Source organism: Clostridium tetanomorphum, assembly GCF_017873215.1.
GTDB classification, from domain to species: domain Bacteria; phylum Bacillota; class Clostridia; order Clostridiales; family Clostridiaceae; genus Clostridium_AO; species Clostridium_AO tetanomorphum.
Map to the genome: position 1 here is coordinate 56,732 of NZ_JAGGKA010000011.1, position 57,671 is coordinate 114,402.

Genomic DNA, 57,671 nt, shown 5'->3' on the forward strand with positions numbered 1-57,671 from the left:
TTAAAAGTGCTAATAGAGATTTAGAACTTTATGCAAGTTCAATAGAAGAATTAACTTTATTAAGAGAAAGAAATAGACTTTCTCGAGAAATACATGATAGTGTTGGCCATGCATTGTCAACAATGGTGATACAGCTTGGAGCTATTGAAAGAACAATAGAAAAAGATCAGCAAATTGCAAAGGAAGTAACAAAAGAACTTAGAAAATTTACTCAAAATAGTTTAAACGAAGTTAGAATGTCTATAAGAGAAATAAAGCCTAAAGAGTTTGAGGATTATGAAGGAATTTTAATAATTGAGGAACTTATAAAGAATTTTAAAAAGCTAACAGGAGTAGAGGTTAGACTTGCCTTTACAAAAGAAAAATGGCCTTTAAATGCAGATCAATCCTTTGTAATTTATAGAATAATTCAAGAATTTTTAGCTAATAGCGTAAGGCATGGAAAGGCTACAATTATTCAAATTTTTATGGCATTTGATGATTATAAATTAGTAGTTACATTAAAGGATAATGGTACTGGAAGAGATAGTTTAGTAGAAGGCATTGGACTTAAAAGTATGAGAGAAAGAGTAACAGAACTTGGAGGAAATTTTCATTACAAAACAAAATTTGGAGAAGGATTTTTAGCAAGAATAGAGCTAGATAAAGTTGAAAAACTTAAGATTTATTCCCAGGAGGAAAAGAATGGACAAGATTAATGTAATGCTAGTAGATGATGAAAAACTTATTAGATCAGGTATGAGTATGATACTTAACACATTTGAGGATATTCAAATAATAAGTACTGCTTCTAATGGGGAAGAGGCTTTATTAGAATGCAGGAAAAATGAACCAGACGTTATACTGATGGATATTAGAATGCCAAAATGTGATGGAGTTCTTGGAACAAAGCTAATTAAAAAAGAATTTGAAAATGTAAAGATTTTAATTTTAACTACTTTCAATGACATGGAATATATTCATGAGGCATTAAAATATGGCGCATCAGGATATCTTTTAAAAGATAGTGATTATGATTTAATTTATGAAGGTATAAAAGGCTGCTTTAAAGGAAATGTGGTAATTCATCCAGAAGTAGCATCTAAGATTATTAATGAAAATATAAATTATAATAAAAAAAGTAATCTAAAAGATATAAAGCTTAATTATGATTTAAATGATAAAGAAATGAATATAATTAAAGAAGTGGCAAATGGACTATCTAATAAGGAAATTGGAGAAAAGTTATTTTTATCAGAAGGTACTATTAAAAATAATATAAGCAGTATACTAAATAAACTTTCTCTTAGGGATAGAACTCAGCTTACTATATTTGCATTTAAAAATAACATAGCAGAATAAATTCAGATTACAGAATAAAGAGTACAGATATGGGTAATAGAGCTTAGTAATAATATTTTTAAGTAAGTACAAATCACAAAAATACAAGTAGCTTTGGACATATAAAAGGGTATGTAAGATAGTAGGATGTAGATAGATTTGTTTTTGTATAAATCTATCTACACTGTCCCATAGATTTAATTACATATCTCAATTTGGTGTTTATTATTTTCTAGATATAATATAAAAAGTATCATGTACTTTTTGTATTATTCTTCTAGTTCAATATATATTCTTTTATTGATTTTTCCTTTGCTTTTATAAGAAGCTATTTTTATTTTTCTAACTTCCTCAGTATTTTTTACATGAGTTCCTCCATCTGCCTGGAGATCTAGTCCTTCAATGTTTACGGTTCTTATTTCATTAATACCTTCTGGAAGAAGATTTATTTTTGTTCTTATTAAATCTGGAATTTTAAAAGCTTCTTCTCTTTGGAGAATATTCACATTTATATTTCTTTTGCATTCTACCTCTTGGTTAATCTTTTTTTCAATTTCATCTATTAATTCTTTATCAAAATTTTCAAATTCAAAATCCAATCTTCCTTTAAGGCAATCCATATCCCCACCAGTTACTTGAGCTTTATAGTCTCTCCATACAACACCGCATAAAATATGCATAGCAGTATGGGTTCTCATCAACTTATACCTATGTTCCCAATCTATTTTTCCTATACAAGTTTCATTAATTTCAGGAAGTTTTCCATCAATATAATGATATACATTCTCCCCTTTTTTCTTAACTTTTGTAACAATGTATGTATCTGTTTTTGTTTCTAATGTTCCAATATCACATGGCTGACCGCCACCGCCTATATAAAATGCGGTTTTATCCAAAACAACAGCATGCTCCGCCTCATTTACATTAATAATTTTACATTCAAACTCCTTTACATAACTATCTTTTTGAAATATTAATTCACTCATTTTTGTCCTCCTTTAAAACTTAAATTTAATACTTTAGTTTTTTACTATCCATTTCTAATTTTTAATTAAATTTTCATAATGACAATGAAGAAAGATTATTTATATTTGCACTCTGTGCTTTATGTTCTGTATTTTGAAAAAGTGCATTGCACTTTTTATCAAATTGGATAGAAATTTATAACCATAGCTTTAAGAGTGGTTTTTCCACAGTTTTTATAGGTATGTGGAGTTGCTGATGAAAAACATATGGAATCCTCATTAATTAATGAATAATTTTCATCGTTTATTGATAATATAAGTTCGCCGTCTAGAACAGTAATATACTCCTGTGATTTTTCAGAATGACCAACGGAAGTATAGGTTGCACCAGAATCCATTTGGAGTAAAAATAATTCAAAATTTCTATTAGGAGTATTACCATAGTAGCAGTAAACACGATAAGTTCCATCTTCACTAATTTGCTCTTTAGCATCCGTCTTTTTAACAATAGAAGCAGAATTTTCATGTTTATCAATTAGTAAAGTATAGGGAACATTTAATCCTTTAGCAATTTTCCAAATGGTATTGATTGTTGGATTTGTATCACCTTTTTCAATTTGAGAAATCATGACTTTACTTACTTCAGATAACTCTGCTAATTGGCCTAAGCTTAAATTTCTTTCCAATCTTAGTCGTTTAAGATTTTCTGCAATCACTGAATTTAAATTCATATGTTATTTTTAGTGAGAATGTTATAATAAACATAAAAATTCTCACTAAAATTCACCTCTTTTCTTTTTATTTAACTTCCATTAGTTTAACGATACTCTTACTTTAGTCATAACTTATGGTAAAGTATAGAAGCCAAATATTTGATTTTATGAGAATCCCTTTTTCAAAGTACCATGGTGGTATTAGGGCAGGTAGCTGTAATGTAAAATATAGTTTACAAACGTTATATATATTATACATATTATACATAAGTGCAGTAATAATTACAAGTATTGTTTTAAAAATTACTTAAGTCACTTTTTTAGTTACTCCTAGTACTTGGAAGGCTCACTTAATTTTTCTAAAATATAATTAGAGAGGTAAGGGGGAAAATTTTATGAATAACATAATTGTAAAAAATATAACTAAAAGATTTGATGATAAATTAGTTTTAGATAATATATCCTTTGAAATAAAAGAAGGGGACATATTTGGATTAATAGGACCTAATGGAGCTGGAAAATCCACGTTAATAAGTATTATGACGGGGCTTATTAAAAGTAATGGTGGAGAAGTAACTATTGGAGGGTACTCTATGACAAAAGATCCTCTAAAGGCAAAGGAATTCATAGGATTAGTACCACAAGAGTTAGCCTTAATGGAAACATTATCTGCTTATGATAATCTTGAATATTTTGGAGCTTTTTATGGATTAGGAGGAAAGCTTTTAAAGGAAAGAATTGAAGAGGCACTTACAGTAACAGGATTAAATGAAAAGAAGAAGATAAAAATTAAAAAATTTTCAGGAGGAATGAAAAGAAGATTAAATTTAGCGGTAGCAATAATGCATAGACCTAAAATTCTTATATTAGACGAGCCTACTGTGGGGGTAGACCCTCAATCTAGAAATTATATTTTTGAATTTATTAAAAAGGTTAATAAAGAAAACAACACAACAGTACTTTATACTTCTCATTATATGGAGGAAGTAGAACATCTATGTAACAATATATTTATTTTAGATGAAGGAAAAGAAATTGCTTCTGGGTCAAAGAGCATGATTAAGTCTATGGCAAATATGCATGGTACTATTAAAATGGCTTTAGATCAAAATGATGCTGAATTTGTTTTAAAGATAAAGTCTTTATCAGGAGTTAAAGATTGTTTTATAAAAGATGATACTATTTCAATTTATATAAATGAGGAAAGTTTTAATTTAGAAGAATTATTGATGTTATGTGCTAAGGAACATAAAAAAATAAAGAAATTTAATGTAGAAGAAGCTTCATTAGAGGAAGTATTCCTTTCCCTAACAGGAAAAAAATTAAGGGATTAGGAGGAGAAAAAATGAGAGTAAAAGCTACTATAAAAGTTATTATTAAGGCAATATTATCTCAATGGAAACAGGTATTGTTAATGTTTGCTATTCTTCCTTTGATAATTTCTGTAATTATGAGTAATTTTCAAAAAGATACTTTTAAACCAGAGGTAACTATAGATAAGATCAATATTAGCATTATTGATGAAGATAATAGTAAAACCTCTAATAATTTTAAAGATCTGTTTAATAGAAAAGAACTAAGAGAAATATTTAATATCACGAATAATTCTCAATATGAGATAATTATACCTAAAGGTTATGAAAATAATTTAATTAATAAAAAAGAAAGTACTATAAAAGTTAATGAAAAGAAAAGAGTATCAAGAAATAATGAATTAATCATAAAAAGTGTTATAGAACAATATGGGAAAAGTCTTACAGAAACTATGGTTATATCTAATAAAATACAAACTATGGACATACAGCATAAGGATAAATTATTTAATGAAGTTATTAGTAATATAAATAAAGTTTCATCATCTCCTTCTATAAAGGAAAATATAATAAAGGGAGAAAGAGTTCTTAAAGCCATTGAAAATCAAGCTGCTACAATGATGACTTTTATGGTGTTTTCAATTATTATGAGCTGTATTGCAGGCTATGATATGGACAAGAAAAATGGAAGTAATAAAAGATTAATATCTACCCCAATAACAAAATGCAATTTTTTTAATTTAGATGTATTAGTATTTTTTATTGCAAGTTTAATATATTCATCAGTGTACATTTTAGCTTTTAGAATAACAGGATTAGCTTTTAAAGGAGTAAGTGTATTAAATATAATAAGTATATTAATATGTCAAAGCCTATTAATTGGGAGTACAGCAGGAATTATCATAGCATTTTTTGGTAAGAAAACTGCTAATACAATAGTTGTAATTCTTATGTATGCTCATATTATATTTGGGGGTGGCTTTATTCCATTAAAAGAGATAAATAATAATATATTTTTAACCATTTCAAGGTTTTCACCAGGAAATGTTATTTCTGAAACCTATAGAAATTGTATACTTTTTAATTCTTTTAATACCATTAGTAAATATCTAATTATTATGATAGGAATATCTTTAATACTATATTCATTAAGCATACTAAAAGTAAAAATAAGATGGGAGGATTAATAATGAAGTTTCTATACATGATATTGGTTAATTGTAAAAGATATTTTAAAGATATAAAAAGCATTGCTTTAATGTTTATGCTTCCCATTGTGGTAGTACTTTTAATTAATAGTATTTCTGATCCTAAATCTAATTATAAAAATTTAAATTTAAAAGTTGCAGTAATTAACTTAGATAAGGGAGATTTAGGAGCGAAATTGGTAGAAAAAGTAAAAGCTCCTAGTGTATACAGCTATAAAGAAAAGGCATTAAAAGATTTAAAAAACTATAATTTAATAGCTTTATATGAAATACCAGAAAATTTTACTGAAGATATAAAGAATAATAGAAAGCCAATTATAAATTCTTATAAATTGGAACAGGGGAATGCTACACAAATATTTGAAGTTCAGATAGAACAAAAATTAAATGAATTATTTAAAAGTGAAATGTTAAAAAGAAATAGCATTATAAAGGATGAAAATGATTTAGGAGAAAATTTTGTAAAGCTCCAATATAATATGGAGAAAAAAATAATTCCTGCTGATGCTTTTATGCCTATTGTTTTAATAATGTTTTTTTTAATTTCTTTTTCAAGCAATATAAATGCGGACTTACTAAATCTTAGAAAAGGAAGAATATTAGAAAGATTTTGTTCTACTAGCAATAAGGGTTACCAAATTATAGGGAGTATATACCTTTCTATGATAATAGCACAAATTACAATGTATACAGCTTCATTTATTACAATTAAGGTATTGTTTAAAATTCAGTTTCATCATTTTGGAATTTTGGTATTAAATATTGCATTAATGAGTATGGTTTCTATAAGTTTAGCTATAATGATTAACAGAATTTTTAAGGAACAAGGAGTAGGAGTTGTAGTTATAAATTTAATATCGTTGATAATGTTTTTCTTATATATAGCAGGGAATATGGCTCAAGATTCAACTAAAGTTTCTAATATATTTATAATTTTAAGCAAGTTTACTCCTTTTTATTGGTCACTTGAAAGTATAGAGAAATCAGTGATTTATCCAAATATCTTTGTATTAATATTAATAGCTTTAACTTTTTTTAGTGCAGGAAGCATAAAGTACTCAAATTTTGCTAAAGAATCAAAATAAAACATTATTAATGATGATACTTTAATGTGATGTATATTAAGTAACTATTTAAAAATGTAGTAATATTAATAAGGTTGACTATATTATTATGAAGGGAAGTATTAAAATGAAAAAAATATTTAGAGCAAACCTTTATGGAATGATTATTATTATATTAGGGATTGTACTTTCTTTAATCCTTGGACCAGTAATGGCTAAGAATAATTTTTCTATATATTCATCTACTGTAACACTTCAAATTAGCATATTTTTAATTCCAGCAATTATATATTTTGCTGTTACAAAGTTTAAAGTAAAAGAAACACTAAGATTTAATAAAATTAATTTAAAAGATATATTTTTAATTATTCTTATAGGAATAACAATTCAACCACTTGTTATGGGTTTGTCTGGATTATCAACTTTTATAATGCCAAATAATTTTGGACAGGTTATTAGTAAGCCAGTAGCTAATTCATCTTTATTCATTACATTGTTTGTTATAGGTATAGTTCCAGCCTTGTTGGAAGAAATAACATTTAGAGGTATTATTTTATCTGGCTATAATGATGTTAGTATAAAAAAGGGTGCTATATTTACTGCTATATATTTTGCAATTATGCATTATGATTTACAAAGATTTTTATATACCTTTATTTTAGGTTTTATATTTGTATATCTTGTAAGAATAACTAACTCTATTTTTTCGTCTATGATATGCCATGCAATAGTTAATTCAATGCAGATGATTTATTTAAAGTTAGCTTTAAGTTCTTCAAAGAATAGTGAAGCTGCAGCAGGAGCTGCAAAGTCATTTAAAAATATGCCAGCAGGAGAAATGGTAGGATTGATACTATCCTTTATTATTTTTATAGTTGTAGGTGCTACTTTAACTTATTTATTAGTTAAAAAATTAAAGAAAAATCATATTGGAGAAATGATGGAAGTAAAGACAGCAGAAGAAATTTCAGCTTGTAGTGGAGAAAAAGAGGAAAAAATAATAAATTGGCCATTTATTGTTACTGTTATAATTTATATTAGTTTAATTTGTTATGCATTTAGAATTTTAAAATAAGATGCTGTTAAAGAATAGTGTTGAAAAACTAATGAAGGGACTTAATGGTAAATGTTTGAAGATGAATATATTATTAGACTTATAAAATCAGGAGTAAAGACAGCAGTGGCTCTTTTTGCAGGAAAAGATGCTGTAAAAAGTGATATTGATATACAGAATTATAATATGACACTTTCAGAAGACGAATTGTTAGAGTTTATGATAAAAAAATATATAAGTGAAGGAAAAATTAACGAAGCCGAAAATATTTTATTTGAAGTTATAGAATTTCGGAAAACTAAAAAAAATTTAGAAACTGCATTATTCTTTTATGAAGAACTTAATAAATGGGATGAGGATAAACTTCTTAAATGTAATTTTTCAAAGTCTGAAATTGAAAAGGGACTAAAAGATGTAAGAAAGTTATATGAAAAAGAATGATGAAGACTAGCTACCACATAAAAAACGGCAAAAGAGTGCCGTTTTTTATGTGCATATAAACCAATATATTATTTAACTTCTAGGAGGATATATTCTCTGTACAGCTATATAATAGGTCAATATGTAATTGTTATAAAACTTATAATATGGGATAAGCTTCAGTATAAACTGGATAGCTAAGAGTAGAATGATACAAATTATAGAGAAAATGTGAATAATAAAATCTTAACAATATTGTCACCTAGTTGTAACAATTCATCAGTAATATAAATATGACATTGAATAATATAATAGCCTTTTAAGGCGGAAATGGGGATAAATTCTTATGAAATTTAAAGAAAAAAGTACATCTAAAAAATCTGTCAGCACAAAAGCTTTATATGTTGCTGCTTTGATGATAGCTCTTATTGCAGTTTCATCATTAATTAATAACATTATGATATTTAAAGATGCTGTTACTCAATATGTAGCTCAAGGTTATACATATACTGAAGTTATTAAGCAATTAATACCTATGCAATTGCTTCCAGGAGTATTTGAATCCATAGCTGTTTATGGAGGCATAGCATCTGTTTTATTTGCTGCTGGTACAATTAATGAAAAAGTTTCAAAAAGTTTAATAATGTTATTAGAAGTTCAGGGTAATAAAAATCAGAGTGAAGAGAATAATTATGAGGATAATGTTGTTGATGTAGAAAGTATGGAACTTTTAGAAGAAACAGGAGCTATTGACCAGGTTAATCAAGCAGTTGAAATTGCAAATAGCTAAAAGATCAAAGTGTTAAATTATATTTATTTGCTAGCTATGATGTAAAAAAGCGGTAAGAGATTATCGTTTTTTATTTTTTTATTGTAAAAATATATAAATAGAGTTAATATATAATATATAAGGGATATAATTTTATATAATACTAAATTTTCATAAAAACGGGAACGGTACCAGAAAAATTGGAGGATATTTAATGGATATAAAGGATATAGCAAGTTTATCAGAAGTAAGTGTTAGTACAGTATCTAGAGTTATAAATAATCATCCTGATGTAAAAGATGAGACAAGACAAAAGATTTTGAAAATTATAAAAGAAAATAATTATATACCTAATAATAGTGCAAGGATTCTGAAAAAGAATAATACTAAAAGTATAGGCATATTAGTAAAAGGAGTATATAATCCATTCTTTTCAGAGATGGTTAAAATTATGAGTGACAAAATAAAACAAGCTGGATACACTATGATGCTCCAATATTATGATCAAAATAGTAAGGAAGATGTAAATGTTTTAATAACATTTATAAAAGAAAAGAAACTACAGGGAGTTATATGTCTAGGAGGAGATTTTACTGATATAAGTGATGATAATTTTAAAGGATTAGATGTATCTGTAGTGCTTACTTCAGTAGATAATATTTCAAAGATAGCATTTAATAAATTTTCATCTATAGGAATTGAAAATGAAAAAGCTGCTTATGAAGCCACTGAACATCTTATTAAAAATGGACATAGAAAAATATTATTAATAATAGGAAGTTATGAAGATATAGGAGTTGGAAAACTTAGGATTAAGGGTTACAGACAAGCATTGAACAATTATAAGCTCTGCTATGATGAAGAACTTGTAACTACTGGAAATTATAGTGTTGAAAAAGCTTATGATGCAACTATAAATATGTTAAAAAAGAGAAAGGATATTACAGCTATATTTGCAATTTCAGACATAATGGCAATAGGAGCTGCTAAGGCAGTAGTAGATAGTGGATATAAAATAAGAGAGGATATTTCCATTATGGGCTTTGATGGCATGGACATAGGAAAATATTATAATCCATCTATTACCACCATATATCAGCCAAAAACTAAAATGGCAAATATGAGTGTAGAGCTATTGTTATCACTAATGAGTAAAAATGGTAAGAATAAACACATTATATTAGATACTAAATTGGTGGAGGGAGAATCCTGTAAACCGATTTAATATATATTTTTAACTATATTGGTAACGGTTCCAATATGTAAAATTTAAATAAATTGAAAGGTGTGATTTTCATGAAAAGAAGAAAACTTTTAGCATTAACATTAGCAGTAACAAGTATGTTAGCATTTACCATAGCAGGTTGCGGAAAGTCTAGTGAGGTTGCAAACGGTGATGGAAAGGCTGACAAAACAGAAGTGAACATATTTCAATTTAAGGTAGAAGTAGCAAAAGAACTTAAAGAAGCTGCTGCAGAATATATGAAGGAAAAGCCAGATATAAAAATAAACATAGAAACTGTTGGTGGAGGAGACGATTATGGTGCAGCCCTAAAGGCTAAATTTCAATCAGGGAAAGAACCTACTGTATTTAATGTTGGTGGACCACAGGATGTAAAGGATTGGGAAGCTAAGTTAGAAGATTTAACGAGGGAACCTTGGGTAGAGAAAGTTCTACCAGGTATGATTGATGGAGTTACCATGGATAAAAAAATATACGGACTTCCATATAATGTGGAAGGATATGGACTAATATATAATAAGAAGATTTTTGAAGCTGCTGGCATAGATGGTTCAAAGATAAATAGCTATGCAAAACTAGAAGAGGCAGTTAAAACTTTAGATGCAAAAATAAAATCAGGAGAATTAAAGAAAGCATTCCCTAAACTAGAAGCTGTATTTGAATTCCCAGCGAAAGAAAAGTGGGTTACAGGACTTCATACTTCTAATACTGCAATAGGACAAGAATTTAAAAATTCTGTGGAGGCATATAAATCAAAAACTTTGGAATTTAAGTATGCAGATGGATATCAAAAACTTGTAGATCTTCAAGCTAACTATTCACCTAATGGAAAGTCAAAAGAAAAATTAAATGCTATTGATTATTCAACACAGGTAGATCAGGGAATAAGTATTGAAAGAGTTGCTATTATTCAACAGGGTAACTGGATTTATGGATCAGTTAAGGCCGTAGATGAAAAAGTTGCAAATAATTTAGATATACTGCCAATGGCAATTAAGGGTGGAAAAGAAGATTGTATACCAGTTGGAGTACCAATGTATTGGGCTATAAATAAGGATCAAAGTGATAAGGCAAAGACTGCAGCAAAAGATTTTTTAAATTGGCTATATACTTCAGATAAAGGAAAAGACTATGTGGCTAACAAATTCTTCTTTATACCTGCATTAAAAGGATATGAAAATTATAAACCAGAAGATTCATTAAGAAAAGCAATACAAAGATATATGGATGCAGAGAAAACAACTACTTGGGTATTTATGGGTTATCCAACAGCTTGGGGTGAAAATACAGTAGGTATTAATATTCAAAAATACTTATCAGGTAAAATGACTTGGGATCAGTTAGTAAAAGATTCAAAGGCACAGTGGGAAAAGAGCAGAAAGTAGTTTTGTTCTTCTAAGGTTCAAATAGAGAGTAGTTCTATTAATAAAGCTCCATCTGAACCTTAGAAGAACTTGATAAACGGAATTCTTGGCTTCATAAGGAGTTTTTACTCCAACTGAAGCTTAGAAATCGTTATCCAGGGACGTAGCTGCTCTTTACTCCCACTTTAAAGAAGATGGGAGTATTAGAGCGGATAGTCATTGGATAAAGGTGGGGGTTGGGAACCTTCACCTTTTGTTTTAAGGAGGTGTAAAAATGGATAAGAATTCTGGAAAATGGTTTGTTATATTTGTAGCGCCTGTATTATTTGCTTTTGTAGTTGTGGTTTTAATACCAGTTATAATGGGACTGATATATTCTTTTACTTCATGGAATGGAATAGGAAATCATGCAAAGTGGGTAGGACTTTCTAACTATATAGAAATTATAAAAAATGATAAAGTTTTTTTTACATCATTTTTGTTTACAGTCAAATTTGCCATTGTATCAGTTATAACAATAAATTTTATTGGATTTTTGTTAGCTTTATTGGTAACTAGGGGATTAAAAATGTCAAATTTTTTAAGGGGAACTTTCTTTTTACCTAATCTTATAGGAGGATTAATATTAGGATTTATATGGCAATTTATATTTACTAAAGGATTTGATTTTTTAGGAGCTGCTTTGAAAGTAGACTTCTTAAGAGGATGGTTAGCAGATCCTAAAACTGGTTTTTGGGGACTTGTAATTCTTATGTCTTGGCAAATGTCAGGGTATATGATGGTAATTTATATATCTGCATTACAAAATATATCAGATGATTTAATAGAAGCTGCTAAAATAGATGGAGCTAGCAGTGGACAAATATTAAAGCATATAATACTTCCATTAGTATCTCCAGCGTTCACTATAGGAATATTTTTAACTTTATCTAATTCATTTAAGCTCTATGATCAAAACCTTTCTCTTACAGCAGGAGGGCCATATAATTCTACTGAAATGTTAGCTATGAATATATATAACTCTGCATTTAAGTACAATGAATTTGGAATAGCTCAAGCTAAGGCTATAATATTTTTAATTATAATAGCTACTATTACATTGACCCAAATGTATTACAGTAAGAAAAAGGAGGTTGAGATGTAATGAAAAATAAAGTTTGGACAGCCATAGCAGCCATTATATTAGCTATAATATTTATTTCTCCTTTTTACTTACTCCTTGTAAATTCCTTTAAAACTCAAAAGGGAATATTTACAGATGTAATAGGATTACCAGGAGAAAGCTTTACATTTAAAAATTATGTGGAAGCTTTTAAACAACTAGAGTTTGTAAAATCCTTTACTAATTCTCTTTTGATAACAGTATTTTCTGTAGTAATAATAATAATATTTACATCTATGGCAGCTTGGATGCTTGTAAGAACAAAAAGTAAAGTAAGTACATTTATATTTTTAATGTTTTCAGCATCTATGCTTATACCATTTCAATCAGTTATGCTTCCACTAGTGAGAGTAATGGGAAAAGCTCATCTTTTAAATCCTGGAGGACTAGTATTTATGTATTTAGGATTTGGGACTTCATTATCTGTGATTTTATACCATGGATTTATAAAAAGTATACCAAAGGAAATTGAAGAAGCAGCAGCAATAGATGGATGCAATAAATTTCAAATCTTTTGGATTATAGTATTTCCACTTTTAAAGCCTATAACAGTAACTGTAGCTATATTAAATTCTATGTGGATTTGGAATGACTTTTTATTACCACAGCTAGTAATTAATAGACCTGAGTGGCAAACTATACCTTTAAAAATGTTTTATTTCTTTGGACAGTATTCAAAGAGATGGGATTTAGCTTTAGCAGGCTTGGTTATAGCAATGATACCTATTGTAATATTCTATTTGGTTATGCAAAAACACATAATAAAAGGTATTGCACAAGGATCAGTTAAGTAGGGAGGAGAGAAATTATGAGTATAAAAAAGTTTTGTTTTGGTACCGTTATCAATACTGAATCTGTAGTGTTAAATATAGAAGAAAGTGATAAAAGTGAAATGCCCTATTTAAAAATAGGGCTTCAAAATGAACTAATCTATAAGCTTGAAAAAACTGATATTATATATGGACTAGGGGAAAATGTTAGGGGAATGAACAAAAGAGGATGGATATATGAAAGCTTTTGTAGTGACGAATTTGATCATACTGAGGATAAAAAATCCCTTTATGCAGCTCACAATTTCTTAATACTACAGAGTAGAGAAACCTTTGGAATGTTTATTGATTGCCCGGGAAAAGTTATTTTTGATTTAGGATATACAAATGGAGACTTAATATTTATAAAGGTACCAGACAGCGAGTTTAATCTTTATATAATAGAGGGAAATAGTCTAAAGGAAATAGTTAAAAACTTTAGAAAACTTATAGGAAAAAGTTATATAGCACCTAAATGGGCCTTTGGTTATCAACAAAGCAGATGGGGATATAAAGATAAACAGGATATTTTAAGTGTGGTAGAAGGTTTTAAAAACAATGATATACCAATAGATGGAGTTTGCTTGGATATTGACTATATGGAAAGATTTAAAGACTTTACTATAAATGAAGAAACATTTCATGACTTTGAAAATTTTGTAGAAAACTTAAAGTCACAGGGGGTAAGATTAATACCTATAATTGATGCAGGAGTAAAGATAGAAAAGGGATATGAGGTTTATGAGGAAGGTGTAGAAAAGGGGTATTTTTGTGTAAATGAGAACAATGAACCTTTTATAGCAGCAGTATGGCCTGGTAAAGTACATTTCCCGGATTTTTTAAATGAAGATGCAAGAGCTTGGTTTGGAGCAAAATATAAATACTTAACAGACAAAGGAATAGAAGGTTTTTGGAACGACATGAATGAACCTGCTATTTTTTATACTGAAAACTCTTTGAAGAACGCATTAGATAGCGCTTATGATTCAAAAAATAAAAATTTAGATGTATATAGTTTCTTTGAATTAAAGGATAGTTTTTTAGAAATTAGTAATGGGATGGAAGATTATAAAAATTTCTATCATAAGGTAGATGGGAAACTTATAAGACATGATAAAGTACACAATTTATACGGATATAATATGACAAGAGCTGCTGCGGAAGCTTTTGAAAAAATAGATTCTAATAAAAGGTTTTTAATATTTTCTAGAGCTTCTTCAATAGGCATGCATAGATACGGAGGAATATGGACAGGAGATAATAAATCTTGGTGGAGTCATTTAGAAATGAATATAAAAATGATGCCTAATTTAAATCTTTGTGGCTTTATTTATTCAGGAGCGGATACAGCAGGTTTTGGATGTGATTGTACAGAGGATTTATTAATTAGATGGAATGAATTTAGCATGTTTACTCCTCTTTATAGAAACCATTCTGTAAATGGAAGTAGAGACCAAGAACCTTATAACTTTAATAAAAACACCATAGAGATTTTAAAAAACATTATAAAAAATAGGTATGCTTTTATACCTTATATATACAGTGAATATATGAAGGCTTGCAAGGAAGATGAATGCTATTTTAAACCTATAACTTTTGAATATGAAAATGAAACCTTAGTAGAGGATCAACTTTTAGTAGGGGATTCTTTAATGATTGCTCCTGTATATAAGCAAAATGCTTTTGGAAGATATGTTTATTTACCAGAGGAAATGCTTCTTTGGAATATAGTATCTTATAAAGATAGACACTTTAAAGTTTTACCTAAAGGCCATCACTATATAGATGTTGATTTAGAGGCTACTCCTATTTTTATAAGAAAAGATAAAATTTTAGTAATAGGAAAGCATAGTAATTGTGTAGATAGCTTAAATAATGAAGAATTGGATGTAATAGCTTTTATATATAAAAAGGCAGATTATACTTATTATGATGATGATGGAATTAAAAAAGAGTACAATAAGAAAGATTTCCAATTTAAAATTTCTATTAAGAAAAATAGTAATGATTATGACATAAATGTTATATCCTCAGAAGATAATGCTGTGAAAAAACTTAATTTTACTATTATAGATTTAAAAGGAAAAATAACAAAAAAAGAATTTGCTTTTAAGTAAATGATTTTTAGATTAACATTATAAGAACTATATAATATGGTTTTGAAGATAATATAAAGTATATAAGTTAAATTATCAGGGTAGACATAAGATAAATATATGGTAAAATTCTATTATATATAGTAGGAGGTGTTAGTATAAAACTTATAGGATTTAGAACAGTAAAAACAGCAATAGGTGCATCACTTGCTATAATTATTGCAGAGGAGCTAGGATTAAAATATTCAGCTGTTGCAGGAATTATTACCATATTAAGTGTTCAAAAAACTAGAAAAAAATCTTTTAAAATTGCTCTTAAAAGAATATGTTCAACTATTTTAGCTTTAGGTGTTGCTTTTATTTTATTTAAAACCTTCGGTTTTGGAGAGTTGATTTTTGGATTATTTCTACTTATATTTATCCCTTTAGCAGTTCAACTTAATATAGAAGAAGGAATTGTAGTAAGTTCTGTGTTGGTATCTCATTTATTAGTGGAAAAATCTTTAAGTTTATTTTGGTTTGGAAATGAAGTAGCCCTTATGTCTATAGGTATAACTATAGCAGTAGCCTTAAATCTTTACATGCCAAATATAGAGGGGAAAATAAAAGAAGACCAAATATTTATTGATGAAAGTATAAGAGAAATTTTATTATATATAGGACAAGCTTTAAGACAGGGAAAAATATCTTCAAATGAGGATGAAAAATTAAGAGATTTAGAAAAAAGATTAAGAGCAGGGAGAAAGCTTGCTTATGTAAATTTAAATAATAACTTTTTTTTAGATGATAGTTACTATGTTAAATATATGGAAATGAGAATGCATCAGCTAGACATGATAAAGAGCATGAAAGAGCACTTTAGAGTGGATTTCTCTAGCTACAAACATGCATTTATTATGGCGGAATTTACAGAGAAGGTTGCCAATTCTTTATATGAGGAAAATACTGTAGAAAATTTAATAAAGGATCTTGTTAAATTAAAAAATGATTTTAGACAAATGTCTTTGCCTAAATCAAGGGAGGAATTTGAAATAAGAGCATCACTTTTTGAGTTTTTAAATGATTTAGAGCAATTTTTAAAAATTAAAAATGATTTTATGAAAGAAATAAATTCGTAAATAAAATCGCTACCAATAGTTGTGCTCCCTTTATGGTATATAGTTAAAAAAGAAAACTGTTGCTATGAAGGGAGCATTTTTTATTATAGTTAATTATATTATTAAGTTATTTTTGCCTATTTTGTGTTGAATTATTAGCAGTGATGATTTCTTCTTTAGAAGATACTATGTTACAGACTTGCTCTTTATAAGTAAATTTAATACCAGTTAAGTATATTAGTGCTGAAAGTATTAAAAAATAAGGAATAATATATGTTAAATTAAGCATTGAGGAAGGAGCTGAGCTATAAAGGGTGAAAGTGCCAAAGAATAAAAATATTATACCTGCTATCCACTTTATATATTTTTCAGGAGTATGTCTACATATCCAAGCACCACCTACAATGCCTATACCATTTGCTACCATCATGCCAGCAGTAGTTCCCATAAGTATATTAAAGGGTTGATTATTTTGGGCTGAAATAGCTATAGTCATAAGCTGAGTTTTATCGCCTATTTCAGCTAAAAAGAAGGCTATAGATACTGTAACAATTGGGCCAAACTTACTGTTTTTTTCATCATCTTCATCTACTTTATCTCCTATTAAAGTCCAGAGACCAAAAATTAAAAAAGATACTGCCACTATAATTTTAACTACATCCATTGGTATAAATGCACTTAAGTAACTACCTACTACTACTGCCAATGTATGATTTAAAACCGTTGCAATAAAAACTCCTATTAGTACTTGTTTAGCCTTATACTTGCTAGCCATAGCCATAGCTATAGCAAATAGTTGAGTTTTGTCACCCATTTCTGCTACAACTACAAGGAATAAGGATTTAATAAATACTGTCATTTTTATACCTCCCTAAAATTATTTAAAAAATAAAGACTTTCAACACAATGATAAATCCATTGTGCTAAAAGTCTCACTTGACAAAATAGTCACGATAAAGCCAGACCAGAAAGGTCAGTATGTTGACTTTATCACTCATATTTAAAATATGAGCAGTTACTGCCTTTTAACATATATATAATTCTATTTACCAAATAATGTTATCACAAAATTTATTAAAAATCAATAATCTGAAATTGGATTTTACGATTATGATACAACTTTTATAAGTTTATGATGCATATAAAATATATAATTAATTATATAAGACTAATATTATAACAAAAGTTTACCAATATATTAAGGAGTAAAATTCATGATAACTAATAAAAGAAGTGTAAAGGCTAGTACAAGATATAGGAAAGCTAGTGCAAGATATAAAAGAAAAAGGTTAATTAGAAAAATAATCAAAGTAAGTATAAGATTATTTATGATTTTTTTAGTTATTTTTTCCCTATTAAGTATATGCGAGTTTGCTTTTAAAAAAGCAGTTGATTTTGTAAGTAATATGGTAACTACTGTAGATACTGTTAGTAAAAGAAAGATTAGCACTAATGTACAAGCATCCATAAAAGATTGAAAATTTACAGTTTGTATTGATGCAGGGCATGGAGATAATGATAAAGGGACACAAAGTTTAAGAGGGACTGTTGAAAAAAATGTACATTAAAAGTTTCATTTAGAGTAGGTGAGATTTTAATGGTAATTATTCAGATTCTAAATTTATATCATCTGAAAGAGGACAAGAAATATGTTCTCAAGCTATAGCAAAAGCAATTTTAAATTACAAATTAAGCAAGAATAAGAATTTAAATTGACAATGCCATGAAAAAATAAATATGTCATATTGAAATTCGCTATATTAAATAAAAGTTTATATATTTTTTTCTCTAAATTGTTGAAAGTAATATAGTTATCATTTAAACTTAAATTGTACATATTTACAAAAAGGATTGAGACGATGATAAGAATAAATTACAAAAGGTTATTTAAATATTTGCTTCCTTTAATTTGGATGATTATAATATTTAAATTTTCTTCAGATACAGGAAAGGTATCTGATGGTAAAAGTGGTTTTGTTATACAAATAATAAACTATTTGGGAATAGATATAAATAACATATTCGGAGAAATGACTAATTTTATAGTAAGAAAGCTAGGGCATTTTACTGAATATTTTATACTATGTTTTCTACTTATGATTGCTTTAGAAGAGAATTTTTCTTTAAAAAAAGCAATGAAGTTAAGTTTATTTATTACATTTATTTATGCCTGTAGTGATGAATTTCATCAATTATTTGTACCAGAAAGAACAGGAAAAATTAAAGATGTACTTATAGATACCTGTGGAGGAATATTAGCTGTAGGAATTAGATTCCTTTTAGCAAAGAAGAAAATTTAAGCAGAGAAGACTACTTCTCTGCTTCATATTTTTTTTAATATTTAGTTTTAAGTTTTACTTAGGTTTACTAATAAACATCTGTGAAAACATATTTGAATAAGGGCCGCCTGCTTTTATTCCTATACCTATATGAGTATAATTTGGGTTTAATATGTTTTGCCTATGGCCAGGAGAATTCATTAAGGAATTGTGAGCATTTTCAACGCTTTGATTACCTGCGATGTTTTCTCCAGCTTGAACGAATTTTACTCCAAAAGATTTTATCATATCAAATGGACTTCCATACTTTGGAGAGTTATGGCTAAAGTAATTGTTGTCTATCATATCTTGACATTTGATTCTAGCTACATTTGTTAATTGCATATCTACTTCCAAAGGTGGTACATTGTTTTGAGCACGAGCATCGTTTACTAGTTTAATCATCTGTTTTTCACTATCAGTTAAAGTAGTTGCATTTGTTTTAGTACTTGGTGTTTTAGGTGTGGTTGTGCCTTCAGGTGTTGTACCAGTAGTTTCAGGTGTAGTTGTTGGCTTTTTGTCTTCAACAACTATTGGTTTGCATTGATCTTTAGGGACAAAACCAATATTGTTATTAGGAAGTTTTACTGCATACCAATCTGCTACCTGGCTTACTACGTCTAAAGTATTATCTTTGTATGAGGTCTGAAGCACAGAAGTATTATCAGAACAACCGGATCGTATGCTTGCTTTATCCACAGCAATTTTTACTTTTTCAATATCTCCCATTTTAGTAACAGAAGATTCTACCCCACCTATGGCCTTTTTGTTTTGTTGCTGCTGTTTTGTTTGCTGTTGACCACAGGAAGTTACGAAAATAGATGACATAAGTAAGAATGAAACAATAAGTTTTTTTCTCAACTAAAATCACTCCTTAGTTTAGATTTTTTAAATATTTCATTACATAAATAGTATTAGGAAAAATAATAATTTTATTAATTAATTTTTACTTTGTTAAATTTAAAAAATCAAGTTATAATAATCAAAAGATTCTATTATTTAAAGACTATATATTAGGAGATGAGATTAGGATGAAAAATAGATTTTCCATTGGGGAAATATCAAAGTTATATAATATTCCTGTAAAAACTCTTAGATACTATGATGAAATAGGATTATTTAAAGCTAATTATGTTGATGAAAATACTAGATATAGATATTATTCTACTGAACAGTTTGAACAGTTAAATATGATAAATTATTTAAAAGTACTAGGAATACCTTTAAAAGAAATTAAAAATCATTTAGAAACTAGAAGTATTGATGATTTTTTAGAATTATTAAAGGAACAGAAGAGAATAACTGAAAATAAAATTAATGAATTAAAAAAAATAAAAAAAAGATTTGAAAATAGAATCGAAGAAATAGAAGATTCAAAGAAAATAAATAAATTAGAAACTGTAATAATAAAGACAATTAAAGAAAGAAAAATAATAAGATTAAAAGAAAGAATTTCATCAGAACCAGAGCTAGAAATATGTTTAAAAAAGCTAGAGAAAAAAGCCAGTATTTATTTCTCCATAATTATAGGTAAAGTAGGACTTACAGTTTCTATGAATAGTATAAATAAAACGAAGTTTGATGAATATAATTCCATATTTCTCTTAATAGAAGAAGATGGTATTGATAATGATTTATTAGAGACAATTGAAGAAGGGGAATATGCATGTATATATTATAGAGGGAATCATAGTAAATCTCCAAAGTATTATAAAATTATTATAGATTATCTAAATAAAAATAATTATGAAATAATTGGAGACTCTATTGAGAGAACTATAATAAATGAATTTATATCAAAGGACAAAAAAGACTATCTTACGGAAATTCAAATAAAAGTAAAAAGATGTTGACTCTCCAGTTGCTGGATAGTTTAAAATAAGCTTAGTAATCCATATTATAGCGAAGTTAGGGATATATTACTAGGCTTATTATTTTTACAGAAAAGAGGTGAGTGTGTATGGAAGTTTCAAAATTAATTTACTTTTTATCTTTTTCTATTATGCTTACTCTTGTACCTGGTCCGGATATGCTATTTGTAGTTACTCAAAGTATTTCTCAGGGGAAAAAAGCTGGAATAGCAACAGCAATGGGATTAAGTACAGGGGTTTTAGTTCATTCTACAGCGGCAGCAATAGGAATTTCTGCTATATTACATGAATCAGTAGTTGCTTATAAGGTTTTAAAATATGCAGGAGGACTTTATTTATTATTTCTTGCATGGAAAGCATTTAAAGAAAGGAATTGCTCTTTAGTAGAAGCGGAGTCATATGAAATTGGAGATATGTTATCTTTATATAGAAAAGGAATAGTAATGAATGTTTTAAATCCTAAGGTTGCTTTATTCTTTCTAGCCTTATTGCCTCAATTTGTTACTAAAGGGTCATTTAGTGTTCCCATACAAATGATTATATTAGGAGTAATATTTATGATACAATCAATGGTTATTTTTTTCATTATTTCTATTTTTTCAGAAATGCTAAGAAATAGTCTATTAAATAAACCTAATATATCTAAAAAAATAAATCTAGTAAAAACTGGGGTCTTTGCGTTAATTGGAGTAACTTTCTTTTTTTCTAAATAAAATAAATTACTCCATTAAAGATGAATAGTATGTTTCTCATGAGTAAAATCTATCTAAAACTTAGGAATTATTTAATTTGGTAGAATTGAGAATGGTAGGTAGTGGATTAGATTAGAGGGAGGATGAAAATGAAGTTTATAGTGTCAGAAGAGGTTTTTGATAAACTAGAGAATGTTTGTTTTGGAGTTGTTATTGCAAAGGGAATTAACAATAAAAATGAGAATCTCCAAATTAGTAAATTGTTGGACAAAAATATAAAGCTTATTGAAGAAAAATTTGGAGATAAAAAAGTTAAAGAGAGTGATGAAATAATCTATTATAGAGAAGCTTTTAAAAAACTTAATATAAATCCAAACAAGTTTATGAGTTCTATAGAGGCAATGGTTACAAGAGTATCTAAGAAGAAAGGATTACCTAAAATAAACTCCATAGTTGATATTGGAAATGCAATTTCATTAAAGTATCTTATTCCATTAGGAGCTCATGATATTGATAGTGCTGATGAAGATATATGTGTTAGATTCTCAAAACAAGGAGATAAATTTATTCCATTTGGAGAAAAGGAAGGGGAATTGTTAGATCAGGGAGAACTTATTTATTCTGTAGGAAATAGAGTAAAGACTAGAAGATGGATTTGGAGGCAAAGTGAAGAGGGGAAAATTACTAAGGAAAGTAAGAACATATTTTTTCCAATAGATGGATTTAAAGATAAAAATCATACTAGTGTAATAAATGCTAGAGATGAATTAGGAAAGCTTTTAAAAGATATTTTTAACTGCGAAGTAACCTTGGGTTTTATTGATAAATATAACAGAGAAATTCAAATTTAAATAAAAATAAAATAAAAAAGGTATTGACTTTATCAAATAAAAGTGGTAAACTACAAACAATAAATTTTAGGAGGAATAAATTATGAAAAACTTATTGAATAAAAGAGTACTTGTTGTCTTTAGTAGCCAATTTAGATAGGGTTTGTGCCTGATAATTTACATAGGTACAAACCCAGCAATTCTTGCGATTACAAGGTTTGTATCTATGTTGGCTATGAAAATTAAGTTTTTCATCAATTTTATTATAGAAAGCCACATAGATGATCTATGTGGCTTTTACGTTTTTTTATATATTCATTTAAAAGCCACATGGAACACCATGTGGCTTTTTTGCATCCAAAAGTAAGGAGAGGAGATTTTTTATGGAAGGAATAATGAGTGTATTAGTGCAGAGTTTGATTTTATCAATTATGGTATTAGGGGTATATATAAGTTATAAAATTTTGGATTTCCCTGATATGTCTGTAGACGGGAGTTTTACTTTAGGAGGAGCTATAATAGCTATTACTCTTAAAGGAGGAGGTTCCCCTGTAACAGGTATTTTAGTAGCCTTTATAGGAGGATTGTTAGCTGGATTAATAACTGGAATATTACATGTAAAATTTAAAATATCAAATTTACTTTCTGGAATTTTAGTTATGGGAATTTTATATTCAGTAAATTTAAGAATTATGGGAAAAGCCAATGTTCCTATTTTTGGAAAAGTAAATATATTCCATAATATTGATCCTTTAATAATAGCTGCAATTTTTGTTTTAACTATTAAGGTTTTAATTGATTTATTTTTAAAAACAGGACTAGGTTATACACTAAAAGGTGTTGGAGATAATCCTCAAATGATTAAATCTTTAGGAATAGAAGTTGGAGGAATAAAAATACTTGGACTTATGGTAGCTAATGGTCTTGTAGCTCTTTCAGGAAGTATAATGGCTCAATATCAAGGGTTTGCAGATGCTTCAATGGGAGTAGGAACATTAATTTTAGGAATAGCTTCAATAATTATTGGTACATCTATAATAAAAAGAGAAAAATTAATAAAGGATACAAGCCTTGTAATTATAGGAACAATAATTTATCAAATAACTATATATTTTGCTATGAATTTAGGACTTACTCCAGTGGATTTAAAGATGATTACATCAATTGTAATTATTATATTCCTTGCTGCCAGTGGACTTAAAAAGAATGAAAAAGTAAGAAATAGGGGGCTAAGTTATGTTAAGAATAATAAATTTATCAAAAAGCTTTCATAATTCATATATGGGAGAAAATAAGTTGTTTTCAAATCTAAACTTAAATATTAAAAGGGGTGATTTTGTAAGTATAATTGGCAGTAATGGTACAGGTAAATCCACATTATTAAATATAATTTCTGGAGTGGTTAAAGAAACTTCGGGAAGTATTCTTCTTCAGGATAAAGAGCTAACTACAATGCCTGAACACAAAAGGACAAGAATTATAAGCAGAGTTTTTCAAAATCCATCTTTAGGAACATGTCCATCTATGACTGTTAGAGAAAATCTTTCTTTAGCACTTAATAAAGGCAAATTAATTAATTTTAAATATTGCCTTCGCCATAAAACTGAGTATTTAGAAAAACTACTAGAAGATATTTCTTTGGATTTAAAAAAACTTTTAGATGTAGAAGTAAAGTATCTATCAGGAGGACAAAGACAAGCATTGGCTTTAATTATGGCCAGTATATCAAATCCTAAAGTACTACTTTTAGATGAGCATACGGCTGCATTAGATCCTAAGACTTCAAATGAAGTTATGAATCTCACTGAAAAAATAGTTAAGGAAAAAAATATTACTACATTAATGGTTACTCATAATCTAAGAGATGCAATACAGTATGGCAATAGACTTATTATGTTGCATAAAGGAGAAGTTATTTTAGATTTAGATGAAGAAGAAAAGAAAAAATTAACAGTGGAAGATATATTAAAGAAATTTGAATATGCAGTATAAAGGAGAGAGTATTATGAAAAAAATAATTATTGGATTAATGATAGTTGCAGGTGTATTAACTGGATGTGCAAAGAATGCAGATAAGAAAAAGGCAATAGATATAGGTATAACCCAGATTGTTGAGTATGTTGCACTGGATCAAAATAGAGAAGGATTTATAAAAGCATTAGAGGAAAACGGATATAAGGATGGGGAAAATATAAAAATAGATTACCAAAATGCTCAAGGGGATATAGCAGTATCTCAAACAATTGCAAAAAAATTTGCATCAGAAAATAAGGATTTAATTTTTGCAATAGGTACTCCTTCTGCTCAAGGAGCTTATAATGCAACAAAGAAAATTCCAATTATGATAAGTTCTATTACAGATCCAGTAAAGGCTGGATTAGTAAAATATTTAGATGAATCTGGAACAAATGTAGCAGGAACTTCAGATTATTTACCAATAGAAAAGCAAGTGGATTTAATAAAAAAATTAGTTCCAAAAGCAAAAAAAATAGGGGTTATATATAATACCAGTGAAGTAAATTCAGAAGTACAATTAAATGAATTAAAAAAGGTAGCAAAGGATTATGAGATCATAGCCTCAGGAGTAACAAGTACTAATGAAGTAAATAGTGCTATAAGCAGTTTAGTAAAGAAAATTGATGTTTTATATGTACCAACGGATCAGTTAGTTGTATCATCAATGCCTATAATAGCAAAGCATACTTTAGAAGCAAAAGTGCCAGTTGTAGCAGCTGAAAAAGGTTCTGTGGAAGCTGGAGCATTAGCTACTGTTGGAATTAACTATTATAAATTAGGTTATGAAACAGGAAAAATGGCGGTATCTGTACTAAAGGGAGAAGATATTTCTAAAATGCCAGTAAAAATATCCAATGAAACAGATGTATATATAAATGAAGACAGCTTGAAAGCATTAAATATTAAAAAACCAGATTTAAAAAATGTTAAGTATATTAAGACTAAATAATTAAGTTTATATTATAGATATAAGTTAAAATATCTCTTAATGTATATACATTAGCATAAAAGTTATAGTTATATGATAACAAGAGAAAGCTTTATCTTAGATTTTTAAATTTAAGATAAAGTTTTCTTTTTATTCCACTTAATAGAATTTGAAAAGTTACGATAATATGAAAATAGAACATACAGAAAGTCTTCTATTCTACTCTAAACTAGAGAAAAATTTACCAAAAGAGGAGATAACTAAATGGGTAAAAGTTTTATTGACAAAGAAATAAATAAAAGTTGTGGCAAAAGTGCACTAATAAACATTTGTGTAATAGTTGCAATATTAGGTGTAACTTTTTTTGTTCCAAACTCAAAATATGAAAATATAATTCATATGGTAAAGGAATTTATAGGAAATGGATTACCACAGCTAAAAGACATAAAAAAAGTTTATTTAATAATGTATTCTTTATTTTTCATTATATTCTTAATTAGCACTTTTTTTCTTATAAAGTCCTTTTGGCATTTTATTAATAAAAAGCAACATTTCATGTATAGACAATTAAGACAGCTTGGAGATGAAGATAGACTAAAAGATATAATACAAAGGGAAACATCTGAAAATGCTTTTTTTGAAAAGATTGGCAACAATTATATTACATCAAATTGGTTTATATTTAATATAGGCTTTAATTATGTTTTAATACCATATAATATGCTTGTATGGATATATAAAAAGAAGAGAAGAAGTTTATATGATTTATTTTTTAGAAAATCCTATTCTATAGAAATATATCTTTTAAACGGTAAAGAATATAGTATACCTGTAAACAAAAATGAAGCAGACTTAATTATAGAAAGCGTAAAAGTAAAGCTTCCTATGTTAAATACTAAACGTACTATAATAACTTGGTTAGAATGGGTAGAGGAAAGAGGAAACATAAAAAAGAAGTGGAAAAATATCATATGCAATAATGGTAATATTTATTTCTATTTACAGGATGAGAGCTTGAAAAATATTGACGGATATGAATTAAATCAGGTATTAGAATTTAGACAAAAAGTGTTAGAGAAAATAAGAGAGATTTCATTAATAGTCCATGATGAAGAAGTAATTCTTACAGAATGTATAATTTTAAGAAATGGCATTATTATGTTTCCAGCAGAAGAATTTTTTGAGGCTATAGGAGGAATGGTAGAGGAGGATGAAGATGAGGACAATTGTTTAATGGTAAATATTTATGGCAAAAATATTTACTTAGACGGGAATAATAAAGAAATATTTATAAATGGTAGGCAATATAGCCTAAATACTCCAATAACTTTAGAAGATGATGTTATATATGTTCCTAGTGAAGTTATTACAGAATTATTAAATCAAAAGCTTATATGGGATGAAAAAAATTCCATAATAAAATTGATTAAAGCTCCAGAAAAATATACAAAAGAACAGCTTCATTGGGGATACGCAGTTGGAGCAATATTAGCAGAATATAATGACCAAGAGATAGATTTATTAGGAGGAAGTGCAAGAGATGAGGAAAGTATTGAAGAAAGCAGAGAAGGACTAAGTGAGTGGTGGGGAATAGAAGATAGAGATGATTTACTAGATACTATAGAAGAATTAAAAAATGGATTACATAATAAAATATTTATGGATATAAAAAATAGAATTGACCATTTAAATGATGAAGAATTTAAAGAAGAGATGAATTCTTTTCCTAATCCAGAGCATAAAAGAGATTTAGAAGTTATAAGAAAATATAGTAAAGAAGTTGGACAAGTAGGTATATTGGGATGGGATTTAAGTCGTCTTATAAGTATAACAGGATGGGGATATATATCTGGATATTTAGATTATAATGAAGCAAACGATATAATTATGGAGACGGCAAGAGTTGTACAGAGGAAATTTTCTTCTTGGGAACAAATTGGAAAGAATTATTTAATAGGATATGAATATTGGTCAGGAGACAGTCCAAAGGATATAACGGGTGGATTATTTATGAGAAATCAAATATATAAGTGTTTAATTAAGGATAGTGAAAGTCCATATAATACTCTTGATTGGAATTTGAATTTAAATCCTAGGTAAGAAAATTATAGTAATGTATCATCAATCGTATAATTTATTAAAGGAAAATACATATTTTTGTCGAATATATTATTCAATTAGTGGAAAAAACAAGATTGTTTTAAGTTGAATATGATACATATTGTTGTATATATGAAAGTTAGATTATTGAGTGGTTTTCATGTATCAAGGAGGAAATATTGTGGAAGAGGAAAAAAAAATTAATAAAAAAGAAAATAAAAGTTATGACATAGAATCTAGGATATTTGAAGAGATACTTTCTAAAATATCGTCTAAGCTTATAAAAATTAACTTAGATAAAGAGTATTTAATTGAAGAGTGTCTAGAGGAACTAGGTGAGAGAACAAATTCGGCTAGATCTTATATTTTCTTATTTAAAGATAATTTAAAGTATATGGATAATGTTTATGAATGGTGTGCTAAAGGGGTTAGTTCTGAAAAGGATAAACTTCAAAATTTTAAAACAGAAATGTGCCCTTGGTGGATGGAAAAATTAAAGAATAATGAAATTATTTCAATTGAAGATGTGGAAAAAATGCCTGAAGAAGCAGAAGTAGAAAAAGAAGTTCTTTCAGAGCAAGGAATAAAGTCTCTTATTGTATTACCTATTTTTAATAAAGATAACTTAATAGGATATGTAGGACTAGACAACACATTTGAAAATAAAAATTGGACTAAGGATATTCAATCTTTATTAAGACTAATTTCGGAAACTTTTTCAGGAGCTTTTTCAAGAATGCAACATGAAAAAGAACTTAAGTGTGCTAATGAAGAGTTAAATAGAAAAGAAAAACATATAAATAGCTTAAAAGCTCAAATTGTTCAACAAGAAGAAATGTTAAAAATTAGTCAAAGTAAAGAATTGCTAAAGCTAATAGGATTAAATGAAGAAAATTTTAATGAAATAATAAATAATGTAATAGATATTTTAAGTTTTGATATGATGGTTTTTGATAAAGTAGAATTAAATCTTTCAAAAAACTTGCCTCTTTTACCATGTAATAAAATAGAAATTAGTCAAGTTATTATGAATATACTTAAAAATGCAATTTATGAAATGAATAAGATGTCAGAAATTGTACAAGAAAATGGACAAATAAACCCTAATATTTTAAAAATAGAAACCTATAGTGAAGAGGGTTATTTAGTTTGTGAAATATCTGATAATGGAAGGGGAATTTCTCAAGAAGTTAAATATAGACTGTTTGAGCCTTTTTTTACTACTAAAAAAATAGGAGAAGGAACAGGACTAGGATTGGCTTTAGCTTACGATATTATTACAAATAAACATAATGGAGAAATAAAAGCTAGTGAGAGTGAGTGGAAAGGTGCTAGGTTTACTATAAAAATTCCTCTCAAGTAACTATAATCACTATCTTTAGCTATAAATGTTATTAAAAATATACCACTAAAATAAACATAGTAAAATTTTATAAGATGTATAAATAAGGAGGGCTAAAATATGAACATAATTGATATTGCAAAGGAAACAGCTAAAATAATGTACAAGCTAAATGATGAAAATTGTACTATCTTAGTTTCAGAGAATTACCGTATAGTGGAATACTTAGAATCTAACGTTCTTAAGATTCCAGCAAAAGTTGGAGATACTGTTTCAGAAGGAACTGTAACAGAAAAAGCTTGCCGTACAGGAAAGAGAGTATACCAGGAAATAACTAGTGATAAATCACCTTATGGTATAGGATATGTGGCTACAGCTATTCCTTTATATGATGATGATGGGAAAATGGTAGGAGGTTTTGCTGTAACTGCACCAATATCAAGAGAAGTATCTCAGTTAAGAGAAACTTCCTTCCAGTTAGATGAAATTGTGGATCAAACAGAAACTGCATCATCTGATATAGCTAATTCTGCAGTTAAGCTTTCTGGTTTAGTTTCAGATTTATCTAAAAAGACCACAGAGGCAAATCAGGAAATAAGCACAATTTACAATGTAACAAATCTTATAAGAGACATTGCTAAACAAACAAATCTTCTTTCTTTAAATGCTGCTATTGAAGCGGCAAGAGCTGGAGAGCATGGAAAGGGATTTTCAGTAGTAGCAACTGAGGTTAAAAAATTGGCACAAAGTACGGCGGAAAACGTAAATGATATATCTAAGAAAATAACATCTATATCTTCTTTAATTGAAGATACAGCTAATATGGTAGAAGGAATTATGGATTTATCTCAGCAGCAGGCTTCAAATACAGAAGAAATTACTGCTACCATGTCAGAATTAAAATCTCATATAGTAAAAATAAGAAAGATAGCTGATGAGATTAAATAAAGAAATATTAATATTATAAGGACAGTTATTGAAATGTATAAAAATAAATTGACAAAAATTGCGGAATATTGATATAATAATTTCGATAATAGTAATAAAATTTAATATTATGTTTTAGGTACCTTTTTAAGGTTTAATAGGGAAAGTGGTGAAAATCCACTACAACCCCCGTTACTGTAGACGGTTACGAAACCAAGTCCACTGGAGAAAATTCTCTGGGAAGGATGGTGGAGGATGACCCGTGAGTCAGGAGACCTGCCTAAGATGGTATATGGAGCTTCGGAGGGAAGTGAAACATATTCAAGAATAATTTTTAAATATATTTTTATGTAATATTTATATTAAAAGCAATATTCTTTATAAATATATGTATATAAACCTTCGTTTTGCGAAGGTTTTATTTTTTTTCATAATAAAATATTTTAGGAGGAATTCTTAATGAAACTTTTAAAAATGAAAAAAACCAATATGCTAATAGTGGTAATGTTAGTTACTTCTTTACTTATGTCTGCATGTGGAAAAGGTGCAGTACAAACTAACAATAAGTCGGAAAATAAAGAAACAGAAGTAACAAAAGTAAAGCCAAATTTAGAGTTAATTGGTGAAAAAGAATTAAGTAGTGTAGAAGAAAATAAAATTCCAGATGTAACAAAAGAAAAATGGGCTTTTGATGTAGGAGCAACAAAGCCAATTGTGTCACCAGATGGAAAAAATGTACTTGTTATTGAAAAAGACAAAATGGCTTGGTATGAAATAGAATCAAAGACAAAGAAATGGGAAACAGCTACATATGGAGGCATATATAGTTATGTTATTAATAATAACAAGCTATATATGTCAGAAAAATATGCAAATAAAAAAGAAAAAAAAGAAGGAAATGTTATTTGCCTAGATGTAAATACCGGAAAAAAAATTTGGAAATACAATGTGCAGAAGGATTTAGCACCAGTTGTTAAAAAATATAAAGATGAAAAAGCAAAGTTAAGCATTTGTTGTAATATTCAAATGGTAGGAGATAAAGATAATCTTTATGTAGTAGGAAGTACTTCTTGGGAAAAAGGTAAGGAAAAAGACAAATGTGAAATACTTATGGCAATTGACAAAAATGGTAAAAAGCTTTGGCAAACAGAATCTCATGGATATCCTGGCATGCTTAGCATGAGTCAAATGAGTGTAATCGATGGAGTACTAGTAATGGGTAATTATAGCTACAATGATAAGACTAATGGACCAGCTAGTGTAAAAGCTTATGATATAAGTAATGGTAAAGAGGCTTGGAAATTTGATATCAAAAATGATCAAGAAATGTCTTACAGTAAAACTACTAATGTATCAGTTGGTGTAGTAGGAAATAAAATAGTTGCTGTAGCTAGTCATGGAAAAATTTATGTTTTAGATTCAAAGGGTAATAAAATTAAGGAATTTGATGGATTTAAACCTGAAAAGTATAAAGATATAGTTTTGTGTACAAGCATAACAAACAGCAGCATTGAATTTGGAAAAAATGAAATTATTATTGCTCCTAAAAAAACTGTTGTAAAAGGAGCTAGCAATTATAACGCTAAATCACCTGCACAACATTCTGATGTTGGGATGATTAAAGTTTTTGATTTAGATGGAAATTTAAAGTGGAAATTTAGAATAGGTGGATCAGTTACAAACATAGCTATGAAAGGCAACTACTTATTTTTAGCAACTTCTCATAATCAAGATACTATGGATTATAAGTACTGTGGAGTTTATGCTTTTGACATTTCAAAAGATGGAAAAGGAAAAGAAATAGACGTTAATAGTAAGGATGCTGTAGAAAAATATATAGGATACTATAGTACTGATGGAGCTATTATTTATAATTGTTTATCAGTTTCTGATGATGGAAAAGTAATTTGTGCTACGACTTGGCCAACTAGAGTTGGAACAGAAAAACATGGAAAACATTCTTTATATATGTTGAAGTTAAATTAAATTAAGAGTCAACCTATTTCATTAGGAATAGGTTGATTTTTATAGTAAGGTAGGTGATTTTATGAATAACAATATAAGAGAGAAAAAGTATAGAAAAGGGTGCTTTATTTTAGTATACTTATTTATTTTTATTGGTATATTTTATCTAAATAAGGATTTAGTATATGCCTACCAGAATACTATTAAAACTATTGAAGGACCTAAAGTTGGTAACAATGAAATTGTTGTTAAAAAAAGTAAGGGGTTATATGAAGTAAATATGCCTGAGGAAAAATTCCCAAGTGAAGTAAGTTGGAATTGGAAAGGTCAGGGACAGGTGTGGGCTTGTGTAAAATATTCTGATAAAAATGTTATTTATTATTTAATGGGAGATAGCCAAGTCCCTAAAGTTAAGAACTTTACTTTTATAGATTCTAATGGTATTCCTCGGGTAATAGTTCCAAAGATTTTTAGAGTACAAGAAGGAAAGGTGAATTTTAATCTAATTAATTCCTATTATAAATATTATGGGAATAGAGTTGTAAATGTTGAAAGCATATCTTTTTATGTTAATACACAAGATAACGTAAAAATTAAAGATTTTAAGTTGTTAAATTATAAGGATAAAGTTTCCGAGGATGAGAGCATTGTCATAAATGGAGAAGAAAACAAATTATATATAGGAACTCACATACCGCAAGGTAATACCAAAGATTGCTATATGATAAAAAATAAAACATTACCTATGGAATTTTCTCTTAGAGCTGTTGTTGATAAAGATACTAAAGGTTATCTAAAGATTTCATTTCCAAGCAGTATAAATATTAGTTCTATTAGCAATGATAAAATTCGATTTATAGATAAGCATACATTGAAATTACCTATTAATGCAGTTAAAGGGTACTATGAAGAAAAAGTAATGATTATGGCTAGTATTGAACAATCAGGTACTTTTAATATAGAAGCAGTTTTAGGTAATGAAGTAAAGAAATTTTCTAAAAATATAAAAGTAATTGAGTTAAATGAAGTAAAAAATAAAATCAATGTTTTAGAAGAAGGAGTTTATCCTATTCAGCATGGGAACTATGAAACTACATTAAAAAAGGAACTTAAAAATAATATTAAAGTAAAACAAAATATTAGTGATGGTATACATCGTTTTATAGGTACTGATGAAGAATATGATAATCCAGCAGGATTAATTTCGGGAATTTTTAAAAATTCTAGTGAAGTTGATATTCCAGTTCATGTGAAATTTGCTGTGTTAGATGATAAAGGTAAGGAAATAACATACTTTAGAGGAGAACATTTTGATAAGGAAGAAGAATTAAAATCTGTTCCTGAAACTAATATGGTAGTTAAAGCCAACAGTACTATGGATTTAAAAATGCCAATATTTGCTGACGCCTATTCAGTTAAACCAGGAAAATATAAGGGACAAATGAAAGTTTCTTTTTTTGGATCTGATTGTAATCTTATTATTAAAGAATTTGATCTATATGTACATAAAGAGTCACAATTTCAAAAAATTATAGGGATTACAGCTATTGTATTATCTATACTTTGTTTAATATTGCTTTATATAAAGCAAAAAAAGTGGACAAAGGATTTGAGAACAAGTGAAGTAATGTTAATAGCTTTGTTTACTACAGTTAAGTTTTCATTAGTTGATGTGGCATGGTTTGTTATGGGAGATGTAATAAGAGCAATATTAGGTCCTTTAGGACCATTTATGCATTTGTTAACGGGAATATTTTGGGATGTAATCAACTCTCTTTTCCTAGTTACTTTAGTTAGTTTAGTATCAAAACCAGGTGTTATAATAATATCCACTATTGTAAGACTTATTTTGAAAGCTATAGCTTTTGGAACCTTTAATCCAGTAGCTATATTATTGATGTTGTCATATTCAGTTATTTCAGAAGGATTATTATACTTAGCAGGGTTTACTAATGGGAAAAGACAATTTAAAACTAATTTTAAAGTATTTTCTATAATAGCATTAATTTTTGGTATACAAAACTGTTATTCTACTTATACCTTTTATTATATATGGATGTATTTATATAGATTATTTTATCCAAGTTGGTACATTAACATTAATGCAATTTTTTCAGTGATTTATTCCATTGTAGGATCAATAAGTGGAATTTATCTTGGGAAAAAATTAAAGAAGGTGATGGATTAATGAGAAATGAGTTTGCAGAAGTGGAATCAAAAGAAAGTATTTTTAATTATTTAGATGTTAGAACAAAAATGATAATGCTAGTATGCTTTGCAGTTATTGGTATGGTTCTATCTGGGTGGAAAGCTTTATTTACTATATTTTTATTTGTATGGATTATAGTCATAGTATCTAAAGTTTCATTAAGAAAAGTTAAAGTACTTATTATTCTAAACTTATTAACAGTTTGGGGAATTATATGGATACAAGCAATTTTTTATGAAGCATATCCAAGAACACCTCTTTTATATATTTTGCCGCCAATGGTGGTAGAGCCATCTACTCCAATTATTGGAGGTCTATGGGAAGGGATAGCTATTTATTATGAGGGATTTGTACATGGAATGACTCAATCTTTAAGAATGGTAATTCCTATGACCTTTGGAATGCTTATATTTTGGACGGAAGATCCTATTAGAATTTTAATTGGATTAAATAAACTTAAATTACCATACACTATATCTTTTATGGTAATGACTTGTTTAAGATTTATACCAATAACATTTTCAGAAGTAAAAGTAACTGTAAACTCACAAAAATTGCGTAAATATAAACCCTTTGATGCTAAAGGAGTAATATTTTTGTATGGAATTTATAGAACAGTTATTCAGACTTTAGTACCACTTTTATCTAATTGTATAAGGAAATCTATGAATATGGCTAGAAGTGCAGATTCCAGAGCATTTCGCGCCTATGATGAAAGAACACAACTAAGAAAAATTGAGATGAAAATTTTTGACAAAATAATTATAACTTTATTTTTCCTATTAACAATTGGAATTATTTTATGTAAATTGTTAGCTTATTGTTCCAATGCACGGATTTACTATAACAATAGATTGCTACCAATATATTGGTTTACACATAAATATCTATAAACAGAGTTCTTGTCTTCAGAGGGAATTTTTACTCCTTAGAAGTCGTTATCCTTTAGGGGAAATCGTTATCCAGGGAGATAGCTACTCTTTACTTCCACCTTGAAGAAGAGGTAGAGCGAGTAGTCATCGGATAAAGGCTTGTGTGAACAATAGAGTGTTAGTTTATTTATAAATATTTATTATAGGAGAGAATGCAAATGATAAGAATTGAAAATATTTCTTATAGGTACCCTAATAGAGATAATAATGCTTTACAGAATATAAATTTACATATAAAAAAAGGGGAATTTATTCTTCTTTCTGGTAGTACAGGTTGTGGAAAATCTACATTACTTAAGTGTTTAAATGGAATTATACCTCATGAAACTACAGGAGATTTACAGGGAAATGTATTTATTGGTGATATTAATACTAGGGAATATCCTATTAGAATATTGGCACAAAAAGTAGGATTAGTATTTCAAAATCCTGATGAACAGATATTCTCCACTAAGGTATTGGATGAAGTAGCTTTTGGCTTAGAAAATTTATGTTTTTCTGAAGAAGAAATAACAAAACGTATAAATTGGGCATTAGAAAAGGTAGGTATGAAAGAATATATTAATTCTAGTACAAGTGCACTATCAGGGGGACAGAAGCAAAGAGTAGCTTTAGCATCTGTGCTAGCACTAAAGCCTGAAATATTGGTGTTGGATGAACCAATTAGTCAGCTGGATCCCAAAGGAGCTGAAGAGGTTTTAGGAGTAATAAAAAAATTAAGTGATGAAGGTATGACAATTATATTAGTTGAACATCGTCTACATGAAGTAATATCTTGGGCTGATAGAATTATAGTAATGAATGAAGGAAAAATTGTATTAGATTGTAATACAGACGAAGTTAGTAAATATTTTCATATATTTAAAGCATTAGGATTAAGAATACCTAAAAAAAATAATATAGACTTAAAGTTATTACTAAATAAGTATGGAGAACACATAACTAAAAATTCATCAAAACATTTAAGAGAAAAAGTTATAGAAATGAAGGATGTTTTTTTCTCCTATGAAAAGAAAAAAAGAAAAAAAGTTCCTAATTGGATATTGAAAGGAATTAATTTAGATATTTATAAGGGGGAAGTAGTAGGCATATTAGGCAATAATGGAAGTGGGAAAAGTACATTAATGCATCATATAGCAGGATTATACAAGCCTTATGAAGGAGATGTAATTATATGTGGAAGGAATACTAAAAAAAATAGTGCCTTTGAATTAGCAGGTACAGTAGGAATACTTTTTCAAAATCCTGAATTAATGCTTACTTGTGACACGGTTTATGATGAAGTTGCTTTTGGACCACGTAATCTTAAATATTGTAAAGAAAAAGTGGAAGAAGTAGTTAATAAAAATTTAGATGCTCTTGAATTAAATGAGTTAACTAATTATCACCCCCAAACTATTTCAGGAGGGCAGAGATTAAGATGTGCAGCAGCGTCTATATTATCAATGACACCGGAAATAATTTTATTAGATGAACCTACTAGTGGACAGGATATTCTACATATAAAAAGGCTAATGGAATTATGCAGAGTTCTTTCAGAAAATGGAACTACTGTAGTGTTTATTACCCATGATTATGAAGTAGCTTTAAGGTACACACATAGAGTGATTTATATAGAAGATGGAAATATAATTATGAATGTTGAAACTAGAAATATTTTAAATGAATATGGAGAAGAAGAACTATTTTAAGCTTAAGGATTTGGAGGCAAAAATCAGGAAAATATGTTGAAATTTGAATAATTAACTGATATAATGAATTTTATGTTAACAATACAATTTAATATTATGTTTTAGGTACCTTTTTAAGGTTTAATAGGGAAAGTGGTGAAAATCCACTACAACCCCCGTTACTGTATACGGTTACGAAGCCAAATCCACTGGAGAAAACTCTCTGGGAAGGATGGTAGAGGATGACCCGTGAGTCAGGAGACCTGCCTAAATCATCGGTATGAGTAGCTTCGGAGGGAGGTGAAACATATATAGGCATGATTTTAAATATTGTTGTAAAATATTTAAATAAATATTCCTTATAAGTATATGCATATAAACCTTCGCTTTGCGAGGGTTTTATTTTTTTACATATAACACATAATTATTAATTTACTTAATTTGGGAGGTCATTATAACTATGAACAAAAAAAATCATAAAGCTCTAGCCAGTGTTGCGGTAATGAGTTTAGTACTAGCTTCAACAAATGTACAAGCAGCATCACAAGTGACAAGGATGCCAGGTGCTGATAGATTTACAACAGCACAAACAGTTGCAAAGGAATCTTTTAAAAAGGCAGAAAATGTTATATTAGTTAATGGTTTAGGATATGCAGACTCTGTATCTGCTACACCTTTTGCAAAATTAAAAAGTGCTCCTATTCTTTTAACTGATGCTTTAGATAAACCATCAAAAGATTTATTAGCTACTTTAACTGAACTAGGAGTTAAAAACATATATATAGTAGGTGGAAAAGGCGTAGTTACAGAAATAATGGAAAAAGAACTTGGCAAAAGTTATAAAGTAGAAAGAATTGGTGGAAATTCAAGATATGAAACCAATGCTGAAATAGCTAAAAAGGTTATAGCTGCAACTAAAGCTGAAAAAGCAATACTTGTAAATGGACAAGATGGATATGCGGATGCTTTGTCAGTAGCTTCCATAGCTGCAACTAAAGGATACCCAGTTATATTTGGTAATAAAAATAAGGTTCCTACAGATGTAAAAGATGCTATTAAAAACGTTAAAGAGGTATTAGCAGTAGGTGGAGAAGGTGTATTACCAGAAGAAATTTTTAAACACATAAAAGCCAAGAGAATAGCTAAAGGTTCAGATAGATTTGATACTAACTTAAAAGTATTAGAACACTTCAATGGAGATTTTAAGTTTGACAATATATTTGTAGCGGCAGGTGGAGATGACAGTAAATCAAAGTTTGCAGATGCTTTAGTGGCATCAGCAGCTGCTGCTAAGCACGGTGCTCCAGTTGTATTAACAGGACTAGGTGCTAATAAGGAAAATGTTGATAAGTCTATTAAGTATATTAAAGGAAAAATGGGAGATAAAACTAAGGTTACAGTGGTTGGTGGAATAAATTCTGTAAGTGAAGCCATAGAAAAAGAATTTAAAGATAAAAAGCAAATACCTGGCAAAGCTGAAGTTAAGTCAGTAGAAGCTATTAATTTAAACCAAATAAAGGTTATATTTGATACAAAAGTTCATTCTAGTACAGCTAAAGATGTAACAAACTATGAATTAGACGGAATAAGATTAAGCAAAGAAACTGCTATTGCAGTTAGTAAAGATGGAGGGGTTTTAATTACTCTTGCAAAAGCAGAGTCGCAAGGAGTGGAAAAGACTTTAAAAATTAGAAAGGGTATTTTAACTGAAGATAAGTCAAAATTTATAAAAGAGGATAAATTTAAAATTAAATTTAAAGATATAACACCTCCAACAATTAAAAAAGTAGAAGCTAATTTTGGCAAAAAGGTTGTAATAGAATTCTCAGAAGCTATATTTGTAGAAGGAAAGGATAAAGAAGAAGTACTGAAAATATTAGCTGAACAACTTAAAATAAATGGTGAAAACATAACTAGAATAGGATTTGAAAGTTCACTTTCTAAATTAAAAAATTCATTAAAAGCAAAAGAAACTAATAAAGATGGATTCTATATAGATGGAGTAGAATACTATTTAGGAGAAGCATTGCCAGGTGGAACTAATAAATTATATGTTCCAGATGGTAAGAATGGTGAATATTTATCAGATGCAGTAGGCTGGGTTGTAAAAGAAAATACAATGGATTTCAAAGTTGAAGAAGTAACTGGAAAACCAACGGTAAAATCTATTAAAGGTGGATCTGATGGCAAGATATATATAGAATTTGATAGAGCAATGGATAAAGAATCACTTAAAAGATGCAAAATCACTTTAAATAATAGTTATGAGATTGAAGATAAGGCAAAACTTGAAAAATCTGATACTCAAATTAAATTTGAAGATGTAACGAATATTAGACCAGGTCTTAATAGTGTAGAAATAGGTAATAAATTAAAGGATGCCTATGGAAACAAAATAGAAGATGAAATAAGATTAACATTTACTGCAACAAAAGATGAAAAAAAACCAGAGGTTAAATATGTATTAACAGCAGATAATAACACTTTAACAGTAGTTTATAGCGAAGATGTATTAGAAAATGTAGCTAAGAGTGTAGGTAATTATACTTTAAAGGATTCAAGAGAAAATAAAGTTATTATAAGTGAAGTTAAAAAAGTATCCAAAGATGTTTATAGTGTGATTACAAAGGAAAAACTAGATGGATTAAAATACACTTTAGAAGTGAAAAATACTATGGATCCATCAGGAAATATAATGGAGGATTATACAACTATAATTAATGGAGCACGAGTTACTCCAACTGTTAATGAAGTTGTAAATACAGGTAAGGAAAAAGATGGGCAAAAAGAAAGATTGGCCATACTATTTGGTCAAGAAATGAAATCATCAACTATAAATAAAATTGATAATTATAAATTTAAAGATGGAGATGGAAAAGTTAGAAGTTTACCACAGGATACTAACATAAAGGTTTCTAGAGATGGAAAAGTTGCAAGGCTTGAATTGCCAGAAACTTATATTGTAAAAGAAAAAGATAAAAAAGTAGATAGTAAGTTAGCCTCAAAGATAGTTACAGCAATTATAATTGATGAAAATGTTGAATCAGTAAGTGGAGTGAAAATGGGAGTAGATGATACACAGTATATAAATGCTTCACCTACAAGTAAAATTAAGGTAAGTGAAGAACCAATGACTCTTAAAAAACATAGAGATAATGTAATAGTTGAACTTAGATACACTGGTTCTATTGATAAAGTGGGAAACAAAGAAGACTTTAAGTTCAAAGCAGGTGATAAAGAAATAACTGCAGATAGAATTAATGTAAAAGGTGATTTTATTGAATTTAGATTTAAAGATAGTGATGAAGATTTAGTTGAAAGAGCAGGAGTAGATTTACAACTTAAAGGACTTGGAGAAGTTATAGACTTTTCAGGACAAACTACTGCAGAAGAAGATTTAACAGAAAGTAAATTTAAAGGAATATACCATAATGAAATAGCTTCAGAATTATTATATGAAAAAAACTCAGGATATATAAATGTTGAAAAAGCTGGTAAAGCTGGAGATAAGGATTGGGAAGTTGATGTTCTAGAAGGTAAAATAACTGTTAAATTCAATACAAAAATAGCTAAAAACTCAGTGAACACAGATTACTTTACTTTTATAAGTGATAAAAGTTCAACTTTAAAAGTTAAAAGTGCAGAAGTTAAAGATAATACAATAATTTACACATTAACTGATGAAGGTAAACAAAGATTACAACAAATAGGAACTCATGAAATAATAGTGATACCAGAAAAGAATATTGAAAGAATAGAAAGCAAAGAAGATTTGGAGGGAAACAGTAAGAAGTTTGAACCAAAATCATCAGAAAAAGATGAAAAACTTAAATTTAAAATTACTGTAGAAGAAAAAGATATAAAAGTAGTTAAAGAATCAGAAGAATTGAAGGAGACTAAAGAAACTATACCTGTAGAAAACAATACTGATAAAAAGTTAAATAATGATAATAAAAAAGGAGAGGTGTAATTTATGAAAAAACTTTTGAGTATTTTTATTTGTGGAATGCTTATGGTTACACTTTTTGGATGTGCTGAAAAGCCTAAACAAGATAAAAACAGTGATTCTAAACAAGTAAATCAAGAGAAAATATCAAAAAATAAATCTGATAAAATTAAATATGCAACCAAATTTAATGTGGAATATTTAGATAATAATGTTAAGTTGGTAACAGATGGTGCTAATAGAAAATTATTATTAGTACCAAAAGGGCAAAAGAAACCAGAAGGATATGATAAAATTCCTGTGATTAATACTCCAATAGATAATGTTTTATTATGTTCAAGTGTACATTCTTCTTTAATAAGACCTTTGGATGTATTTGATACAGTAAAGTGTGTTACAAAATATGATGTAGACCAAGGACATATCGATGAAATAAATGACAGAATGAAGAAAGGTTCTATTACTTATGTAGGAAAACTTGCTGCATTGGATTATGAATTAATTAAATCTAAAAAACCAGAAGTAGCGTTTATTATATCAGTAGACGAACCCAAAGTTGGACCTAAACTTAAAGAATTAGGAATACCTTATGTTGTTGAAGCTTCATCCTTAGAAAATCATCCTTTAGGAAGAATGGAATGGATAAAGTTTATGTCTATTTTCTACAATAAAAAAGATGTAGCTGATAAATATTTACAAAAAGCTGAGGATACTATTAAAAGAATAGGTGAAAAAATTAAAGAAAAGGACAAGCCACTAGTAACAGCTGGAGTTTCATATAAAGGAAAATTTTCAGTAAGACGTGGAGGTTCATATCAAGCAAAGATGTATGATATAGTTGGTGGAAACTATGTGTTTAAGGATGTTGAAAGTAATAAGAGTGGAGCTTTTTCAATGACTTTTGAAGATTTTTATGCAAAGAGCATTAACTCAGATATATATATTTATGCTGAGAGTAGTAAGATACCTAAAAGCATAACAGATTTTGAAAAACAAGTGCCTATAATAAAAAATATGAAATCTATTAAAAATGGACAATTATGGGCAACACAACCTTGGTGGTCTCAATCAGTAGATAAGCTAGATGAAATTATGGAGGATTTAGCAGCAATTTGTCATCCAGAAGAGTTTAAAGATCATAAAATAAAACATTATTATAAAGTACCAAAAACAAGTGATAAATAAAAAAAGAAGACTTATAAAGAAATGTTGGTAATAGTTAGCTAAATGAGAAAGGTAAGTATAGGAGGGTAAAATACTATACCCTCCTTTAAAATGGAGGAAAAAATGGAGAGTATACATAAGGCAAAGTCTAAACATATAGTTATTTTAGGTTTTTTTTTAATTTTAGCATTTTTTGTATTTGCATTTTGCATTGGAGTTGGTTCTATAAAGATAGATTTAAAAGAAGTTATACATATTATTTTTAAAAATGAAGCTTTCAATCCTGAAAATAAAGATATTGTTATGGATATAAGATTTCCAAGGGCTTTAGCAACATTAATAGGTGGAGCTGGTTTAGCACTTTCAGGTTTATTACTTCAGATATTTTTTAAAAATCCTATAGTAGAACCCTATGTATTAGGAATTTCATCAGGTTCCACTTTGGTTGTAGCTTTGATAATGCTTGGAGGAGTTACTTTAGGATTTGAAAACCCTTCTCCCTATATGTTGGTTTTAGGAGCTTTTTTAGGAGCTTTATTGGTAATGATGCTAGTAGTAGCTTTTGCCATAAAAGTGAAAGATATAGTAACTCTTTTAGTTATTGGTATAATGGTTGGATATATTTGCAGTGCTGTAACAAATTTTTTAATAGCTTTTGCAGATAAAGAGCAATTGTATGGATTTGTTATGTGGACAAAGGGAAGCTTTTCAGGATTTACATGGAATAACATAAATGTACTTATGGTTGTAGGAATTCCTATGATTATTGGTTCTTTTTTTGCAGTAAAACCTCTTAATGCATTTCTAATGGGAGAAGAATACGCTAAAAGCATGGGAGTTAATATAAAGAAATTTAGATTAATAATTATATTAATTGCTAGTATATTGACTGCTGTGGTAACTGCCTTTACAGGTCCTATAGCATTTATAGGTCTTGCAGTTCCTCACATTTCAAGACTTATTTTTAAAACTTCTGATAACAGAGTACTAATACCTGGTACAGTTATTCTAGGAGCTATAGTAACATCATTTTGTGATTTGATTTGCAGAACTTTATTTGCACCTACAGAATTATCAATTAGTTCTATAACATCTTTTATTGGAGCACCTATTGTAATATACCTCATACTTAAAAGGAGGGCGTCACTATGATAACTTTAAACACTAAAGACCTTTCTGTAGGTTATGAAAATAAAATAATTGTTAAGGATATAAATATAAATATTGTAAAAGGAGAAACACTTTGTCTTTTAGGACCTAATGGTGCTGGCAAAACAACTATTTTAAGAACTATATCCAAGCTGTTAAAACCTATAAAAGGCATGGTCTATATAGAAGAAGAAAATATTAAAGATATATCAAATAAAGAGCTTTCAAAGAAAATGTCTGTAGTTTTAACTAACAAATTTAATGGAGGATTAATGACAGTTTTTAATGTAGTGGCTATGGGTAGATATCCTTATACAGGATTTTTCGGATATTTAGGTAAAAAGGATATGGAAAAAATCTCTGAAGCTTTAAAGATAGTACATGCAGAAGATATCAAAGAAGCTTATTTTGATGAATTAAGTGATGGTCAAAAACAAAAGGTTTTAGTAGCAAGAGCCCTTGTACAGGAACCAGATATAATTGTTTTAGATGAACCTACAACACACTTAGATATAAAACATAGATTGGAGCTTATTGAAATACTAAGAAATCTTACAAAACAAAGAGGGATTACAGTAATATTATCTCTTCATGAAATAGATATGGCATTAAAAAGTTGTGATAAGGTGGCCCTTGTAAATAAGGGAGAAATAGTTGCTTATGGTACTCCAGAAGATGTGGTAGATGAAGACACAATAGAAAAATTATATGGAATAAAAGAAGCTAATTTTAATAATTTACTAGGTTCTATAGAACTTTCAAATAATAATAAACCTAAAGCTTTTGTTATAGGTGGCAGTGGATATGGAGCTTCTATATATAGGATACTTACCAAATATAATATAGGTTTTTATACCGGTGTTTTGCATGAAAATGATGTAGATTATGAAATAGCCAGAACTATAGGGTTACCTATATTAAAAGAGAAAGCCTTTGAAGGAATAAAAGATGAAAGTATTAAAAAAGCAAAAGAAATGATAGATGAGGTATCTTTTGTAATAGATTCAGCTTACCCAGTAGGATATATTAACAAAAGTAATTTACAATTAATTTTCTATGCGTTAAGTAAAGCTAAAAAAGTTTTTAGTTTTAGAAAAAAAGATGAGTGTATAAAACTATATGGGAAAGAAAGTAAAAATATTGAATGTATAGATTGCATGTATACATTATTAGAAAAGTTTATTATTAAATAAAAGTATAATTAATGAATAGAGGGAGGAGATTTTATGTATCAAAATACTAAAAAAAACAGCAAATCACTATTAGCTATCATACTAACTTTATTAATGTTCACATTAACAGCATGTAGTAACAAAGCTGGTGATTCAAAATCAGTATCTACAGATAATAAGGGAGAAGCTAAAAAGATAGTAGCTACTAAAATTGAGAAGGATAAAGTATATGTATCTTTAAAAGGGGCTTTTGAATATGTAGGGGGTAAATGTATAATTGATGGTAAAAATGCCACTGCTACAAATGAAAAAGATACAATAAAAGTTAATTCAGAAAGCAAAGAAGCTTATATAAATTCAACTAAGGTAGAAATAAAGGACATGCCTATAGTGAAAAAAGATGATGTATATGTTCCAATAGAATTCTTAAATGAAGTTCTTGATGCTAAAGTTACATATAATAAAGAAAATAAAACTCTTGATATAAGAAAAGAAATGCCTTTAAAGTATTCAAAAGGATTTAGCGTTAAATACTTAAAGGGTGGATTAAAGAAAGTGATAGATGGAGACAAGAGAACTTTAATTTTAGTTCCAAAGGGAAAAGAAGTACCTGAGGAGTATAAAAATGAAACAGTTATAAATATTCCAATGAATAATGTACTTGCCGCGTCAACTACCCAAGGATGTTTATTAAGAGCTATACAGGAAATACCAAGTATAGCAGCAGTTACAACAAAGCAGGATCAGTGGCAAGTAAGTGAAGTTGCTGAGGGAATGAAAAATGGAAAGATAAAGTATGTTGGGAAAAACACTGCACCTGATTATGAAAAAATATCATCTCTAAAGCCATCAATGGCGTTTGTTTATTCAGGGACTTATGGATTACATCCTATGATGAAAAAGTTTGATGAGTTAAAAATAAAATATGCTATAAATAATGAATATCTTGAAGAAGATCCATTTGGAAGAATGGAATGGATTAAGTTTATAGCAGCATTTTATGATAAAGAAGACTTAGCAGAAAAATATTTTGATGATGCTGTAAAAAAAGCAGAGAAAACTACTAAAAAAATTGCTAATGACAAGAAACCTAAAGTAGCATGGGGTATGGTTTATAAAGGTAAGGTTTATGTTCCAAAACCAGATTCCTATGTGGGGAAAATGATAGATATGGCTGATGGAGATTATGTATTTAAGAATGAAAAGATAATAAATGGTACTGTAACCCTTGAAGAATTTTATGCAAAGGCAAAGGATGCAGATATTCTTATATATTCATCATTAAATCAGAATTCACCAACTCTTAAATCTGTAATTGATCAAGCACCAATATTAGAAAAAATAAAACCAGTTACAGATAAGAAAGTATGGTGTTTCAATCCAGATTATTATCAATCTGTAGATAAAACAGATGAATTAATAACAGATTTGGCAGCTATTTTTCATTCAGATATGTATAAAGGATACAATGTTAAGCACTATATAAAATATACAAAGTAATTAGTAAGTATATTATTTCAGTAGGGAGGATTAGTAATTTTGATGATATATAAATTGTCCACAGGAGACGAAGTCCACAGATATCAAAAAAGTATAGTTGTACAGTTTAAGGATGATAGAAAGGTTTTGAGTACATCTCTAATCAATGGAGGATATAAAGAGAATTTAAAGACTGTTTTTAATCATGATGCAAATCCAGGTGCAGGAATGGCTTGTTCTTTAAAAGCCCCTACCTATAAAGAACATATGAATATAATAGCAGAGGAATTAGGATTGGATACTGAAACTACAGCCGGAATTTCAACTGCTGCTTCCATGGATAATGTATCTATAAAAACTGAAAGTTATAGAGATATAACTGTAACTGCTATAGTAACTGGTGGAATTGAGGTTAATGGGGGAAGAGTAGGAGACCCCGGATCTTTCTATGAAAATGAAGGTGAATTTGAAGACATTAACCCAGGAACTATAAATATAATTTTATATATAGATGCAGACCTACCAGCAGAAACTATGACAAGAGCTCTTGTGACCTGTACAGAGGCTAAAACTGCCGCAATTCAAGAATTAATGGAAGGAAGTAAATATTCAAGAGGTATTGCAACAGGCTCAGGAACAGATGGCACTATTATTGTTTCAAATAGTAAATCTAAAATGAAATTATTATTTTCAGGTAAGCATTCAAAATTAGGAGAGCTTATAGGTGTTGCAGTAAAAAAAGCAGTAAAAGAGGCATTGTTTTTACAAACTGGATTGTGTCCAGAAAAGCAGCACAGTATGCTTAGAAGAACAAAGCGTTTTGGAGTTAATGAAGAAGTAATTTGGAAGAAATATAAATCTATAGTTAAGGAAAATGAAAATGGGAAGAAGCTTACAAAGGCTGAATTTATACATAACCTTGAAGTAGCAGATATGAAGGATGATTTGGTAACTTTAACTTCTCTATATGTTCATTTATTAGATCAATTGGATTGGAAGCTTTTATCATCAAAAGAAGTTATGGAAGAAGGAAAAATAATTTTGAATAGAATAAAAGAAAAGTTTGGTGTAAATGAAGTGATTAATAAAGAGCAGAATATTAATTTTAGCAATGAACAGTGTGTTGATAAAATAATTGAATTTATGATAGATAATTTGATTACTGTAATGGCGCATGTATCAGGAGGTTTTTATAATGTTTAAGTTGCTTTTTATAATGTCTCCAATGGATTCAGTATATAAACTAAAGGAAGTAAAGCTGAGTTTACAAGAAAAATATAAAGATCAATTTTCTATGAAATTTATAGATACCTATACAATAGATGAAAATCCAGAAGAATTTAATCGATGTATAAAAGAAATAGAAAGCTCAGATATGATCTTTATTACAGCTCATGGTGGAATAACTTATTTTAAGAGCTTAGATAAAATTATGGATAAGTATCAGGGGAAAAAGAGATTTTTTATTCATTCAGGAATACAGGATGAAAATGCTTCCCTATTAAAGAAATCTGGAATTTCACAAAAAGAATATGTGGAAATACTTCGCTATTTTTTAATAGATGATAATGAAAATTTGGAAAATATGATATTACACTTAGCAGTATATTTTGGAGGGGAAAATTATAAGGTTAATCCACCTAGATATCCTAATTGGGAGGGGATATATTACCCAGGAAAAAATATTGAAGACTATGAAGAATACATAGAAGAAGCAAAAAAATCCGGAAGACCTATTATTGGTATTTTGTTTTACAGTAAATATATGAGAGAAAATAACCTTAAACATATAGATACATTTATAAGAGAGATAGAAGTTTTAGGAGGTGTACCGCTAGCGGTATATACAGCTACTGCCCCAGATTCATCTGTTGGATGTAGAGGATTTCAATGGACATTAGATAACATATTAATGAAAGAAGGAAAACCTATAGTCCATGCAATCATAAATACCATTGGATATTCACAGAGCATATTATCAAATCCTGGAGATGGTACAACTACAGTGGAAAAGAGTATATTTGAAAGCATAGGAGTACCAGTACTTCAAGCATTAAACACCTATCAAAGCTTTGATACTTGGAAAAATTCAATACAGGGGATTGATATGATGTCTCTTACAGGGAATGTTTATTATCCAGAATTTGATGGACAAATTATTACTGTAACTACCTCTTATTGCGAAAGAGTAGTGGATGAAATAGGAGAAAGGTTAGTATTTAAGCCAATTGAAGAAAGAATTAATAAGGTTTGTAGGTTAGCATTAAACTGGGCAAAGCTTAGAACTATAGACAATAAAGATAAAAAAGTAGCAATACTTTTCCATAACATGCCTCCAAGAAATGATATGATTGGATGCGCTTTTGGACTTGATACTCCTGCTGCTGTATTGGACATGGTAAAGGCTCTAAAGAAAGAAGGCGTATATACAGAATACGATTTTGAAAATGGAGATGAAATAATAAATAGAATTATAGATGCAGTGAGCAATGATATGAGATGGTTTTCTGCAGAAAAAGCTTTAGAAAAAAGTGTAGATATAATAGATGGTAATTTATATAGACAGTGGTTTTCTAAGCTTGGAGAATCTGTGCAGGAAAAAATGGTACATGATTGGGACACTCCTCCAGGAGAGTTTATGGTATTTGATGATAAACTTCCTGTGCCAGGTATCATAAATGGAAATATATTTATAGGACTTCAGCCTCAAAGAGGTTATGAGGAAAAGGCAGATGAAGTTTATCACAGTACAGATATTGTTCCTCCCCATCAATACATAGCCTTTTATAAATGGATAAAGAATGTATTTAAGGCAGATGTGATTGCTCATATAGGTACCCATGGAACAGTAGAATGGCTTCCAGGAAAAGAAGTTGGATTATCAGAAAATTGTTATACAGATATTTGTATTGATGATATGCCTCATGTTTATCCCTATAGCATAAATGTGGTGGGAGAAGGAATTCAGGTAAAAAGAAGAGGATGTGGAGTTATTTTAGATCATCTTATTCCTTCACTTACACAGAGTGGAACCTATGGCGAAATGGAAAATATTGATGAATTGATAAAGCAGTATTACCATGCTAAGCAGGGAGATAATACAAAGGTAAAACATATACAGGATGAAATAATAGAGTTAGTTATAAAAAACAACTATCATATTGATTTAAATATGAGCAAAGAAGAAATACAGGGTGATTTTGAAGACTTTATGGAGCGCTTTCATGGCTGGATTGAGGAAATTAAAAATTCTTTAATAAAAGATGGGTTACATCTGTTTGGAAGGGTTCCACAAGGAGAAAGGTTTGAAAATTTAGTTTCTGCCCTTTTAAGATTATCTAACGGTAATGTGTGCTCATTAATTAATGGTGTATGTACTGCTTATGGATTAGATTATGAACATTTAAAGAATCATCCATATGAAACTAATAATGAAGGCGTAACAAATTTAATGCTCTTAGACAAAATGGAAGAAGTAAGTAGAGAAATAATAAAAAAGCTTCACAATTCAGACTACACAGTTGAAGCTATTGAAAATATATTAGTAGAATACTTTAAAAAACAGCCTGTAGAAAAAGTAAGAAAGTTATATGAAACTCTTAAGTTTGCAGCTACTGTTGTTAAAGATAAATTAGATTCTACCACAGATGAAATAAAACATTTTGTATATGGAGTAAATGGAAAATTTGTTCCACCTGGCGGCTCAGGAAGTCCAACTAGAGGTAGAGTGGATATATTACCTACAGGAAGAAATTTTTATTCCATAGACCCAACCTCAGTTCCTACTAAAGCAGCATGGAAGGTAGGTAAACAACTTGGGGATAACTTAATTAATAGATATTTAAAGGATGATGGAAAATATCCTGAAACTGTTGCAATGATTGTGTATGCAGGAGAAACAATGAAAACCTGTGGAGATGACATAGCAGAAGCACTTTATTTAATGGGAATAAAACCTAAATGGTTAGAAAGTACGGATAAGGTGGTAGGACTTGAAGTTATGCCATTACAAGAATTAAAAAGACCAAGAATTGATGTTACATTAAGAATCTCTGGACTTTTCAGAGATACCTTTCCAAATATTATTGAACTAGTTGAGGATGGAGTTAATCTTGCAGCGGGTCTTGATGAGGGTGAAGATGTTAATTATATAAGAAAAAATATATTTAATGAAGTTAATGAACTAGTTAAGAATGGAATGAATGTTGAAGAAGCACAACAGGAGGCTAGTTTAAGAATTTTTGGATGCCCTCCAGGAACTTATGGTGCAGGTGTGGATGTATTAATTAACAGCAAGAATTGGAATGACTTTACTGACCTTGGGAATGTATATGCTCTTTGGAGTGGACATGCTTATGGACGTAAAATTCATGGTAAAAAGACGAAAGAGGTTTTTGAAAGAAGAATGTCTTTAACTGAAATAACTGTTAAAAATGAATCTTCACAGGAGATAGATATTCTTGATAGTGATGATTTTTATAACTATCATGGAGGAATGATAGCAGCGGTAAGAACATTCTCAGGAAAAATACCTAAATCTTACTCTGGAGATACAAGCGATCCAGCTAGAGCCAAGGTAAGGGAAGTTAAGGAAGAAACAGCAAGAATAATGCGTTCTAGAATTTTAAATCCAAAGTGGTTTGAAGGACTTAAGCCTCATGGATATAAGGGAGCTCAAGAGATTTCTGGAATGGTGGATTTTGTATTTGGATGGGATGCAACAGCAGATGTTATTGAAGACTGGATGTATGAAAAGATAAGTGAAGCATATCTTTTTGATGATGAAAGAAGAGAATGGATAAAAAGTGTAAACCCATGGGCTATACACAGTATGGTAGAAAGATTACTAGAAGCTAATCAAAGAGGTATGTGGAATGGAGATAAGGAAAGTATAGATAAATTAAAACAATTATATATGGACATAGAAGGGGACATAGAAGAATATGTTTAATAATTTAAATTTTTTAGTACTATGGTTGACTAATGACTGTAATTTAAGATGTAAATACTGTTACGCAAGTGCAGGGGATAAAAATGAATATATGACCTTTGAAACAGCAAAAAAAGCATTAGAAATACCAAAGTCAAAATTTAAGCTTCAACTAGCAGGAGGAGAACCCCTTTTAAACTTTAAACTTATTAAGGATATATATGAATACTTAAGAGAGAATAAACCAGAGATTAGAATGCAGATGCAGACCAATGGAGCTTTAATAAATAGTGGAATTGCAAAAGAAATTAAAAAAATGAATATATCCCTAGGAGTAAGTTTGGATGGCACTATAGAAGTTAATGAGAAACTAAGAGGCGGTACAAAGGATGTTATAAATGGAATAAAAACCTTAGCACAGGAAGGCATAATGGTAAATTTAAATTGTGTTGTAACTGAGGAAAACATTGAATATTTATATAAGCTTGTAGATTTAGCATTATATCTTGGCAATGTGGGAGGAATAGGTCTTGACTTATTAAGGGATACTGGGAGAACTTGTAAAAGTGATGTGAAAAGAGCAGTTCCTTCTCAAATTAAAAAGCATTTAAGAGAAGCTCATAATAGAACAATTGAACTATGGAAACTAACAGGAAGAAGGATTATTATAAGGGAAATAGAGGATGCAAGAAAAAGAATTATAGAAGGTAAGGGATGTATAACTTATTGCCATGCAGTTTATGGAGGATCTATGGTAGTACATCCAGATGGAAACGTGTATCCTTGTGGTTCCCTGAGTGGCAGTGAGAAATACTATATGGGAAATATTTATGATTTATCTTCCCAAAGAGAAGTTAGAATTAATAACAATAAAGCTGAATCCTGTAATGGTTGTAAATATGAAAAAATTTGTGTAGGAGCATGTCCTGCAAGAAACATTATAAATGGTAAAACTCATGGAGTTGCCATTGAAGATTGTGTTTTAAGAAAAACTGCCTTTGAAATAGTAGAAGAAGAAATCATAAAAAACACAGAGGAGGGGTATGAAAATTGCTAGTTATTAAGAATCTTACTAAAAAATATGACAATTTGACAGCAGTAAATGAGTTGAATTTAGAAATTAAGAAAGGTGAATTTTTTGGGCTTTTAGGACCCAATGGAGCAGGAAAAAGTACAACTATTAGAATGATAAGTACATTAACTCTAATTACATCAGGAGATATTATTATAAATAATAAAAGTATGGATAGAAACTTAAAAGAAGTTAAGATGAAAATAGGCGTAGTACCCCAAGGAAATAATTTAGAAGTAGAAATGACAGCCTGGGAAAATCTAGAGCTTCATGGAAGGCTTTACAATATGCCCAAAGATATAAGAAGAAAAAGAATAGAGGAGTTATTAGAGTTTACAGAGCTTAATAAAAGAGCTAATGACCTTGTTAAAGGATATTCTGGTGGTATGAAAAGAAAGCTTATGATTGCAAGAGCACTTATGCATAAGCCTGATTTGCTTCTTTTAGATGAACCAACTGTAGGACTTGATGCAACTGCAAGAAGAAAAATGTGGGATTTACTTAAAACATTGAAAGATAAAGGGTTAACAGTACTATTAACAACTCATTATATTGAAGAAGCGGAAGTTTTATGTGATAGAGTAGGACTTATAGATGGAGGGCATTTAATTGAACTAGATTCCCCTGAAAGATTAATTGAAAAGGTTGGAAAATATACTGTTGAACATTTCCAAAATGGAGAAACAAAAGAAGAGTTTTTTGAAAAGAGAGAGGAAGCAGCTTCATTTGCTGCTGAATTACAAGGAAGTGTAAATATTAGACCTTCAAACTTGGAAGATGTGTTTATTAAATTAACCAACAGAAGGGTGGGAGCATAATGTGGACCTTTTCAAGCATTTTATGGCAAGAATATGTATTATTTAAACGTAAATTTTGGACTATAACTTTAGCAGCTATGGTTTCTCCTATTTTATATTTAATAGCTTTTGGATGGGGGTTAGGTGGAGGATTAACTGTAGAAGGAAAGTCTTACATAAATTTTGTAATACCAGGTATTATTGCTTTAACTACAATGACAACAAGCTATAGTAATACAGCTAATTCAGTAAATATATCAAGAATATTTTATAAAACCTTTGAAGCATTTATGATGGCCCCAATTACTGTAGCTTCTTATGCTTTAGGAAAAATAGTAGCTGGAGCATTAATGGGAATGTATTCATCATTATTAATAATAGTTTTATCCTTAGTTTTTAAAACAGGATTAATAATAACACCTTATTTTATTTTAATAATTATGCTTAATTGTTTAGTATTTGCAGCAGTAGGATTTACAGCAGGTATATTTATAAATTCTCATAGCGATATGGCAAAGTTTTCAAGTTTTGTTATAACTCCAATGTCCTTTTTATGTGGTACATTTTTCTCTTTAGATAAAATGCCAGGAGTAATAAAAAATATTATATGGATATTACCTCTTACCCACACCAGTTTAGGGCTTAGAAGTAGTGGGGAAGATTTAATGAATGTGGTTGTTCATCCTATTATTTTAATTGTTTATTTTACAGTTATTTGTTTTATAGGAATTAAAGGATGCAAAAGAGCTGAGTAAAAGCACTTAAATTTGAAGGGAGTTTTATAAAATGAAAAATATAAAAAAGGTTTATCCATTTACAGCAATTGTTGGACAGGAAAATATGAAAAAGGCATTAATACTTAATGTTATAAATCCATCTCTTGGTGGAGTTTTAATTAGAGGGGAAAAAGGAACAGCTAAATCAACAGCAGTTCGTGCATTAGCACAACTTTTACCAGAAAGAGAACAGGTGGAAGGATGTATTTTTGGATGTGATCCTGAGGATAAAGGAAGTATGTGTGCAAATTGCCGTGAAAAAATGAAAAAGGGGCAGAAACTAAATAAAGTAAAGGAAAAAATGAAAGTGGTAGATTTACCTGTTAGTGCTACAGAAGATAGAGTAGTAGGTACTTTAGATATTGAGTATGCAATCAAAAAAGGAGAAAAGAAATTTGAACCAGGAATTTTAGCACAGTCAAACAGAAATATTCTTTATGTTGATGAAGTAAATCTTCTTGATGATCATGTAGTAGATGTTTTATTGGATTCTGCTGCTATGGGGGTAAATACAATAGAGAGAGAAGGTGTATCCTTTTCTCATCCAGCTAAATTCATTCTTGTTGGCACTATGAATCCAGAAGAAGGAGATTTAAGACCTCAGCTTTTAGATAGATTTGGTATGGTGGTTGATGTAATAGGAGAAAGAGATACTGAAAAAAGAGTACAAGTAATAAAAAGAAGACTAGAATATGAAAATGATAGTGAAGCTTTTATATCAAGCTATGATAAAGAACAGCAAAAGTTAAGAGATAAAATTTCAAAGGCTAAGGAAATTTTAAAGGAAGTAACCTTTGATGACAAAACATTACAAATGGCTGCAACAATAAGCATAGAAATGGATGTAGATGGCCATAGAGCAGATATAAGCATGATCAAAACTGCAATGACTATAGCTGCTTTTAATGGTAGGGATAAAGTAAATAGTAAAGATATGATAGAAGCAGCAGAACTTACACTTCCACATAGAATGAGAAGAAAGCCATTTGAAGAAGGAGTTATGGATTTTTCTAAAGTTGAAGAAATAATTAATGAAATAGAAAGGGGTTAAGACAGAGGACAGAGGAGAATTTACAGTTGACAATTGACAGTTAAGGAGGCTTTTCTTTACAGAAAAGCTTTAAATAAATTTTAAGTTAAAGATTTTCTGTGGGAAAGCGGAAGAAAATCCTCCTTATTTATTCTTTATTATTTCTTATTTATTTTTCGAAAAATATTACAGAAAAGAAAGGAGTGATTCTTGGGTGATTAGAAAAAATTGTATATATCCTTTTGCGGCAGTTATCGGACAGGAAAAAGTTAAAAAAGCTCTTATGCTAAATGTAATCAATCCATCTATAGGAGGAGTTTTGATAAGTGGAGAAAAAGGTACAGCAAAATCCACTCTGGTAAGAGGGCTAGCTCAGTTAATGAAAGATATGCAGGTTATTGATTTGCCTTTAAATGTAACAGAAGATAGATTAATTGGAACAATCGATATTGAAAAGGCAATTACTAAGGGTGAGAGAAGCTTTGAACCAGGAATATTAAAAAAAGCTCATGGAAACATTTTATATGTGGATGAAGTTAATCTTTTAAGTGAACATATTGTTAATTGTCTTCTTGAAGTATCTGCTTCTGGAGTAAATCATATTGAAAGAGAAGGTATATCTTTTCAGCATGAGTCACGTTTTGTTTTAGTTGGAACAATGAATCCAGAGGAAGGAAATTTAAGATCACAGTTTTTAGATAGGTTTGGATTATATTTAGGTGTTAAGGGAAGTTCAGATATAGTAGAAAGAAAAGAAATAATAAAAAGAAGATTAAAATATGAGGAAAATCCAGTAGAGTACATAAATGCATGGAAAAACGAATCAGATAATATTTCAAATAAAATACTAAGGGCTAAGGATTGTATAACCAAGGTTGAAGTTTCAGAAAGCGTAATGAAGCTTGCAGCGCAAATTTCTAAAGAGGCAAATTGCTGTGGACATAGGGCAGAACTTGTAATAGTGGAAACTGCTAAGGCAATAGCAGCTTTTGAAAACAGAAAGAATATTACAATCAGTGATATTAAGGAAGCAGCTGAGTTGGCACTTCCTCATAGAATGAGAGAACTTCCGCCTCAAATGGATGATCCTCAGCAAAATGAAGATGAAGAGCAAGATGAAAATGAAGATGAATCAGAAGAAAATAACATGGAAGATAATATGGAGGATAATCCTGAACCAAACAATAATCCAATGAAAAATGATGATGAGTCTAGTGAACAAACTGATGATAAACCCAATGATGGAAAAGAAGATGATAGTGAAGAAGAAAATTTAGATAATAATTTAGATGACAAAAAAGAAGATGAAAATGATAAAAATGATGTAAATAATGATGTTATAGATGACATAGGGAGAATATTTACAACAAAATCTTTAAACATTCAGCCTATGGACAGAAAAAAACGTAAAGGCAACGGAAAAAGAAGCAGAACTAAAACAGATTTAATACAAGGAAGATATATAAGATATTCATTCCCTAGAGAAAAAGCAAGAGATATAGCTTTTGATGCTACTCTTAGAGCAGCTGCTCCATACCAGAAATTAAGAGAAAAAAATGGACTTGCAGTTGCTATAGATAAAAGTGACTTTAGGGAAAAGGTGAGAGAAAAGAGAACAGGAAGCACTATATTATTTATTGTGGATGCTAGTGGTTCTATGGGGGCTAAAAAGAGAATGACCGCAGTTAAAGGAGCAGTAGTTTCACTTCTTACAGATGCGTACCAAAAAAGAGACAAGGTAGGTATGATAGCTTTTAGAAAAAAAGAAGCAGAAGTTTTATTAGGAATTACTCGAAGTGTAGATTTGGCACAAAAGAGTCTTAAAACACTGCCAACAGGAGGAAAAACTCCACTAGCAGCTGGACTTTCTAAGGGATACGAAATTTTAAAAGGGGCTAAAAAGAAAGAGCCAGATATGGTGTCGGTTATAGTACTTGTATCAGATGGAAGGGCTAATTCATCACTAAATGGAGGAGATGCTTTTCAAGAGGCTATAAATATGGGGAAAATAATTGCAGAAGAAGGCATACAAACAATAGTTATAGATACAGAGCAGGATTTTATAAAGCTTGGCCTTGCTAAAGAAATCGCTCAGACTATGAATGCACAATACTATAAGATAGAAGAACTTGAAGCAGGAGAAATTGCAGGAGCTGTAAGAGGCTGTGTTTAAAACACCACTGTAGGTGATTTAAGGAGATGGAGTTAATTGTTAAAGCTTATTAATTTATCTACATATGATCATGATACTCAAATGTTTAACCATGACCATAGTAAAATAATGAATTTTCTACAAAAGAACGGTATGGATGGAATTGAACTTTTAAACCCAATAATGTGGGAAGAGAGTATTATTCCTAAAAAGTCAGTAAAGGGAGTGCATTTAAAATACTACCCTGCATGGCTTGATTTTTGGAATGGTGATAGAGAAGCTCTTTTAACACAATTTGAAACCATGGATGATGTAGAAATGTATTATGGAGGAATTCACAAGGAATCTATAATACAATCCTACAAAAAAGAAATACAAGCTGCTGATAAAATTGGTGCTGAATATGTAATTTTTCATGTGTCACATGTGCAGTTAGAACATGTATTTAATTATAAATTTACCTATTCTGATTGTGAAATTATAGATGCTGCAGCGGAACTAATAAATGACATATTTAAAGATTTAAATACTAATGTAAAACTTTTATTTGAAAATTTATGGTGGCCAGGTCTTACTATGATTCATAAAGATATGGCATTTAGAATGTTAGAGAAAGTTAATTATTGGAATAAAGGATTTATGCTTGATACTGGGCATTTGATGAATACAAATTATTATATTGAAAATGAAACACAGGCTGTGGAATATGTGTTAAATACTATTAATAATCTTGGAGAGCTAAAAAGTTTTATAAAGGGCATACATCTTAATTGTTCTTTATCAGGCAAATATGTAATTGAACAAATAAATAAGAACAATAATATAGAAAGTATGTTGAACTCGGAGAAAATGTATGGAAATGCATTCAGTCATGTAATAAATATAGACCAGCATAAACCTTTTACTGATAAGTCTGTATCTAAAATAATTGAATTTATTAAACCTGAATATATTGTATATGAATTTATTACAAGTTCACTTGTAGAGCTTGAACAATTCATTAAGATTCAGGATGAAGCTTTAGCTAAATGATTAATAATTCTTGAGTAAATACCTTAATATTTAAACCGTATTTTTAAAAATAAATCAAATAATGGAAAAATATTAGATGAAAATATTGTTATTTACAAAAAAGATAGAATTTTAATATTATTTTTATAAATATAAAAAAAATATTTAAACTTGCAGGAATTTTAAAATTTATATGGAATAATAATAAATCATACATTTTTTTCTATAAATTTTACATTATATTACAAATTACACCAAAAAGTATGGGGGGACATTTATGAAAAACATCATTAAACTAAATCTTATGGAAAAATTAATAAGTTATTTTCTTGTATTAATTATTATTCCGGTAATAGTTTTAGGATTTTTTTCCTATAACAGTGCAAAAAGATCTTTAGAAGCAGAAGCTAAAGGTAAAATAAGAATCATACTAGATTCAGCGGCGAAAGAACTAGACATGAAAACATCACAAATTAAAGAGCAAGTAAATTTGATTGGTAATTTATCGCAAATTTCAGATTATGTAGTTGGAGTAAAAAATAATAAATTAGATGCTAATATGGCTAATAATACTAAGAAAATTTTAATAGATTATC

Annotated in this window: 47 protein-coding genes and 2 riboswitches (2 of these 49 running past the window's edge); of the genes, 43 read left to right on the plus strand and 4 right to left on the minus strand. The window is 29.0% G+C overall.

The features are described 5' to 3' along the window. Window positions 1–698, plus strand: partial view of a sensor histidine kinase gene (locus J2Z24_RS11805; RefSeq protein ID WP_035147008.1) — the 3' portion only. It extends 487 nt beyond the left edge of the window; 698 of the gene's 1,185 nt are visible here — the last part of the coding sequence; its start codon lies off the left edge, out of view; its stop codon occupies window positions 696–698. Then, window positions 685–1,341 (plus strand): response regulator transcription factor, encoded by a 657-nt coding sequence (locus tag J2Z24_RS11810; RefSeq protein WP_035147006.1) that lies wholly within the window; start codon window positions 685–687, stop codon window positions 1,339–1,341. Before J2Z24_RS11805 ends, J2Z24_RS11810 begins: the two co-directional genes overlap by 14 nt. A gap of 248 nt (window positions 1,342–1,589) precedes the next feature. Here the strand turns inward: J2Z24_RS11810 and J2Z24_RS11815 are convergent, their stop codons facing one another. Both J2Z24_RS11815 and J2Z24_RS11820 read right to left on the minus strand, forming a co-directional pair. Continuing rightward, window positions 1,590–2,306 carry an alanyl-tRNA editing protein gene (locus J2Z24_RS11815; RefSeq protein WP_035147002.1) on the minus strand — a complete coding sequence of 239 codons (717 nt, stop codon included), beginning with the start codon at window positions 2,304–2,306 and terminating at the stop codon, window positions 1,590–1,592. A gap of 158 nt (window positions 2,307–2,464) precedes the next feature. Further along, on the minus strand, window positions 2,465–3,016 hold the full coding sequence (locus J2Z24_RS11820; protein WP_035146998.1) for a helix-turn-helix domain-containing protein: 552 nt from the start codon (window positions 3,014–3,016) through the stop codon (window positions 2,465–2,467). 377 nt (window positions 3,017–3,393) lie between these two features. Here J2Z24_RS11820 and J2Z24_RS11825 point away from each other — a divergent pair, with 377 nt between their 5' ends. From J2Z24_RS11825 to J2Z24_RS11880, 12 genes are all read left to right on the plus strand, one after another. Further along, complete coding sequence (locus tag J2Z24_RS11825; RefSeq protein WP_035146996.1) at window positions 3,394–4,332, plus strand: ABC transporter ATP-binding protein; 939 nt, start codon at window positions 3,394–3,396, stop codon at window positions 4,330–4,332. An 11-nt stretch (window positions 4,333–4,343) separates the two neighbouring features. Beyond that, window positions 4,344–5,498: an ABC transporter permease gene (locus J2Z24_RS11830; RefSeq protein WP_035146993.1), complete on the plus strand. Its 1,155-nt coding sequence runs from the start codon at window positions 4,344–4,346 to the stop codon at window positions 5,496–5,498. A gap of 2 nt (window positions 5,499–5,500) precedes the next feature. After that, complete coding sequence (locus J2Z24_RS11835) at window positions 5,501–6,604, plus strand: ABC transporter permease (protein WP_035146991.1); 1,104 nt, start codon at window positions 5,501–5,503, stop codon at window positions 6,602–6,604. 106 nt (window positions 6,605–6,710) lie between these two features. Then, window positions 6,711–7,658, plus strand: coding sequence for a CPBP family intramembrane glutamic endopeptidase (locus J2Z24_RS11840; RefSeq protein ID WP_051593208.1), 948 nt, complete (start codon window positions 6,711–6,713; stop codon window positions 7,656–7,658). A 51-nt stretch (window positions 7,659–7,709) separates the two neighbouring features. Then, window positions 7,710–8,078 carry a DUF6483 family protein gene (locus J2Z24_RS11845; protein WP_035146987.1) on the plus strand — a complete coding sequence of 123 codons (369 nt, stop codon included), beginning with the start codon at window positions 7,710–7,712 and terminating at the stop codon, window positions 8,076–8,078. A gap of 325 nt (window positions 8,079–8,403) precedes the next feature. Continuing rightward, window positions 8,404–8,847 carry a hypothetical protein gene (locus J2Z24_RS11850; RefSeq protein WP_051593207.1) on the plus strand — a complete coding sequence of 148 codons (444 nt, stop codon included), beginning with the start codon at window positions 8,404–8,406 and terminating at the stop codon, window positions 8,845–8,847. A 193-nt stretch (window positions 8,848–9,040) separates the two neighbouring features. After that, the gene (locus J2Z24_RS11855; protein WP_035146984.1) at window positions 9,041–10,051 is read left to right on the plus strand and encodes a LacI family DNA-binding transcriptional regulator; all 1,011 of its coding nucleotides are present in this window, start codon (window positions 9,041–9,043) and stop codon (window positions 10,049–10,051) included. Window positions 10,052–10,122: 71 nt separating this feature from the next. After that, window positions 10,123–11,454 (plus strand): ABC transporter substrate-binding protein, encoded by a 1,332-nt coding sequence (locus tag J2Z24_RS11860; RefSeq protein ID WP_035146982.1) that lies wholly within the window; start codon window positions 10,123–10,125, stop codon window positions 11,452–11,454. Window positions 11,455–11,707: 253 nt separating this feature from the next. Then, window positions 11,708–12,577 carry a carbohydrate ABC transporter permease gene (locus J2Z24_RS11865; RefSeq protein ID WP_035146980.1) on the plus strand — a complete coding sequence of 290 codons (870 nt, stop codon included), beginning with the start codon at window positions 11,708–11,710 and terminating at the stop codon, window positions 12,575–12,577. Beyond that, window positions 12,577–13,389, plus strand: coding sequence for a carbohydrate ABC transporter permease (locus J2Z24_RS11870; RefSeq protein WP_035146977.1), 813 nt, complete (start codon window positions 12,577–12,579; stop codon window positions 13,387–13,389). The genes J2Z24_RS11865 and J2Z24_RS11870 overlap by 1 nt, the downstream gene beginning before the upstream one ends. Before the next feature lie 14 nt (window positions 13,390–13,403). Beyond that, window positions 13,404–15,521: a glycoside hydrolase family 31 protein gene (locus tag J2Z24_RS11875; RefSeq protein WP_035146972.1), complete on the plus strand. Its 2,118-nt coding sequence runs from the start codon at window positions 13,404–13,406 to the stop codon at window positions 15,519–15,521. Window positions 15,522–15,658: 137 nt separating this feature from the next. Further along, window positions 15,659–16,618, plus strand: coding sequence for an aromatic acid exporter family protein (locus J2Z24_RS11880; RefSeq protein WP_035146969.1), 960 nt, complete (start codon window positions 15,659–15,661; stop codon window positions 16,616–16,618). Between the two features lie 106 nt (window positions 16,619–16,724). Here the strand turns inward: J2Z24_RS11880 and J2Z24_RS11885 are convergent, their stop codons facing one another. Further along, the gene (locus J2Z24_RS11885; RefSeq protein WP_111947551.1) at window positions 16,725–17,456 is read right to left on the minus strand and encodes a TMEM165/GDT1 family protein; all 732 of its coding nucleotides are present in this window, start codon (window positions 17,454–17,456) and stop codon (window positions 16,725–16,727) included. 355 nt (window positions 17,457–17,811) lie between these two features. Here J2Z24_RS11885 and J2Z24_RS11890 point away from each other — a divergent pair, with 355 nt between their 5' ends. After that, a complete protein-coding gene (locus tag J2Z24_RS11890) occupies window positions 17,812–18,075 on the plus strand; it encodes a hypothetical protein (RefSeq protein ID WP_035146963.1) in 264 nt (87 codons plus the stop codon). A gap of 381 nt (window positions 18,076–18,456) precedes the next feature. Then, window positions 18,457–18,897: a VanZ family protein gene (locus J2Z24_RS11895; RefSeq protein ID WP_035146960.1), complete on the plus strand. Its 441-nt coding sequence runs from the start codon at window positions 18,457–18,459 to the stop codon at window positions 18,895–18,897. A gap of 54 nt (window positions 18,898–18,951) precedes the next feature. Here J2Z24_RS11895 and J2Z24_RS11900 read toward each other — a convergent pair whose 3' ends face one another. After that, window positions 18,952–19,776 (minus strand): CAP domain-containing protein, encoded by an 825-nt coding sequence (locus J2Z24_RS11900; RefSeq protein WP_035146957.1) that lies wholly within the window; start codon window positions 19,774–19,776, stop codon window positions 18,952–18,954. Between the two features lie 170 nt (window positions 19,777–19,946). Here J2Z24_RS11900 and J2Z24_RS11905 point away from each other — a divergent pair, with 170 nt between their 5' ends. The 27 genes from J2Z24_RS11905 to J2Z24_RS12035 all read left to right on the plus strand — a co-directional run. Next, complete coding sequence (locus J2Z24_RS11905) at window positions 19,947–20,768, plus strand: MerR family transcriptional regulator (RefSeq protein WP_035146955.1); 822 nt, start codon at window positions 19,947–19,949, stop codon at window positions 20,766–20,768. Between the two features lie 107 nt (window positions 20,769–20,875). Continuing rightward, window positions 20,876–21,499, plus strand: coding sequence for a LysE family translocator (locus tag J2Z24_RS11910; RefSeq protein WP_035146952.1), 624 nt, complete (start codon window positions 20,876–20,878; stop codon window positions 21,497–21,499). A gap of 128 nt (window positions 21,500–21,627) precedes the next feature. Next, window positions 21,628–22,329, plus strand: a complete 702-nt coding sequence (locus tag J2Z24_RS11915) for a B3/B4 domain-containing protein (protein WP_035146950.1) — start codon at window positions 21,628–21,630, stop codon at window positions 22,327–22,329. A 362-nt stretch (window positions 22,330–22,691) separates the two neighbouring features. Then, entirely contained in the window at window positions 22,692–23,582 is an 891-nt protein-coding gene (locus J2Z24_RS11920; protein WP_035146947.1) for an ABC transporter permease, read from the plus strand. After that, complete coding sequence (locus tag J2Z24_RS11925) at window positions 23,545–24,300, plus strand: ABC transporter ATP-binding protein (RefSeq protein WP_035146944.1); 756 nt, start codon at window positions 23,545–23,547, stop codon at window positions 24,298–24,300. Before J2Z24_RS11920 ends, J2Z24_RS11925 begins: the two co-directional genes overlap by 38 nt. Window positions 24,301–24,313: 13 nt before the next feature. Then, window positions 24,314–25,273, plus strand: coding sequence for an ABC transporter substrate-binding protein (locus J2Z24_RS11930; protein ID WP_035146941.1), 960 nt, complete (start codon window positions 24,314–24,316; stop codon window positions 25,271–25,273). A gap of 243 nt (window positions 25,274–25,516) precedes the next feature. Continuing rightward, a complete protein-coding gene (locus J2Z24_RS11935) occupies window positions 25,517–27,352 on the plus strand; it encodes a DUF1266 domain-containing protein (RefSeq protein ID WP_035146938.1) in 1,836 nt (611 codons plus the stop codon). 181 nt (window positions 27,353–27,533) lie between these two features. Then, complete coding sequence (locus tag J2Z24_RS11940) at window positions 27,534–28,715, plus strand: GAF domain-containing sensor histidine kinase (RefSeq protein ID WP_035146934.1); 1,182 nt, start codon at window positions 27,534–27,536, stop codon at window positions 28,713–28,715. A gap of 99 nt (window positions 28,716–28,814) precedes the next feature. Next, window positions 28,815–29,642 (plus strand): methyl-accepting chemotaxis protein, encoded by an 828-nt coding sequence (locus J2Z24_RS11945; RefSeq protein ID WP_035146931.1) that lies wholly within the window; start codon window positions 28,815–28,817, stop codon window positions 29,640–29,642. 99 nt (window positions 29,643–29,741) lie between these two features. Beyond that, window positions 29,742–29,919, plus strand: a riboswitch (cobalamin riboswitch). A 161-nt stretch (window positions 29,920–30,080) separates the two neighbouring features. Next, window positions 30,081–31,607, plus strand: coding sequence for an outer membrane protein assembly factor BamB family protein (locus tag J2Z24_RS11950; protein ID WP_035146928.1), 1,527 nt, complete (start codon window positions 30,081–30,083; stop codon window positions 31,605–31,607). Between the two features lie 61 nt (window positions 31,608–31,668). After that, window positions 31,669–33,774, plus strand: a complete 2,106-nt coding sequence (locus J2Z24_RS11955; RefSeq protein WP_035146925.1) for a hypothetical protein — start codon at window positions 31,669–31,671, stop codon at window positions 33,772–33,774. After that, window positions 33,774–34,688 carry an energy-coupling factor transporter transmembrane component T family protein gene (locus J2Z24_RS11960; RefSeq protein ID WP_035146922.1) on the plus strand — a complete coding sequence of 305 codons (915 nt, stop codon included), beginning with the start codon at window positions 33,774–33,776 and terminating at the stop codon, window positions 34,686–34,688. Before J2Z24_RS11955 ends, J2Z24_RS11960 begins: the two co-directional genes overlap by 1 nt. 197 nt (window positions 34,689–34,885) lie before the next feature. Beyond that, a complete protein-coding gene (locus tag J2Z24_RS11965; protein ID WP_051593206.1) occupies window positions 34,886–36,418 on the plus strand; it encodes an ABC transporter ATP-binding protein in 1,533 nt (510 codons plus the stop codon). 86 nt (window positions 36,419–36,504) lie between these two features. Then, window positions 36,505–36,682, plus strand: a riboswitch (cobalamin riboswitch). Window positions 36,683–36,857: 175 nt separating this feature from the next. Further along, on the plus strand, window positions 36,858–40,367 hold the full coding sequence (locus tag J2Z24_RS11970; RefSeq protein WP_035146919.1) for a cell wall-binding repeat-containing protein: 3,510 nt from the start codon (window positions 36,858–36,860) through the stop codon (window positions 40,365–40,367). A 3-nt stretch (window positions 40,368–40,370) separates the two neighbouring features. Next, a complete protein-coding gene (locus J2Z24_RS11975) occupies window positions 40,371–41,528 on the plus strand; it encodes an ABC transporter substrate-binding protein (protein ID WP_051593205.1) in 1,158 nt (385 codons plus the stop codon). A gap of 102 nt (window positions 41,529–41,630) precedes the next feature. Then, on the plus strand, window positions 41,631–42,659 hold the full coding sequence (locus tag J2Z24_RS11980; RefSeq protein WP_035147173.1) for a FecCD family ABC transporter permease: 1,029 nt from the start codon (window positions 41,631–41,633) through the stop codon (window positions 42,657–42,659). Beyond that, window positions 42,656–43,849 (plus strand): ABC transporter ATP-binding protein, encoded by a 1,194-nt coding sequence (locus J2Z24_RS11985; protein WP_035146916.1) that lies wholly within the window; start codon window positions 42,656–42,658, stop codon window positions 43,847–43,849. Before J2Z24_RS11980 ends, J2Z24_RS11985 begins: the two co-directional genes overlap by 4 nt. A gap of 33 nt (window positions 43,850–43,882) precedes the next feature. After that, window positions 43,883–45,328: a stalk domain-containing protein gene (locus J2Z24_RS11990; protein ID WP_035146912.1), complete on the plus strand. Its 1,446-nt coding sequence runs from the start codon at window positions 43,883–43,885 to the stop codon at window positions 45,326–45,328. A gap of 42 nt (window positions 45,329–45,370) precedes the next feature. Then, on the plus strand, window positions 45,371–46,510 hold the full coding sequence (locus J2Z24_RS11995) for an adenosylcobinamide amidohydrolase (protein ID WP_241393034.1): 1,140 nt from the start codon (window positions 45,371–45,373) through the stop codon (window positions 46,508–46,510). Continuing rightward, window positions 46,503–50,258, plus strand: a complete 3,756-nt coding sequence (gene cobN / locus J2Z24_RS12000; protein ID WP_035146905.1) for a cobaltochelatase subunit CobN — start codon at window positions 46,503–46,505, stop codon at window positions 50,256–50,258. The genes J2Z24_RS11995 and cobN overlap by 8 nt, the downstream gene beginning before the upstream one ends. Continuing rightward, window positions 50,251–51,294: a radical SAM/SPASM domain-containing protein gene (locus J2Z24_RS12005; RefSeq protein ID WP_035146901.1), complete on the plus strand. Its 1,044-nt coding sequence runs from the start codon at window positions 50,251–50,253 to the stop codon at window positions 51,292–51,294. Before cobN ends, J2Z24_RS12005 begins: the two co-directional genes overlap by 8 nt. After that, complete coding sequence (locus tag J2Z24_RS12010; protein ID WP_035146898.1) at window positions 51,288–52,127, plus strand: ABC transporter ATP-binding protein; 840 nt, start codon at window positions 51,288–51,290, stop codon at window positions 52,125–52,127. The genes J2Z24_RS12005 and J2Z24_RS12010 overlap by 7 nt, the downstream gene beginning before the upstream one ends. Continuing rightward, window positions 52,127–52,861, plus strand: coding sequence for an ABC transporter permease (locus J2Z24_RS12015; protein WP_051593204.1), 735 nt, complete (start codon window positions 52,127–52,129; stop codon window positions 52,859–52,861). The genes J2Z24_RS12010 and J2Z24_RS12015 overlap by 1 nt, the downstream gene beginning before the upstream one ends. 31 nt (window positions 52,862–52,892) lie before the next feature. Next, window positions 52,893–53,933 (plus strand): magnesium chelatase ATPase subunit I, encoded by a 1,041-nt coding sequence (locus J2Z24_RS12020; protein WP_035146892.1) that lies wholly within the window; start codon window positions 52,893–52,895, stop codon window positions 53,931–53,933. Between the two features lie 193 nt (window positions 53,934–54,126). Beyond that, the gene (locus J2Z24_RS21780; RefSeq protein ID WP_035146889.1) at window positions 54,127–56,085 is read left to right on the plus strand and encodes a magnesium chelatase subunit D family protein; all 1,959 of its coding nucleotides are present in this window, start codon (window positions 54,127–54,129) and stop codon (window positions 56,083–56,085) included. A gap of 36 nt (window positions 56,086–56,121) precedes the next feature. Continuing rightward, complete coding sequence (locus tag J2Z24_RS12030) at window positions 56,122–57,096, plus strand: TIM barrel protein (RefSeq protein WP_035146886.1); 975 nt, start codon at window positions 56,122–56,124, stop codon at window positions 57,094–57,096. 256 nt (window positions 57,097–57,352) lie between these two features. Continuing rightward, a protein-coding gene (locus J2Z24_RS12035) for a methyl-accepting chemotaxis protein (protein ID WP_035146883.1) crosses the window boundary here: on the plus strand, window positions 57,353–57,671 show its start. The gene runs 1,964 nt beyond the window's last position; 319 of the gene's 2,283 nt are visible here — the first part of the coding sequence; its start codon is at window positions 57,353–57,355; its stop codon lies beyond the right edge, outside the window.

Excerpts from the sequence above, each read along its gene's own strand:
- J2Z24_RS11810 (WP_035147006.1), top strand. The coding sequence starts at position 685 with ATGGACAAGATTAATGTAATGCTAGTAGATGATGAAAAACTTATTAGA.
- J2Z24_RS11815 (WP_035147002.1), bottom strand. The coding sequence starts at position 2,306 with ATGAGTGAATTAATATTTCAAAAAGATAGTTATGTAAAGGAGTTTGAA.
- J2Z24_RS11820 (WP_035146998.1), bottom strand. The coding sequence starts at position 3,016 with ATGAATTTAAATTCAGTGATTGCAGAAAATCTTAAACGACTAAGATTG.
- J2Z24_RS11825 (WP_035146996.1), top strand. The coding sequence starts at position 3,394 with ATGAATAACATAATTGTAAAAAATATAACTAAAAGATTTGATGATAAA.
- J2Z24_RS11830 (WP_035146993.1), top strand. The coding sequence starts at position 4,344 with ATGAGAGTAAAAGCTACTATAAAAGTTATTATTAAGGCAATATTATCT.
- J2Z24_RS11835 (WP_035146991.1), top strand. The coding sequence starts at position 5,501 with ATGAAGTTTCTATACATGATATTGGTTAATTGTAAAAGATATTTTAAA.
- J2Z24_RS11840 (WP_051593208.1), top strand. The coding sequence starts at position 6,711 with ATGAAAAAAATATTTAGAGCAAACCTTTATGGAATGATTATTATTATA.
- J2Z24_RS11845 (WP_035146987.1), top strand. The coding sequence starts at position 7,710 with ATGTTTGAAGATGAATATATTATTAGACTTATAAAATCAGGAGTAAAG.
- J2Z24_RS11850 (WP_051593207.1), top strand. The coding sequence starts at position 8,404 with ATGAAATTTAAAGAAAAAAGTACATCTAAAAAATCTGTCAGCACAAAA.
- J2Z24_RS11855 (WP_035146984.1), top strand. The coding sequence starts at position 9,041 with ATGGATATAAAGGATATAGCAAGTTTATCAGAAGTAAGTGTTAGTACA.
- J2Z24_RS11860 (WP_035146982.1), top strand. The coding sequence starts at position 10,123 with ATGAAAAGAAGAAAACTTTTAGCATTAACATTAGCAGTAACAAGTATG.
- J2Z24_RS11865 (WP_035146980.1), top strand. The coding sequence starts at position 11,708 with ATGGATAAGAATTCTGGAAAATGGTTTGTTATATTTGTAGCGCCTGTA.
- J2Z24_RS11870 (WP_035146977.1), top strand. The coding sequence starts at position 12,577 with ATGAAAAATAAAGTTTGGACAGCCATAGCAGCCATTATATTAGCTATA.
- J2Z24_RS11875 (WP_035146972.1), top strand. The coding sequence starts at position 13,404 with ATGAGTATAAAAAAGTTTTGTTTTGGTACCGTTATCAATACTGAATCT.
- J2Z24_RS11885 (WP_111947551.1), bottom strand. The coding sequence starts at position 17,456 with ATGACAGTATTTATTAAATCCTTATTCCTTGTAGTTGTAGCAGAAATG.
- J2Z24_RS11890 (WP_035146963.1), top strand. The coding sequence starts at position 17,812 with ATGATAACTAATAAAAGAAGTGTAAAGGCTAGTACAAGATATAGGAAA.
- J2Z24_RS11895 (WP_035146960.1), top strand. The coding sequence starts at position 18,457 with ATGATAAGAATAAATTACAAAAGGTTATTTAAATATTTGCTTCCTTTA.
- J2Z24_RS11905 (WP_035146955.1), top strand. The coding sequence starts at position 19,947 with ATGAAAAATAGATTTTCCATTGGGGAAATATCAAAGTTATATAATATT.
- J2Z24_RS11910 (WP_035146952.1), top strand. The coding sequence starts at position 20,876 with ATGGAAGTTTCAAAATTAATTTACTTTTTATCTTTTTCTATTATGCTT.
- J2Z24_RS11915 (WP_035146950.1), top strand. The coding sequence starts at position 21,628 with ATGAAGTTTATAGTGTCAGAAGAGGTTTTTGATAAACTAGAGAATGTT.
- J2Z24_RS11920 (WP_035146947.1), top strand. The coding sequence starts at position 22,692 with ATGGAAGGAATAATGAGTGTATTAGTGCAGAGTTTGATTTTATCAATT.
- J2Z24_RS11925 (WP_035146944.1), top strand. The coding sequence starts at position 23,545 with ATGTTAAGAATAATAAATTTATCAAAAAGCTTTCATAATTCATATATG.
- J2Z24_RS11930 (WP_035146941.1), top strand. The coding sequence starts at position 24,314 with ATGAAAAAAATAATTATTGGATTAATGATAGTTGCAGGTGTATTAACT.
- J2Z24_RS11935 (WP_035146938.1), top strand. The coding sequence starts at position 25,517 with ATGGGTAAAAGTTTTATTGACAAAGAAATAAATAAAAGTTGTGGCAAA.
- J2Z24_RS11945 (WP_035146931.1), top strand. The coding sequence starts at position 28,815 with ATGAACATAATTGATATTGCAAAGGAAACAGCTAAAATAATGTACAAG.
- J2Z24_RS11950 (WP_035146928.1), top strand. The coding sequence starts at position 30,081 with ATGAAACTTTTAAAAATGAAAAAAACCAATATGCTAATAGTGGTAATG.
- J2Z24_RS11955 (WP_035146925.1), top strand. The coding sequence starts at position 31,669 with ATGAATAACAATATAAGAGAGAAAAAGTATAGAAAAGGGTGCTTTATT.
- J2Z24_RS11960 (WP_035146922.1), top strand. The coding sequence starts at position 33,774 with ATGAGAAATGAGTTTGCAGAAGTGGAATCAAAAGAAAGTATTTTTAAT.
- J2Z24_RS11965 (WP_051593206.1), top strand. The coding sequence starts at position 34,886 with ATGATAAGAATTGAAAATATTTCTTATAGGTACCCTAATAGAGATAAT.
- J2Z24_RS11970 (WP_035146919.1), top strand. The coding sequence starts at position 36,858 with ATGAACAAAAAAAATCATAAAGCTCTAGCCAGTGTTGCGGTAATGAGT.
- J2Z24_RS11975 (WP_051593205.1), top strand. The coding sequence starts at position 40,371 with ATGAAAAAACTTTTGAGTATTTTTATTTGTGGAATGCTTATGGTTACA.
- J2Z24_RS11980 (WP_035147173.1), top strand. The coding sequence starts at position 41,631 with ATGGAGAGTATACATAAGGCAAAGTCTAAACATATAGTTATTTTAGGT.
- J2Z24_RS11985 (WP_035146916.1), top strand. The coding sequence starts at position 42,656 with ATGATAACTTTAAACACTAAAGACCTTTCTGTAGGTTATGAAAATAAA.
- J2Z24_RS11990 (WP_035146912.1), top strand. The coding sequence starts at position 43,883 with ATGTATCAAAATACTAAAAAAAACAGCAAATCACTATTAGCTATCATA.
- J2Z24_RS11995 (WP_241393034.1), top strand. The coding sequence starts at position 45,371 with ATGATATATAAATTGTCCACAGGAGACGAAGTCCACAGATATCAAAAA.
- cobN (WP_035146905.1), top strand. The coding sequence starts at position 46,503 with ATGTTTAAGTTGCTTTTTATAATGTCTCCAATGGATTCAGTATATAAA.
- J2Z24_RS12005 (WP_035146901.1), top strand. The coding sequence starts at position 50,251 with ATGTTTAATAATTTAAATTTTTTAGTACTATGGTTGACTAATGACTGT.
- J2Z24_RS12015 (WP_051593204.1), top strand. The coding sequence starts at position 52,127 with ATGTGGACCTTTTCAAGCATTTTATGGCAAGAATATGTATTATTTAAA.
- J2Z24_RS12020 (WP_035146892.1), top strand. The coding sequence starts at position 52,893 with ATGAAAAATATAAAAAAGGTTTATCCATTTACAGCAATTGTTGGACAG.